The organism is Tepidibacter thalassicus DSM 15285, from assembly GCF_900129915.1.
Classification (GTDB): Bacteria; Bacillota; Clostridia; order Peptostreptococcales; family Peptostreptococcaceae; genus Tepidibacter; species Tepidibacter thalassicus.
Genome location: NZ_FQXH01000007.1, coordinates 1 through 56,632, shown reverse-complemented (window position 1 = coordinate 56,632; position 56,632 = coordinate 1). Strand labels below are relative to the sequence as shown.

General features: G+C 27.4%; 76 protein-coding genes (1 of these 76 cut by a window edge). 66 read left to right on the top strand and 10 right to left on the bottom strand.

Annotated elements, in window-relative coordinates; translation table 11 throughout:
• The 3 genes in view from BUA19_RS03280 to scpB are tightly spaced (at most 10 nt apart) and all read left to right on the top strand, a layout consistent with a single transcriptional unit that may run on beyond the window.
• Positions 1-290 carry the end of a site-2 protease family protein gene (locus tag BUA19_RS03280; protein ID WP_072723650.1) on the top strand. Its footprint begins 307 nt before the window's first position, so 290 of the gene's 597 nt are visible here — the last part of the coding sequence; its start codon lies beyond the left edge, outside the window; its stop codon occupies positions 288-290.
• Between the two features lie 10 nt (positions 291-300).
• Positions 301-1,005, top strand: a complete 705-nt coding sequence (locus tag BUA19_RS03275; protein WP_072723649.1) for a segregation and condensation protein A — start codon at positions 301-303, stop codon at positions 1,003-1,005.
• Positions 1,006-1,009: 4 nt separating this feature from the next.
• On the top strand, positions 1,010-1,537 hold the full coding sequence (gene scpB / locus BUA19_RS03270; RefSeq protein WP_072723647.1) for an SMC-Scp complex subunit ScpB: 528 nt from the start codon (positions 1,010-1,012) through the stop codon (positions 1,535-1,537).
• Positions 1,538-1,608: 71 nt separating this feature from the next.
• Here scpB and speB read toward each other — a convergent pair whose 3' ends face one another.
• From speB to BUA19_RS03250, 4 genes are all read right to left on the bottom strand, one after another.
• Positions 1,609-2,457 (bottom strand): agmatinase, encoded by an 849-nt coding sequence (gene speB, locus BUA19_RS03265; protein ID WP_143145362.1) that lies wholly within the window; start codon positions 2,455-2,457, stop codon positions 1,609-1,611.
• A complete protein-coding gene (speE, locus tag BUA19_RS03260; RefSeq protein WP_072723643.1) occupies positions 2,435-3,301 on the bottom strand; it encodes a polyamine aminopropyltransferase in 867 nt (288 codons plus the stop codon). The genes speB and speE overlap by 23 nt, the downstream gene beginning before the upstream one ends.
• Positions 3,302-3,432: 131 nt before the next feature.
• Complete coding sequence (gene speD / locus BUA19_RS03255) at positions 3,433-3,846, bottom strand: adenosylmethionine decarboxylase (RefSeq protein ID WP_072723641.1); 414 nt, start codon at positions 3,844-3,846, stop codon at positions 3,433-3,435.
• Positions 3,847-3,863: 17 nt separating this feature from the next.
• On the bottom strand, positions 3,864-4,403 hold the full coding sequence (locus BUA19_RS03250) for a helix-turn-helix domain-containing protein (protein ID WP_072723639.1): 540 nt from the start codon (positions 4,401-4,403) through the stop codon (positions 3,864-3,866).
• Between the two features lie 180 nt (positions 4,404-4,583).
• On the opposite strand from BUA19_RS03250, the gene BUA19_RS03245 reads away from it, so the two are divergent.
• From BUA19_RS03245 to BUA19_RS03230, 4 genes are all read left to right on the top strand, one after another.
• Positions 4,584-5,162 carry a hypothetical protein gene (locus tag BUA19_RS03245; protein ID WP_072723637.1) on the top strand — a complete coding sequence of 193 codons (579 nt, stop codon included), beginning with the start codon at positions 4,584-4,586 and terminating at the stop codon, positions 5,160-5,162.
• A 22-nt stretch (positions 5,163-5,184) separates the two neighbouring features.
• On the top strand, positions 5,185-5,640 hold the full coding sequence (gene ytfJ, locus BUA19_RS03240) for a GerW family sporulation protein (RefSeq protein WP_072723635.1): 456 nt from the start codon (positions 5,185-5,187) through the stop codon (positions 5,638-5,640).
• 111 nt (positions 5,641-5,751) lie between these two features.
• Positions 5,752-6,699: a sulfide/dihydroorotate dehydrogenase-like FAD/NAD-binding protein gene (locus BUA19_RS03235; protein ID WP_072723632.1), complete on the top strand. Its 948-nt coding sequence runs from the start codon at positions 5,752-5,754 to the stop codon at positions 6,697-6,699.
• Positions 6,696-7,745 carry an FAD-dependent oxidoreductase gene (locus tag BUA19_RS03230; protein WP_084601923.1) on the top strand — a complete coding sequence of 350 codons (1,050 nt, stop codon included), beginning with the start codon at positions 6,696-6,698 and terminating at the stop codon, positions 7,743-7,745. The genes BUA19_RS03235 and BUA19_RS03230 overlap by 4 nt, the downstream gene beginning before the upstream one ends.
• On the opposite strand, the gene BUA19_RS03225 is transcribed toward BUA19_RS03230, so the two are convergent.
• From BUA19_RS03225 to BUA19_RS03215, 3 genes are all read right to left on the bottom strand, one after another.
• Entirely contained in the window at positions 7,742-9,334 is a 1,593-nt protein-coding gene (locus tag BUA19_RS03225) for a recombinase family protein (protein ID WP_072723629.1), read from the bottom strand. The genes BUA19_RS03230 and BUA19_RS03225 overlap by 4 nt on opposite strands.
• 59 nt (positions 9,335-9,393) lie before the next feature.
• A complete protein-coding gene (locus BUA19_RS03220; RefSeq protein ID WP_072723627.1) occupies positions 9,394-9,675 on the bottom strand; it encodes a helix-turn-helix domain-containing protein in 282 nt (93 codons plus the stop codon).
• 248 nt (positions 9,676-9,923) lie between these two features.
• Positions 9,924-10,244, bottom strand: a complete 321-nt coding sequence (locus tag BUA19_RS03215) for a hypothetical protein (RefSeq protein ID WP_072723625.1) — start codon at positions 10,242-10,244, stop codon at positions 9,924-9,926.
• 187 nt (positions 10,245-10,431) lie between these two features.
• Here BUA19_RS03215 and BUA19_RS12010 point away from each other — a divergent pair, with 187 nt between their 5' ends.
• Complete coding sequence (locus tag BUA19_RS12010; protein ID WP_278280447.1) at positions 10,432-10,557, top strand: hypothetical protein; 126 nt, start codon at positions 10,432-10,434, stop codon at positions 10,555-10,557.
• A 29-nt stretch (positions 10,558-10,586) separates the two neighbouring features.
• Here the strand turns inward: BUA19_RS12010 and BUA19_RS03210 are convergent, their stop codons facing one another.
• Together BUA19_RS03210 and BUA19_RS03205 are read right to left on the bottom strand one after the other, a co-directional pair.
• Positions 10,587-11,189 (bottom strand): hypothetical protein, encoded by a 603-nt coding sequence (locus tag BUA19_RS03210; protein ID WP_072723623.1) that lies wholly within the window; start codon positions 11,187-11,189, stop codon positions 10,587-10,589.
• Positions 11,190-11,327: 138 nt separating this feature from the next.
• The gene (locus BUA19_RS03205) at positions 11,328-11,681 is read right to left on the bottom strand and encodes a helix-turn-helix domain-containing protein (protein ID WP_072723617.1); all 354 of its coding nucleotides are present in this window, start codon (positions 11,679-11,681) and stop codon (positions 11,328-11,330) included.
• Positions 11,682-11,832: 151 nt separating this feature from the next.
• Between BUA19_RS03205 and BUA19_RS03200 the strand changes: the two genes are divergently transcribed.
• The 46 genes from BUA19_RS03200 (at position 11,833) to BUA19_RS03010 (ending at position 42,559) form a co-directional block, all read left to right on the top strand.
• On the top strand, positions 11,833-12,063 hold the full coding sequence (locus BUA19_RS03200) for a helix-turn-helix transcriptional regulator (RefSeq protein ID WP_072723615.1): 231 nt from the start codon (positions 11,833-11,835) through the stop codon (positions 12,061-12,063).
• Positions 12,064-12,126: 63 nt separating this feature from the next.
• Complete coding sequence (locus BUA19_RS03195) at positions 12,127-12,318, top strand: hypothetical protein (RefSeq protein ID WP_072723613.1); 192 nt, start codon at positions 12,127-12,129, stop codon at positions 12,316-12,318.
• A gap of 45 nt (positions 12,319-12,363) precedes the next feature.
• Positions 12,364-12,549 carry a hypothetical protein gene (locus tag BUA19_RS03190; RefSeq protein WP_072723611.1) on the top strand — a complete coding sequence of 62 codons (186 nt, stop codon included), beginning with the start codon at positions 12,364-12,366 and terminating at the stop codon, positions 12,547-12,549.
• A gap of 3 nt (positions 12,550-12,552) precedes the next feature.
• Positions 12,553-12,714, top strand: coding sequence for a hypothetical protein (locus tag BUA19_RS11680; protein WP_178137443.1), 162 nt, complete (start codon positions 12,553-12,555; stop codon positions 12,712-12,714).
• Positions 12,715-12,770: 56 nt separating this feature from the next.
• The gene (locus tag BUA19_RS11675) at positions 12,771-12,926 is read left to right on the top strand and encodes a hypothetical protein (protein ID WP_178137442.1); all 156 of its coding nucleotides are present in this window, start codon (positions 12,771-12,773) and stop codon (positions 12,924-12,926) included.
• 12 nt (positions 12,927-12,938) lie between these two features.
• Positions 12,939-13,811, top strand: a complete 873-nt coding sequence (locus tag BUA19_RS03185) for a hypothetical protein (protein ID WP_072723609.1) — start codon at positions 12,939-12,941, stop codon at positions 13,809-13,811.
• Between the two features lie 283 nt (positions 13,812-14,094).
• Positions 14,095-15,123: a DnaD domain-containing protein gene (locus BUA19_RS11895; RefSeq protein ID WP_072723607.1), complete on the top strand. Its 1,029-nt coding sequence runs from the start codon at positions 14,095-14,097 to the stop codon at positions 15,121-15,123.
• Positions 15,089-15,832 carry an ATP-binding protein gene (locus BUA19_RS03175; RefSeq protein ID WP_242939229.1) on the top strand — a complete coding sequence of 248 codons (744 nt, stop codon included), beginning with the start codon at positions 15,089-15,091 and terminating at the stop codon, positions 15,830-15,832. The genes BUA19_RS11895 and BUA19_RS03175 overlap by 35 nt, the downstream gene beginning before the upstream one ends.
• 21 nt (positions 15,833-15,853) lie before the next feature.
• Positions 15,854-16,072 carry a hypothetical protein gene (locus BUA19_RS03170; protein WP_143145361.1) on the top strand — a complete coding sequence of 73 codons (219 nt, stop codon included), beginning with the start codon at positions 15,854-15,856 and terminating at the stop codon, positions 16,070-16,072.
• Positions 16,069-16,797 carry an ORF6C domain-containing protein gene (locus BUA19_RS03165; protein ID WP_072723601.1) on the top strand — a complete coding sequence of 243 codons (729 nt, stop codon included), beginning with the start codon at positions 16,069-16,071 and terminating at the stop codon, positions 16,795-16,797. Before BUA19_RS03170 ends, BUA19_RS03165 begins: the two co-directional genes overlap by 4 nt.
• 59 nt (positions 16,798-16,856) lie before the next feature.
• On the top strand, positions 16,857-17,030 hold the full coding sequence (locus tag BUA19_RS11670) for a hypothetical protein (protein WP_178137441.1): 174 nt from the start codon (positions 16,857-16,859) through the stop codon (positions 17,028-17,030).
• On the top strand, positions 17,017-17,151 hold the full coding sequence (locus tag BUA19_RS12005) for a hypothetical protein (protein ID WP_278280446.1): 135 nt from the start codon (positions 17,017-17,019) through the stop codon (positions 17,149-17,151). Before BUA19_RS11670 ends, BUA19_RS12005 begins: the two co-directional genes overlap by 14 nt.
• Positions 17,152-17,153: 2 nt before the next feature.
• Complete coding sequence (locus tag BUA19_RS03160; protein WP_072723599.1) at positions 17,154-17,498, top strand: hypothetical protein; 345 nt, start codon at positions 17,154-17,156, stop codon at positions 17,496-17,498.
• 103 nt (positions 17,499-17,601) lie between these two features.
• A complete protein-coding gene (locus BUA19_RS12000) occupies positions 17,602-17,736 on the top strand; it encodes a hypothetical protein (protein ID WP_278280445.1) in 135 nt (44 codons plus the stop codon).
• A 28-nt stretch (positions 17,737-17,764) separates the two neighbouring features.
• On the top strand, positions 17,765-18,157 hold the full coding sequence (locus BUA19_RS03155; RefSeq protein ID WP_084601921.1) for a host-nuclease inhibitor Gam family protein: 393 nt from the start codon (positions 17,765-17,767) through the stop codon (positions 18,155-18,157).
• A gap of 8 nt (positions 18,158-18,165) precedes the next feature.
• On the top strand, positions 18,166-18,525 hold the full coding sequence (locus BUA19_RS03150; RefSeq protein WP_072723595.1) for a RusA family crossover junction endodeoxyribonuclease: 360 nt from the start codon (positions 18,166-18,168) through the stop codon (positions 18,523-18,525).
• 69 nt (positions 18,526-18,594) lie between these two features.
• Positions 18,595-18,771, top strand: a complete 177-nt coding sequence (locus BUA19_RS11665; RefSeq protein ID WP_178137440.1) for a hypothetical protein — start codon at positions 18,595-18,597, stop codon at positions 18,769-18,771.
• 60 nt (positions 18,772-18,831) lie between these two features.
• The gene (locus BUA19_RS03145) at positions 18,832-19,062 is read left to right on the top strand and encodes a hypothetical protein (RefSeq protein WP_072723592.1); all 231 of its coding nucleotides are present in this window, start codon (positions 18,832-18,834) and stop codon (positions 19,060-19,062) included.
• Positions 19,063-19,084: 22 nt separating this feature from the next.
• The gene (locus BUA19_RS03140; protein WP_072723590.1) at positions 19,085-19,636 is read left to right on the top strand and encodes a hypothetical protein; all 552 of its coding nucleotides are present in this window, start codon (positions 19,085-19,087) and stop codon (positions 19,634-19,636) included.
• A 267-nt stretch (positions 19,637-19,903) separates the two neighbouring features.
• Positions 19,904-20,281 (top strand): HNH endonuclease, encoded by a 378-nt coding sequence (locus tag BUA19_RS03135; RefSeq protein ID WP_072723588.1) that lies wholly within the window; start codon positions 19,904-19,906, stop codon positions 20,279-20,281.
• A gap of 1 nt (position 20,282) precedes the next feature.
• The gene (locus BUA19_RS03130; protein WP_072723586.1) at positions 20,283-20,462 is read left to right on the top strand and encodes a hypothetical protein; all 180 of its coding nucleotides are present in this window, start codon (positions 20,283-20,285) and stop codon (positions 20,460-20,462) included.
• A 109-nt stretch (positions 20,463-20,571) separates the two neighbouring features.
• On the top strand, positions 20,572-21,024 hold the full coding sequence (locus BUA19_RS03125) for a phage terminase small subunit P27 family (protein ID WP_072723584.1): 453 nt from the start codon (positions 20,572-20,574) through the stop codon (positions 21,022-21,024).
• Between the two features lie 11 nt (positions 21,025-21,035).
• Complete coding sequence (locus BUA19_RS03120) at positions 21,036-22,766, top strand: terminase large subunit (RefSeq protein ID WP_207645966.1); 1,731 nt, start codon at positions 21,036-21,038, stop codon at positions 22,764-22,766.
• 1 nt (position 22,767) lies between these two features.
• On the top strand, positions 22,768-22,932 hold the full coding sequence (locus BUA19_RS11660; protein ID WP_178137439.1) for a hypothetical protein: 165 nt from the start codon (positions 22,768-22,770) through the stop codon (positions 22,930-22,932).
• A 6-nt stretch (positions 22,933-22,938) separates the two neighbouring features.
• Complete coding sequence (locus BUA19_RS03115) at positions 22,939-24,189, top strand: phage portal protein (RefSeq protein ID WP_072723581.1); 1,251 nt, start codon at positions 22,939-22,941, stop codon at positions 24,187-24,189.
• Complete coding sequence (locus tag BUA19_RS03110) at positions 24,189-24,932, top strand: head maturation protease, ClpP-related (protein ID WP_072723579.1); 744 nt, start codon at positions 24,189-24,191, stop codon at positions 24,930-24,932. Before BUA19_RS03115 ends, BUA19_RS03110 begins: the two co-directional genes overlap by 1 nt.
• A gap of 38 nt (positions 24,933-24,970) precedes the next feature.
• Positions 24,971-26,128 carry a phage major capsid protein gene (locus BUA19_RS03105; protein ID WP_072723577.1) on the top strand — a complete coding sequence of 386 codons (1,158 nt, stop codon included), beginning with the start codon at positions 24,971-24,973 and terminating at the stop codon, positions 26,126-26,128.
• A 32-nt stretch (positions 26,129-26,160) separates the two neighbouring features.
• Positions 26,161-26,442, top strand: coding sequence for a head-tail connector protein (locus BUA19_RS03100; RefSeq protein WP_330388984.1), 282 nt, complete (start codon positions 26,161-26,163; stop codon positions 26,440-26,442).
• A gap of 2 nt (positions 26,443-26,444) precedes the next feature.
• Positions 26,445-26,780, top strand: coding sequence for a phage head closure protein (locus BUA19_RS03095; RefSeq protein WP_072723575.1), 336 nt, complete (start codon positions 26,445-26,447; stop codon positions 26,778-26,780).
• Entirely contained in the window at positions 26,773-27,156 is a 384-nt protein-coding gene (locus tag BUA19_RS03090; protein ID WP_072723573.1) for an HK97-gp10 family putative phage morphogenesis protein, read from the top strand. Before BUA19_RS03095 ends, BUA19_RS03090 begins: the two co-directional genes overlap by 8 nt.
• Positions 27,153-27,479: a hypothetical protein gene (locus tag BUA19_RS03085; protein WP_072723571.1), complete on the top strand. Its 327-nt coding sequence runs from the start codon at positions 27,153-27,155 to the stop codon at positions 27,477-27,479. Before BUA19_RS03090 ends, BUA19_RS03085 begins: the two co-directional genes overlap by 4 nt.
• A gap of 24 nt (positions 27,480-27,503) precedes the next feature.
• Positions 27,504-28,076, top strand: a complete 573-nt coding sequence (locus tag BUA19_RS03080) for a major tail protein (RefSeq protein WP_072723569.1) — start codon at positions 27,504-27,506, stop codon at positions 28,074-28,076.
• A gap of 40 nt (positions 28,077-28,116) precedes the next feature.
• A complete protein-coding gene (locus BUA19_RS03075) occupies positions 28,117-28,449 on the top strand; it encodes a hypothetical protein (RefSeq protein WP_072723567.1) in 333 nt (110 codons plus the stop codon).
• Positions 28,450-28,661: 212 nt separating this feature from the next.
• Positions 28,662-31,652: a phage tail tape measure protein gene (locus BUA19_RS03070; RefSeq protein WP_084601920.1), complete on the top strand. Its 2,991-nt coding sequence runs from the start codon at positions 28,662-28,664 to the stop codon at positions 31,650-31,652.
• Complete coding sequence (locus BUA19_RS03065; protein ID WP_072723565.1) at positions 31,652-32,356, top strand: distal tail protein Dit; 705 nt, start codon at positions 31,652-31,654, stop codon at positions 32,354-32,356. The genes BUA19_RS03070 and BUA19_RS03065 overlap by 1 nt, the downstream gene beginning before the upstream one ends.
• Positions 32,356-34,269 (top strand): phage tail spike protein, encoded by a 1,914-nt coding sequence (locus BUA19_RS03060; RefSeq protein WP_072723563.1) that lies wholly within the window; start codon positions 32,356-32,358, stop codon positions 34,267-34,269. Before BUA19_RS03065 ends, BUA19_RS03060 begins: the two co-directional genes overlap by 1 nt.
• Positions 34,270-34,274: 5 nt before the next feature.
• Positions 34,275-35,327, top strand: coding sequence for a hypothetical protein (locus tag BUA19_RS03055; RefSeq protein WP_072723561.1), 1,053 nt, complete (start codon positions 34,275-34,277; stop codon positions 35,325-35,327).
• Between the two features lie 10 nt (positions 35,328-35,337).
• On the top strand, positions 35,338-37,005 hold the full coding sequence (locus BUA19_RS03050) for a hypothetical protein (protein ID WP_072723559.1): 1,668 nt from the start codon (positions 35,338-35,340) through the stop codon (positions 37,003-37,005).
• A gap of 17 nt (positions 37,006-37,022) precedes the next feature.
• Positions 37,023-37,316, top strand: coding sequence for a hypothetical protein (locus tag BUA19_RS03045; RefSeq protein WP_072723557.1), 294 nt, complete (start codon positions 37,023-37,025; stop codon positions 37,314-37,316).
• A 13-nt stretch (positions 37,317-37,329) separates the two neighbouring features.
• Positions 37,330-37,557: a hypothetical protein gene (locus tag BUA19_RS03040; protein ID WP_072723555.1), complete on the top strand. Its 228-nt coding sequence runs from the start codon at positions 37,330-37,332 to the stop codon at positions 37,555-37,557.
• On the top strand, positions 37,550-38,119 hold the full coding sequence (locus BUA19_RS03035) for a peptidoglycan recognition protein family protein (RefSeq protein WP_072723553.1): 570 nt from the start codon (positions 37,550-37,552) through the stop codon (positions 38,117-38,119). The genes BUA19_RS03040 and BUA19_RS03035 overlap by 8 nt, the downstream gene beginning before the upstream one ends.
• Before the next feature lie 224 nt (positions 38,120-38,343).
• Positions 38,344-39,237: a DUF6731 family protein gene (locus tag BUA19_RS03030; protein ID WP_072723551.1), complete on the top strand. Its 894-nt coding sequence runs from the start codon at positions 38,344-38,346 to the stop codon at positions 39,235-39,237.
• Between the two features lie 14 nt (positions 39,238-39,251).
• A complete protein-coding gene (locus BUA19_RS03025) occupies positions 39,252-39,773 on the top strand; it encodes a hypothetical protein (RefSeq protein ID WP_072723549.1) in 522 nt (173 codons plus the stop codon).
• Between the two features lie 133 nt (positions 39,774-39,906).
• A complete protein-coding gene (locus tag BUA19_RS03020; protein ID WP_072723547.1) occupies positions 39,907-40,110 on the top strand; it encodes a helix-turn-helix transcriptional regulator in 204 nt (67 codons plus the stop codon).
• Between the two features lie 354 nt (positions 40,111-40,464).
• Positions 40,465-41,967, top strand: a complete 1,503-nt coding sequence (locus tag BUA19_RS03015; protein WP_072723545.1) for an FtsK/SpoIIIE domain-containing protein — start codon at positions 40,465-40,467, stop codon at positions 41,965-41,967.
• Positions 41,968-41,971: 4 nt separating this feature from the next.
• Positions 41,972-42,559, top strand: coding sequence for a replication-relaxation family protein (locus tag BUA19_RS03010; RefSeq protein WP_072723543.1), 588 nt, complete (start codon positions 41,972-41,974; stop codon positions 42,557-42,559).
• A gap of 4 nt (positions 42,560-42,563) precedes the next feature.
• On the opposite strand, the gene BUA19_RS03005 is transcribed toward BUA19_RS03010, so the two are convergent.
• Entirely contained in the window at positions 42,564-43,019 is a 456-nt protein-coding gene (locus BUA19_RS03005) for a helix-turn-helix transcriptional regulator (RefSeq protein ID WP_072723541.1), read from the bottom strand.
• Here BUA19_RS03005 and BUA19_RS03000 point away from each other — a divergent pair.
• The 12 genes from BUA19_RS03000 (at position 43,008) to cas2 (ending at position 56,340) form a co-directional block, all read left to right on the top strand.
• On the top strand, positions 43,008-43,307 hold the full coding sequence (locus tag BUA19_RS03000; protein ID WP_072723539.1) for a hypothetical protein: 300 nt from the start codon (positions 43,008-43,010) through the stop codon (positions 43,305-43,307). The two genes, BUA19_RS03005 and BUA19_RS03000, sit on opposite strands and share 12 nt — an antisense overlap.
• Positions 43,308-43,576: 269 nt before the next feature.
• The gene (locus BUA19_RS02995; RefSeq protein WP_072723956.1) at positions 43,577-45,484 is read left to right on the top strand and encodes a 3'-5' exonuclease; all 1,908 of its coding nucleotides are present in this window, start codon (positions 43,577-43,579) and stop codon (positions 45,482-45,484) included.
• 205 nt (positions 45,485-45,689) lie between these two features.
• A complete protein-coding gene (gene sstT / locus BUA19_RS02990; protein ID WP_072723537.1) occupies positions 45,690-46,931 on the top strand; it encodes a serine/threonine transporter SstT in 1,242 nt (413 codons plus the stop codon).
• A 212-nt stretch (positions 46,932-47,143) separates the two neighbouring features.
• Positions 47,144-48,058, top strand: coding sequence for a helix-turn-helix transcriptional regulator (locus BUA19_RS02985; RefSeq protein WP_072723536.1), 915 nt, complete (start codon positions 47,144-47,146; stop codon positions 48,056-48,058).
• Between the two features lie 68 nt (positions 48,059-48,126).
• Positions 48,127-48,861: a CRISPR-associated endoribonuclease Cas6 gene (gene cas6, locus BUA19_RS02980; RefSeq protein WP_072723534.1), complete on the top strand. Its 735-nt coding sequence runs from the start codon at positions 48,127-48,129 to the stop codon at positions 48,859-48,861.
• A 3-nt stretch (positions 48,862-48,864) separates the two neighbouring features.
• Complete coding sequence (locus BUA19_RS02975) at positions 48,865-50,205, top strand: hypothetical protein (RefSeq protein ID WP_072723532.1); 1,341 nt, start codon at positions 48,865-48,867, stop codon at positions 50,203-50,205.
• A gap of 1 nt (position 50,206) precedes the next feature.
• Positions 50,207-51,238 (top strand): type I-B CRISPR-associated protein Cas7/Cst2/DevR, encoded by a 1,032-nt coding sequence (cas7i, locus tag BUA19_RS02970; protein ID WP_072723530.1) that lies wholly within the window; start codon positions 50,207-50,209, stop codon positions 51,236-51,238.
• Positions 51,231-52,067: a CRISPR-associated protein Cas5 gene (cas5, locus tag BUA19_RS02965; RefSeq protein ID WP_072723528.1), complete on the top strand. Its 837-nt coding sequence runs from the start codon at positions 51,231-51,233 to the stop codon at positions 52,065-52,067. The genes cas7i and cas5 overlap by 8 nt, the downstream gene beginning before the upstream one ends.
• Positions 52,068-52,081: 14 nt before the next feature.
• Entirely contained in the window at positions 52,082-54,454 is a 2,373-nt protein-coding gene (locus tag BUA19_RS02960; RefSeq protein WP_072723526.1) for a CRISPR-associated helicase/endonuclease Cas3, read from the top strand.
• A 116-nt stretch (positions 54,455-54,570) separates the two neighbouring features.
• The gene (cas4, locus tag BUA19_RS02955; RefSeq protein ID WP_072723524.1) at positions 54,571-55,086 is read left to right on the top strand and encodes a CRISPR-associated protein Cas4; all 516 of its coding nucleotides are present in this window, start codon (positions 54,571-54,573) and stop codon (positions 55,084-55,086) included.
• 2 nt (positions 55,087-55,088) lie between these two features.
• Complete coding sequence (gene cas1b, locus BUA19_RS02950) at positions 55,089-56,075, top strand: type I-B CRISPR-associated endonuclease Cas1b (protein ID WP_072723523.1); 987 nt, start codon at positions 55,089-55,091, stop codon at positions 56,073-56,075.
• A 1-nt stretch (position 56,076) separates the two neighbouring features.
• Entirely contained in the window at positions 56,077-56,340 is a 264-nt protein-coding gene (cas2, locus tag BUA19_RS02945; protein WP_072723521.1) for a CRISPR-associated endonuclease Cas2, read from the top strand.
• Positions 56,341-56,632 lie beyond the last annotated feature (292 nt).

Below are 56,632 nucleotides of genomic sequence, written 5' to 3'. Positions count from 1 at the left end.
TATTAAACTTTGAACATTTTTATATAGAAATGTATGCTGTACATCGTATATTGGTAAATATAGTTGGGATAAACATTGGATTTGCAGTATTCAATCTTCTTCCAATACCTCCACTTGATGGGTCGAAAATATTACTTTCTATTTTGCCGAATAAATTACAATATTATTATTGGAAATATGAAAATATAGGAACTATAGTACTGTTTTTTTTAGTATTTACAGACAAAATAGGATATATTCTTACTCCTATTTTAAATATAGTTAGAAATTTAATATTTACTTTTATATAAGGTGATAAAGATGGGTTACAATATAACATTGAAAGTTTATGAAGGACCATTAGACCTTTTATATGATTTGATAATAAAAAATAAAATAGATATATACGATATTTCTATATTTGAAATTACAGATCAATATTTAAAATACTTAAAGAATATGGAAATAATGGATATGGAGATAACGAGTGATTTTATAATAATGGCTTGTAAATTACTTGAGATAAAATCTAAATATTTATTATATAAAAAAAATAATGAAGAAGATGATAATGATCCAAGAAAGGAATTAATGGAAAAATTAGTTGAATATAAAAAATTTAAAAATGCTTCTGAGTTTCTTAAAAATAGAATGTATTGTGGAGAAGGAATTTTTTATAGAAAAAAAGAAGAAATTTATTTTGAAGAAAACTTAGATTTGTCTAATTTAAATATAAATATGCTTATTAAATTTTTACCTAATATAATAATAGAGAAAAAGACAAAAAATGATAAATTAAATAAAATTTATAAAAAAGAAATTATACCTTTAGAGGAACAAATAAATTATGTAAGATATAAAATTAATAAAGAAGGTACACTTTTATTCAAAGAACTAGTTAAAAGTGGCAATAAAGAAGAAATAATAGTTACATTTCTTTCTATATTAGAGCTTATAAAAAACAAAGAAATAATAATAAAACAAGAAGATTTTTTTTCAGATATAATAGTGAAAAAGGTAGAGTGATGTTATGGAAAAAGAAAAAATAAAAAAAATAATAGAAGCTATATTATTTGTATTTTCAGATCCTATATCAGCGAAAGAAATAAAAGATATTATAAATATTGATATAAATAAAAAAGATATAGAGAATATATTAGAAGAGTTAAAAGGAGAATATAAAGAAGAAAAACGAGGTATGCAAATATTAAAAATTCAAGATAAATATCAAATGGGAACTAATAAAGAGTATGAAGAATATATCAGGAAATTATTTGAGCCTAAAAAGAAAAAAAGTTTAACTCAAGCAACACTTGAAACATTGACTATAATAGCTTATAAACAGCCTATTACTAAAGTAGAAATAGAAGAAATTAGAGGAGTCAAATGTGATAAAGCGATAAGTACTTTAATTGAATATAATTTAATAAAGGAAGCTGGAAGGCTTAATAGAATAGGGAAACCTATAATATATAAAACAACAGATGAATTTTTAAAATTATTTGGGTTAGAAAAAATAGAAGAGTTACCACCTCTAAATAGCTTTGAAACAAATTAATAATTGTTAGTTTCAAAAAATGTTGGAATGAAATTAATCACTCCAACATTTTTTTTTAAACTTTTATTTTATTATAAACAAAGCATAAGTTCTCTTATAACTTTACAAGCCACAGCAGTAGATACACCTGTTGGATCATAGTCTGGAGCAAGTTCAACAACATCAGCTCCAACTATATTTAATTCAGACATTAACTTGATAGAATCCATCATTTCTTTAAAAGTAATTCCACCAGGCTCAGGAGTACCTGTTCCTGGGAATATAGAAGGATCTAGTATGTCAAGATCTATAGTTACATAAACAGGTTTATCTTTTATAATTTTAATTACTTCTTTTAAGGTAGATGTATCAAATTTATTTAAATAAGTATGCCCTTTATCTGACCATTTAAATTCTTCTCTTAAGCCAGATCTAATGCCAAATTGATATATTTTATTATCTCCTACTAAATCCCAAGCTCTTTTAATAACAGTTGCATGGGATAATTTTTCACCCATATAATCTTCTCTTAAATCTGTATGAGCATCGAAGTGAAGTATAATTAAATCGGGATACTTTTCATGAAGCGCTTTTATAGGTGATAGAGATACTAAATGTTCTCCACCAATCATAAAAGGTTTTTTATCATTATCTAATATATGTTTTGTATATTCGTATATTAGTTCTAATGATTTTTCTTTATTTCCAAAAGGTAGTTCTAAATCACCACTATCATATATTTTTTTATCTTCTAAATCTTTGTCGAGATAGGGGCTGTATGTTTCAAGTCCATAAGATTCAATTCTTATTCTATAACCTGCAAATCTAGAACCAGGTCTAAAAGAGCAAGTTCCATCAAAAGGAGCCCCAAATATTACTATTTCCGATTCATTAAAATTGCTTTCACATCCAATGAAATTATAAGAATTGAATAGATCCATTTTCAAAAAACTCCTTTACAAAACTTGGTAAAGCAAAAGCTCCAACATGTAAATCAGTATTGTAGTATTTTGTTTTTAAACCTAAAGAATTCCATTTATCAGCTTGTAAATCTTTTATTGGATCATATTTTTTAGAAGCAAATCCAAATAACCAGTATCCAGATGGATACGTTGGTATATTAGCTTGATATACTTTAACAATTGGGAATATTTTTTTTAGTTTTGAATTAGCTTTAAGTGCAGCTTCTTGAGTATCTTCATAAAAAACTGATTCATTTTGGTTTACCAATATTCCATTTTCAGTCAAAATTCTATGACAGTTAGTGTAAAATTCAGTAGTAAATAATCCTTCACCAGGACCTATTGGGTCAGTAGAATCTATTATAATTAAATCGTATTTATTATCAGGTGATTCTTTAACAAATTTTACTCCATCTTCATATAAAAGAGTAACTTTTGGATTATTTAATTCACAGCTTAAAGTAGGCAAGTATTTTTTAGCGGCATCACAAACCAATTTATCTATTTCGACCATATCTACATGTTCTATATTATTATATCTCATTAGCTCTCTGACAGTACCGCCATCTCCTCCACCTATAACAAGTACATTTTTTACATCAGGATTTACAGCCATTGGAGTATGCACAATCATATCATGATAAACAAATTCATCTTTTTCAGTAACCATTACTAATCCATCTAAAGTCATTAATTTTCCGTATTCATATGTGTCTAAAATATCTAATTTTTGAAATTCACTTTGTCCACTAAATAAATGTTCTTTTACTTTTAGTGAAAAATTTACGCTTTCTGAATGTTTTTCTGTATACCATAACTCCATATAATACCCGTTATCAAATACCTGTATATTGTTTAATATTTTTTAGTTTTAAGGTATTTGTAACGGTTTTCACCTCCTTCTGTTTTAGGTTTGTTTATTTTATATGTTTTTTAATTTAGCAAGTTCTTTGATTAAACAGAAGTTTTAAAATTAGTAGGGTTAACTTGATTTTTAGAATAAAGTTTGATTTTATCAACAAGTCCTCTTGGAACTTCTGTTGTTTCAGTTATTTCTGATTTTAATTTTTCTTTCATATATTGAAAAGCAACCCAAGGGTTAACTTCATTTCCACAAGTAAAAAAGTCAACAGCAGCATAACCATATTCAGGCCAAGTGTGTATAGTTAAATGAGATTCTTGAATAACTACAACTCCACTAACTCCCCATGGATTAAATAAGTGGAATACACTTTTAACTATAGTTGCTTTAGCTTCTTGAGCAGCTTCTACCATGAATTTTTCAATTAACTTATGGTCATTTAATAACTCTTTATCACAGTTATAGAATTCTGCTAAAATATGTCTTCCTAATTGTTCGATTTTCATAAAAAAAACTCCTTTCTTTAAAAAGATGGTGGTGTAGCAATCCATAAAATAATAGCATTTTTACTAGAATGATTTAGAATATAATGTTCTTTATTTGGTGTAAAATAAAAACTTTCTCCTTTTTTTACTTTAAGTTTTTTATTTCCAATACATAGAGTTATAGAACCTTTTATTACATAACCAAATTCTTCACCTTCATGAGGTCTGTCTATAACAGTTTTTCCATGAGGTTCAATATCTATCAAAATAGGTTCCATCATATTTTTTTGAGAATTTGGAATTAACCAGTGTATAGTATGTTTTAAATCTTCATTTACAGATTCATATATATCATTTTTTTTATATACTATTTTTTCTTCAGTATCTTCATTAAAAAAAGATTTTAAATCTGTTCCTAATGCTTCTAGTATATCCATTAATGTTGCAATAGAAGGAGATGTAAGATCTCTTTCTATTTTTGATATAAAACCTTTAGTTAAATCACATCTTTGAGCTAGCTCTTCTTGTGTTAGTCCATTTAGTATTCTTAACCGATTAATTTTTCTGCCGATTTGCAAAATAATCACTCCTAAAAAAGGAAAAATATTTATAAATAGTAAACTTAAAGTTTATTATTTATGTTATTTCCTAAAAGTAAACTTTATGTTTACAAATATTAAATATACACTAAAATAAAAAAAAGTCAATAGTTTTTTAAAAAAAAGTATTTATTTTAAGTTTTAGGAAATAATATTGATATGAATAATTATATAATTATATTTTTAAGTTTAATAGTTTTGATTTTTATATTTATTAATTCTAAAGTGAGAATAAGTATAAATTTAAATAAAAATGGGAAAAATGATGAAGTAATATTTAAAATAAGTGCTATTTTTGGAATTATTAGATATGAAAAAAAATATCCATTTTTTGATTTATATGCTAATAAGGAGGGTTTAAACTTTAAATTTACAGAAAAGTTTTCGAAACAAGGTAATTTAATAACTAAAATTAATGAAAAATTAAGCAATGAAGAATTAGTTGAGAGTTTACGCAATCAAATGGAAGCATTTAAGTATATTTTTAAAAAAGCAAAAATAGAAGATTTGAAGAGTGATATGTATTTTTCAAGTGAAAATGTATTTTTAAGTATATTTTTATTTAATTTTATTAATATAATTTACAAGTACATATACGATAATATAAATACAAAAAATATACATCTAAAAATAACACCAGGATTTAATGAAAATGCACTGAGAATTTACATTAAAACGATATTTAATTTAAAAATAATAAATTTTTTACATTTAATTAAATACTATAAAAGTTTTTAAATAAATGAAGGTGGTGTATATAATGAATGAACAACAACATCCTATTGAAAGTTTAATGAAAACAACTATGGAAAATATGAAAGAAATGATAGATGTAAATACTATTGTAGGAGATCCTGTTGAAACATCAAATGGCTCAGTACTAATACCAATATCAAAATTGTCATTTGGCTTTGCTTCAGGAGGAGGAGAATACAATAAAGGACAAGGAAGTAAAGAAAATGAAATTAATGAAACCTATCCATTTGCAGGAGGTGCAGGAGCTGGAATAACAGTTCAACCTGTAGCATTTATGGTTGTAGATAATAATGAAACGAAGTTAATGTATATAGATCAAAATGCAAATATGCTTGATAATATATTAAATAAAACTCCTAAGCTTATGGAAAATATACATGAAATGTTTAATGGGAAAAGTAAAAATAAAAAACTTGAGAGTAATCATAATAATAATGAAAATAATAGTAATCAAAATTAAAGCTGAAAGCAAAAAATGCTTTCAGCTTTTTTTTATGATTTGTAACCAAAATAAAGAAATATAAATAAATTATAGTAATGATGTTATTTAAATAATAAGGAAGGGATATTTATGAAAAGCAATGTATGTGTTGATGCTGGAAGCATATATTGTCCTTGTCACTTAGCTGAAACTAAAGATTGTATAGTTTGTTCTCATTTAGGAGGTGATGAGTTTTGTGATTGTAATTGGCAGGGAGTATGTATATACCAAAATTTTATAAAAAATAATGAAAGAATAAATGAACTTAGAAAAGATGTTTTATGTAATATTAAAAGCAAAATTGAAATTAGAGAAAACATATACTTATTAGAAATAGAAATACCTAAAGGCTTAGCTACTGAGTTGATACATCCGGGATCTTATATACTTTTAAGAGGAGAAAATAGAAAAGAAGAAAAATTTAATAGTCCAATTTCTGTTATGAGCGTAAATTTAGATGATAATATATTGAGTATTATTATTGAAGGTATAGGACCTAAAACTAAAGATTTATTGAAAAATAAAAAAATATATATAAAAGGACCTTATGCTAATGGGATATTTGGACTTAAATATTTAAAAAAAATAAGGGATAAAAAAGTTATTTTAGTTACTCGAGGGTTGTCAGCAGTTACTTTAATAAATGTTTGCAATCAACTTTTAAAAAATAATAATGAATTAGAAATATTTATTGATAAAAATGGGAAGCGTATTTTAATTGTTGAAAAAATGCTTAAAAATTATAATGTTAAAATTAATTGTATTGATTTTAACAAAGAGTTATTTTTAATTAAAGAAAATTTAAAAAAAGAAGTAGGGTTAGTATTTAGTGCAGGATCTAATTTTTTTAATAAAAATATTATGAATTTAGTAGATGAAGTTGACAAAAATATACCTTTAGCAATTACAAATAATAATTTGATTTGTTGTGGTGAAGGAATTTGTGGTGCTTGTATTGTTAATATAAAAGGAGAAAAAATAAGAACTTGTAAAACTCAAATAGAGCCTAGAATATATTTAAAGGAGGCTTTAAAATGAAAAGAGTTGTTGTAATAGGTGGAGGATGGGCTGGATGTGCAGCTGCAATAAGTGCTAAAAAAGCAGGTGCTGATGTAACTATTTTAGAAAGAACAGATATGCTTCTTGGTCTTGGAAATGTTGGAGGAATAATGAGAAATAATGGAAGGTTTACAGCTACAGAAGAAAATATATTATTAGGGGGAAGAGAATTATTTGAGTTAACAGATAAATATTCAAGACATAAAAATATTGATTTTCCGGGGCATAAACATGCAAGTTTATACGATGTTACTTTAATTGAAAGTGTTGTAAGAAAAAAAATATTAGATATGGATATAAAAATATTTTTCAACTCTAGAGTTGTAGATGTGAAAATGGAAAATAAAAAAATAAGAGCTGTTATTCTTGAAAATCAAAATGAATTAGAGGGAGATTCATTTATAGAAACTACAGGATCTACAGGACCAATGGGAAATTGTCTTAAGTATGGAAATGGATGTTCAATGTGTATCTTGAGATGTCCATCTTTTGGTGGGCGAGTAAGTATTACTAAAAAATGTGGAATTGAAGATATAATAGGACAAAGAAAAGATGGAACTTATGGAGCTTTTAGTGGTTCTATTAAATTAAATAAAGAATCTTTAAGTAAAGAAATAAGAGAAAAGCTTAATAAAGAAGGAATAGCTATAATACCTCTTCCTAAAGAAGAAATAAATGAAGGCAAATTGGATATAAAAGTATGTCAACAATATGCTTTAGATGAGTTTGCAAAAAATATAGTTCTTCTTGATACAGGTCATGCAAAACTTATGACACCTTTTTATCCTTTGGAAAAACTTAGAAAAATAAAAGGGTTTGAAAATGTTAAATTTGAAGATCCGTATTCAGCTGGTATTGGAAATTCTATAAGATATTTATCTATTGCTCCAAGAGATAATAATATGAAGGTGATAGGGGTAGATAATTTATTTGTTGCTGGAGAGAAAAGTGGATTTTTTGTTGGGCATACAGAAGCTAGTACGACCAAAATGCAATACATTGGGAAATTTAGGCGAGGAGTTTAATTTTTTTTTACTCCTCCCCAGTAAATTATTTTGATTTCACCAGATTCATAGTCCCAAATTATTTTATCAACTAGCATAGAAATTAAAAATCTTTTATCTTCTATAGATGCATTGTCAATTTCTTTATTAAACCTATTTAGAGCTTCTAAAACCATATCTATATTGAATAAATTATTGTTTAACATTTTTTTGTTTTGATTTAGTTCATTTAATTTTTCTTTTAATTTAGATATTTCCTCATTTAGTTTTTCGATTTCTGATATAATATAGTTAGATGCTATACTATCAATATTTTTAGATAATTGTTTAACTAAATTAGAAATAGCTGATTCATTATCGACTATTTTTTTGTTGATATTTTCTATTTCTATTAAATTATCGTTATTGGATAAATGATTTTTTACATTTTTGTATTCTTGGATTAAGATATTTTTATTTATTTTTTTTATTTCATTAATTACTATATTTTCTACTTCTGTTCCATTTAGATTTTTACTTTTACATCTAGTGCCTCCAGAATCATTTTTCATAGTACATGTATAATAAAAAGGCTTAGTACCATTTTTTCTTTTTTTGCCATAAATAACCCTCATGCCTGATCCGCATTTACACTTAATTACTCCAGTAAGTATAGCGGTATGGCTAGTATCAGTTCTAGGGGCTTTTGCTTTATTTTTTTCTAATATTTTTTGAACTAATAACCAATCTTTTGAATCTATTACTCCTTTATGTTTACTTATAGCAGCTATCCATTTAGTCATATCTGTTTCTTTTCCGTTTCTACGTTTAGAATAAGTTAATATTCCATGTTTTTTGTCAGGTTTTCCAACAACTGAAATTCCAAGGGACTCTAGATAATCAATAACCTGTTCATCTGCTTTAACATATACAGGATTTTTTAATATATCATTGATACTTCCTTTAGCTAAATTTCCACCATTTTTACCTTTTATGTTATTGATTAACATATACTTATGAACTTGAGATAAAGATTTAGTTTCTAGATATTTTTTAAATATAAGTTTAACTATTTTCAGTTCTTCTTCATTAGCAGATAGTTTATACATTTTTCTTTCTTTCATATTTTCATCAAAATATACTATTTGTTCACTATCATATCCAAGAGGAGCTTGCCCTCCAAGCCATCTACCTGTTTTAGCAAGTTCATGCATATTATCTCTAATACGTTCAGAAATAGTTTCTCTTTCAAGTTGAGCGAATACAGAAGCTATATACATCATAGCTCTGCCCATAGGAGTGGAGGTGTCAAATTGTTCCCTTATGGATATAAAAGATATACCCATATCTTGAAGGTCTTGTATAAGAGCTGAAAAGTCAGCTATATTTCTACTTATACGGTCTAGTCTATAACATATTAAAACATCAAATTTTTTATCTTTAGCATCTTTTATCATTTTTTGAAATTGTGGTCTATCTATATTTTTTCCAGAAAAGCCTTCGTCTTCATATATGTAAAAATCTTCTATACCTATATTTTTAGCATAATCTATACACATTTGTACTTGATTTTCTATAGACTCGCCTTTACCTGTGAATTTAGATTTACGAGAATAAATTGCAGCTTTCATAAATAACTCCTTTCTTTTTATTATATTAGCATTTTATTTTTAATTATACTTTTTATTTGCTATTTGTTTTGATATTTATTACTTGTTTTGAATTTGATTAATTCAATTATGTCTGCATCTGTTCCATATATGTATTTTAAATCTCTTCCTAAGAGCCAATCAAGCGATACACCTAATTTATTAGCTATTTTAATAATAGTAATTAATCCTGGGTGCTTTCTACCTTGTTCTATACTTTGATAAGTTCTTAAAGAGATATTTAAGAAATTTGAAAAATTTTTTTGCGACATTTTAAGACTTAATCTGATGAATTTTAGACGGTTACTTATTATATCTTTCAATTTTCGACACACCTCAATATAACATTATAAACTAAAAAGTACTCCAAAGGGAGTATAGTTTTTAATAGAAAAGATTATTTTTTTTATGATAAAGAATTTAAAAGTACTCCTAAGAGAGCATTTTAACCCAAGTATTTCCAATGTTTTGACAGATTTTGGACAGGATAGTATACTGTAACCAAATAACCAAAATAAATTAAAAGGAGGGGATTTATGTTAAAAAAATAAAGCCAAGCAAAAGCTCAGCTTTATTTGATAATTTGAAGATTCTTTTTTAGCTTAAAAATATCTTCTTCATTTTTAAATTCTTTATGTTTTATAAATTCAATATCAGAGTTAAGTTTGTCAATGATCTCTATGTGTCTTTGGGCATTTTTAGTTTCAAAATCATCAAGCTTATTAGATACTGTATCTAGTTTAGACTCAAGATTAAATTGACCTTGTTCAAGATTATTAATTTTAGTTTTAAGTTCGCTTAAAAGTTGAGTATTTTCATTAATTTGAGATTTAATTGGTTCTAATTCTTCTTTAAGTAATTGTCTAAGCGTGGTTAATAATTCATTATTCATAATTTACACATCCTTTCAAGGTAATTATATAGTTATTATACCACAAAAAAGTATATATTTTCACGAGAACAAACGTTCTTGACTAGGGTGAATTAGAGGTATATAATGGAAATAGAATAAAAAAAGAACAAATGTTCTATAAAGATAAATAAGACTAAGAATAAACAAGCAAAAGGGGAGAAAGTGTATGAAAAAAACAAATGAAGAATTAAAAAACACAGATAATTATGAAAAAATAAAGATAGATATAAATTACATAGATGAGATTAAAGTAAAAGATTTGTATATTAACGAAAATTATGAACATAAATAGAAAAGAGCAGTTATTCTGCTCTTTAAATATTATTTTAATTTAGCATTTTGAAGTTTTAAGTATTGACCATCTTGTACTGTTATATAAGTTTCACCTTCAAAATTTTCATTTGCAACTATATTCATTACTCCGCCTCTAGCATTTTTTGCAACTTCATAATAACCCATGCCTTCAGCTACAACTTTATATTCTCCAGCTTGTAAATCATATCCAACTTTATACATTTCTTTTACAGCTAATTCTGGAGCTTTATCAACTGCATATAGTTTACAGTTTTTTAGTTTTAAGTATTCTCCTTCTTTTATCTGTATATATCTGTTTATAGTAAAATTATCATTTGATATAACACTTTCAAGATTTCCGCTTGAATCTTTATCTAACTCATAATAGGCCATTCCGTCAGCAACAATCAGATATTCTCCTGGTTGAATATCTGTACCTACTTTATACATACCATCATCTACAATATAATTTGCAGTTTCTGTAACAATAGTTTCTTCTTGAGTAGCAGTTGCTGTTGCAGAAGCAGGTTCAGATGATTCATTAGGATTATCATTTTCGCCCCCAGCTATTGCACAAATAATAATCAATCCTATAAATGCAATTAATCCCCATTTTAAAATTTTTTTCATTGGCAAAACTCCTTTCTTTTGTATATATTATATATTCTGTATATTCAAAGAAATTATACCATTATTTTCTATGAAAATCAAAAAAAATAACTCTAAATAAATAAAAAATGACAACAATAATTAAATAGTTGCCATTTTTTATTTATTTCTATTTACTAAAACATCTATTATTTTTTTGATGTCCTCTGGAGGTATTTCCTTATCAGCCATTTCTTTAGCTATTGTCAAATATTCTATACCTATTTCTCTTAGTTCTTTAGGGAGTTTATCTCCTTCGATTCTAACTGTAGTAGGATTATTAGTTCTACCTAATAGATAGTCTACAGTTACATCAAAATAAGTAGCTATTTTGTTAAGTAGTTCGATATCAGGAGTCCGTCTGTTTTGTTCGTATAAACCTATAGCTCCAGGAGACAGTCCTAATTTTTCTGCTAGTTCTTTTTGAGTTAACTTCATAGATTTTCTTAATTGTTTTAATCTTTCGCTAAACATATATTCCCTCCAGATATTATATACAATTTGTTTATAATAATTTATTTTATATTTGAATTATAACATTCTGTATAGTTTTTTAAAACATACACATACAAAATGTATAAAAACACTTGACGTATATACGAAATGTATAGAAAAGAGGTATACTATGAAAAGAGAATTATTACAAAAATTAAGAAAGAAAAATAATCTTACACAGCAAGAGGTTGCAGAAATATTAGAAATAACACCTGTATTTTATGGAATGATTGAACGAGGTGAGAGAAACCCAAGCTTAGAATTAGCAAAAAAAATTGCTGATCTATTTGATTCTACAATAGATGAAATTTTTTTTAACACAAAACTATACAAATTGTATAATGGCCAATCTACTGCTTAACTATATTATCTCATATAAGCAATTACAAAAATAGTGGTAAGTGTTGGGAGGCGATTTATTTATATGACTAAAAAGGAAAAAGAAAAATTCCTAAAGTTTAAAGAAAGCCTTCTACAAGAAATAAGTCATTCTGAAGAATGTATTAAAAGAAATAAAGGGAAAAGCGAAAATACTTGGTTTTGGACTGGTGCTAAAATACAAGCTAAAGAAATATTAAACAACTTCAATGAGATTTTTGAAATGATAATAGAATAGGACAAATTTTAAAATTCATAAAATTTGTAAAGGAGGGTTGGTGATGTGAATGTGAACAGAATAAAAAAAGTTACAGTTGTGCCACCAGCTAAAGAAAATTTAGAAGAATTTGAAAGAAGAAAAGCTCAAGCTTTTATAAGAATTTTAAAAAATAAATATCCATTAGAAGTTTTAGATGAAGTTTTTAAAAAATTAGAAGATGAACTAAACAAGAATAGGAAGGAGGTGTAGCAAATGTATGTTATTACAAACATAAAGCAAAATAAGGAATTTGAGGTTTTAAAAGAGGGTTTAGTTTTTAGCTGTAAAGCAAAAGAGTTAGTTTCTAAATTAAAAGACGAGGTGGCAAAAAGGGAAAAAGCCCTTCGAACTCGCAATTTGAAAGGCTTTAATTAAAAACATTTGAAAAATTTAACGTACTCAAATTATATCACAAAAACGAGGTGATGAAAATGACTTTAGAGCAACTAAAGATGATGATTAATCAAAAAAGATTCATGTTAGAGGATACTGAAATGTATAGATTACTTACTTTAAGTGTACAAGCTATAGAAAAGCTTGAGGACAAGCTTGGTAATGAAAGTGAAGAAATTGAAATATTAGCATAGGGGGTATGGGAAATGTCAAATAATTTAACTGAATTTAAAAAGGATAAAAACGCCATGGCAGCACTACAAAAAATAAGCAGTTATGAAGGAATATTAAATATAGAAGGAATGGCTCCTTATATGGTAAACATGGGCGGAAAACCATATATAAGTAAAGGTGGATTAAGTTTAAAACTTCAAGAAGTAGCAAATAAACGAGGTGGAATAAAAGCAATACTAAGTATACCAGTATCTTATGCACATGAAGGACCGGAAGAAATGCAAAAGTTTTTAAATTTACCGCCTCAATTATTGGACAAAATTTTAAAAGAACGTGATTATGATATGGCAGCATTTACAACTCCAAAAGGAACTGCTTTGAATAAATGCATAATAATATTTGGAGATGGACTTAAGGTAAGTGAAACTGCTATAGCAAATAAAGAAAATGTAAAAATGAGCACAATACATGGCTTTTTAGATGTAATGGCAGCAACAAGAGCTTATAACAGATGTGTGAAAAAGATTACGGCAGAAGGATTTATGGATGCGAATTTGATAGATGAAGAGAACTTTGATTATACAGAAGATGATTTTGTAGAAGATGGAGAATTGCCCTTTCAATGCCATGGCGGAGGAGATGGCGAGAATCAGCAAATGGGTGAAGAAACACAATCAGCTCAAGAAAGAGAAAGAGGAGGAGAGAAAAAAATCGAAATACTGGAACCATGTGAACCAAACAATGAATCAATGGGACAAGATGTTTCAAAAACTACAGAAAACAAAATGATTTGTAGTGAGTGTAAAACAGAAATAAATCAAGCTGTATCAATATTTTCTAAAAATAAATTTGGTAAAGAATTATGTATATCGTGTCAAAAAAATATAAGTAAAACTTTTAGTTAGGAGCGGTTGCCATGGATCCTATAGATAGATTATCACTTTTAGAAGATATAGAACATTAAGATTTAGGTTTGGAATTTGTAGAAGTAGATGGAGTGTTAGAAATAAAAACTCCCACCGAACCTGAGCTGAATTGGTGGGAGTAGTGAAAGTGAAAATATTTAAATGGGGGAGTGGAGATATTAATTTCTCCATTTCTCTAAAAGTTATATAAAATTGTATTTATTTAAATTATGTACAAGATTAACGGATTTTATACAAAAAGTTTAATAAAGAAGGTGAAAATATGAAACTAGGAATGACAATGCTCATAAATTTACTTAGATCAGATGGAAGTATAACTATAAATAAAAAATTAGCAAAAGAAATAGGTCTTCAAGAAACTATTTTTTATAGTGAATTATTAAGCAAATATATTTACTTCTTAGAAAAAAAACAACTAGATGAAGAAGGTTACTTTTACAGCACAATAGAAGATATGGAAGAAAGTACAACGTTAAGTAAGTATCAACAAAGTAAAGTTATAAAAAAATTAAAAGAATTAAATTTAATTGATTTTAAAATAAAAGGAGTTCCCGCGACTAGATATTTTAAAATTCTTGATTCGGCAGAATATTTAATAAGCATACTTGAAGGAAAGGAAAATCAACAGATTGACAATAACTTGAAAACTAGAAGTAAAAAAACTGAACAGGAAGAAAATGAGGAAAATCAACAGATTGATAGAAACTTGCAAACTAGTTGTAAAGAAACTAGACAGCAAGTTGTAAAGAAACTAGACAGCAAGATGTCAAAAAACTGCACGGAAATAATACTAAATAATAATACTAATATAATAAATAAAGAAAAAGAAGAAAAGCAAGAACCATACCAAAATGATGAAGGTTTCAAAGAAATAATAAAAACATTTAATCAAAACATACATCCGATTACACCTATAGAAGTTCAGGAAATAATTTATTACTTAGAAGATTTACAAATAGATTATAGAGTAATTATTGAAGCTATAAGACTAGCTGTAAAGAGGAACGGTAGAAATTTAAGTTATATAGAAAGACTACTTCAAGATTGGCATTCTAAAGGATTAACTACACTAGAAGCAGTTAAAGCTCATATACGAGATTATCAAGATAGAAAAAACAGTAAAAAACAAGGGGGAGGAATTGTAAGAAATGGATATAGAGATGATGCTAAAAAAGAGAGTGGAAGCACTTTTGAAGGATACAAGCTACCAAAGTCAAAAATCAGTGATGAACTCGCAGAACTTGAAGGAGAAGAACTTGATAGATGGATGGAAGAGAACGGAATCTTTTAACTGCCCTAAGTGTAAGGATAGAGAAATGATATATAATTCAGAACTTGATGCTATGGTATTTTGTGAGTGCAGAGAGAGAAAGCAATATGAAAGAATTTTAAAAAATAGTGGAATATCTGAAGCTTTTAGAAAAAAGAGTTTTAGAAATTATAGTGATAAAGGGATAGATATTTTGAAAAAAGCTAAGAAAAAAGCAGTAAATTATATTAAAAAATTTGATGAAATAAGAAATACAGAAAAGAACAGTATAGCATTTTTGGGACAAGTTGGAGCAGGAAAAACTCATTTATCAATAGCAATAGCCAATAATCTAATGAGCAAAAATATAGGAGTTTTATATATGCAATATAGAGAAGATATAGTGAAAATTAAACAGGTAGCAAATGATGAAATAAATTATTCAAATGCTATCAATCCATATAAAAATGCTAGTGTACTTCTTATAGATGATCTATTCAAGAAAGCAACATACAAAGATAGATTAGGAAATGAAATTTTAAATGATGCAGATGCAAGAGTTATGTTTGAAATTATTAATTACAGGTATTTAAAAAGAGCTCCGATTATAGTATCTAGTGAATATACAGTAAATAAACTTTTGGATTTAGATGAAGCTATTGGAAGTAGAATAATTCAAATGTGTGAAGATAGAACCATTGAGTTTGTAGGAGAAAAACTTAATCATAGGTTATACAAATTAGTTATTTAAAAATAAAAGGGGAGATTAAAAGTGATGAAAGATGCTTTTACTGGAATTATTTCTTGGGAAAAGGAAGTTGAACATGCTAAGAGAGTAAAAGAGTTTGTAGATAATAGCCTTGTAACTTATAAATTATCTGATGAAGAGCTTGAAAAATATAGAAATATGAAAACCAGCACAGAACGAGTGCCAGCTTTGATAGGAGTAAATTCAATGAGAAGAAAAACTAGAAAGGAGATGGGAAAATGAAGAATTTTAAAATTGTAAGAAGTGAAAATTTTGGAACTGTAAAATGTGATTTTTATCAAGGTAGTAATGATGAAATATTTATGACTGCTGAACAATTAGGACAAGCATTAGATTATTCAAATCCTAGAGTAAGCATTGGGAATTTAGTAAATAGAAATGAGCACCTTAAAAATAGTGAGTTTTCTTCCGTAATCAATTTGGTTACGGAAGCAGGAATTAGAGAAACAAGAGTATTCAATGAAGATGGAATTTATGAAGTAACAATGTTAGCAAAAACAGAAAAAGCAAAAGAGTTTAGATCATGGGTTAGAAAAATATTGAAATCTTTAAGAAGAAGACAAGCTATATTAGTTCCTACCAATAATTCACTTGAAGCTTTAAAATTGATGAATCAGCAAATAGGGCTTCTTATAGAATCTCAACAAGAACTAAATCAGAAAATTGAAAATGTAGATAAAAAAGTAGAAACTCAAATAACTCTTACATATAACCAAGCTAAAGAGATACAGTTTGCTGTAAAATGCAGAATTATTGAATTGCTTGGTGGAAAGGAAACGGAAGCATATAAAATATATAAAAATAAATATTTTCAAGCTATACACAGAGATATAAAGAAAAGATTAGGAGTTCCTAGTTATAGAGATATACTTAAAAAGGATTATGCCATGGCTTTTAATTTTATAAAAAATTGGATACCAGAGGTTAATGTTAGGATAGGAGCTTAAAAGAAAGTAAAATGGGAATTTTGTTTAATGTAATAAGATTATTTGAGGGGGAAGAACTAATGAAAAGTAAAGAGAAATTAAGAAAAATGAGAGTAGATATTAGACTAGGATTAACTGCTAAGGAACTTGCTAAAAAATATAACATAAGTGAAGTTGCTGCTAGAAATTATAGAACACATTATCTTAAAGCTATAAAAAGACAAAAGGAGCTGAAAGTAAATGCAAATTACTAAAGTAGATATTATAGACTTAGCAGTTAAGATAGAACAAAATACAAATTGCACTAAAAAAGAAGCAGCACAAGAAATACTTAATGTATCAGATAGAGAGTTAGTTAAAATAATAGGGAGGTAAAGATGAAAGCAAAGGTAGAAAGAAAAATGATAAGAACAGATGTTGAAAAATTAAAAAAAGGTTGGCTAGATGATCCATGTTGGGACATAGAAGATACTGAGGGTTTTGAAGAATATAAAGATGAGCTATTGAAATTCAGATTAGAGCAAGAAAAAAAGTGGGAAAAAGAAATAGAGATAGAGGAAAAGGAGATAGATGAAAAAGCACGAGAACTAGGTATTGAAGGCTTATATAGATTGATTTTAGAACATAGGGAATTACTGGATAGACATCATAGAGCAATAGAAGAATTAGCAGATGGTAATAGTTATTTAGCTTATAGAGTTTTAATGGGATATGAAGAATAGGGTACATACCTTATTCTTTACGAAAGGTTGAAACAGAAAATACAATAGAAGGTAAAGGATTAGCAAGAATATTAATAATTATAGATTGGAGGAAGAAAATAAAATGAATGAAAATTTTAGATTATCAGATATGTTTTTAGAAGTAAAAGAGGAAGAAAAAGAAACTTGGAAGATAGAAAATGATTTAACTGCTGATTGGGCACTTGAAAAGATAAAAGAAGCTAGAGAAGAAATATAAAAGATTTGAAAAGGTAGCACTTGCTAAAATAGAACAAATCAAATTAGCTCTCGAACAAGAAAAAAAGAAAATGGAGAATGAAACATCATTCTTTGAAGCTAAACTAAGAGAATATGTTAAGACTGTGAAAATGAAGGAAACTAAAACTCAAAAATCTTATAGTTTACCAAGTGGGAAATTAATTTTAAAAAAAGATAAAGAAGACTTTAAAGTAGATAAAGAAAAAGTTCTAGAAAATATTAAAAAGTTAGAAGGATATAAAGAGTATATAAAAACTAAAGAAGATTTAGCTTGGGGAGAGCTTAAGAAGAATTTAACAATAGCAGATGGAAAGATAATTAATAAAGTGACTGGTGAGGTGCTAGAAATAGAAGGTTTAGATGTAGAAGTTAAGCCAGGGAAATTTGAAGTTAAGTTTTAGGAGGAGTTATGCAGGAAATAAAAGTAATAATTAAAGATATACCACCTTCTAATAATAAATATATGGGAAATAGTCATTCGTTTCAAAAATATAGAGTAGAAAAGCAAAAGTGGGAATTGTTAGTAAGGGCAGGGATTAAAAACAAACCTCCTGTTCCTATAAAAAAAGCAATAGTTAAGATTACATATTATTTTAAAGATAGAAGAAGGCATGATCCAGATAACTATTCAGGTAAATTTCTTTTAGATGGATTAGTTAAATCAGGAGTATTAGAAGATGATAGCTTTAATAATATAGATTTAATTTTAAAAGGAGATTATGATAAAAATAATCCTCGTACTGAAATAGACATTAAGGAAGTTGGGTAATGAAAAGGCAAGAAGCTTATAGATGGAGTTAATAAAAGATTAAATAAATAATAAGGGGAGGAATTTTAAATGAATAACAAAATTGAATTTATGGCATCTATACCACAAATACAAAGTGCTATTAATACTGGAAATGATGGAATGAGAGTTAAGTTTGATATTCCAGAATCAGATATAGGACAAGCTGTAAGACTTATAATGCTTAGGGGTAAGGCATTTAAAGTAACTATAGAAGAAGTGGAATAGTAATTTATATAAGGCTCTTAAAATATAACTAAGAGCCTTATATGCATAAGGGGTGAGAAAATGTGCTATAACAAAAGATGCAGTTTAAGAAAAACATGTGATAAATATATAAAATCTAGCTGCATATATAAAATGAGTAAAAGTATGGCTATAGAAATTGAAAAGGTAAGAAAAGATTATGATATGAAAAAGGAAAAAATTAAAAAGCTTAATAAAAAAGCAGATATAAAAATTACTATAGGGGATTTGTTAGGAGAAGATGTACTTAGGAAACTAAAGAAAATAAGCTAGAGAAAAAGGGGTGATATAAAAAATGATAACAGATGAGGTTTTTAGAAAAATAGAAGGAATGTTATATAGATATTTTAAGGATAAAAAAGAGATAGAAAGGATTAAATATAAAATAATATCTTTAGAAGGTAAGAAAAATAGACTTGAATATATACTAAGTACTACGGATATAACTTTAAAAGTAAGTATTTCAGCTGTTAATTATGATGGAATAAATGTTCAAACGAGCAATACAGATAGTTTAGTAGAAAGAGAATTAGTTAGAGAAATTGAAAAAATAGAGGAAGAACTTGTTAAAACAGTAAAGAAGATATTAAAATTGAAGACAAAAGTAACTTTAATGGAAGAAAGAATATCAGATATGAACTATATTTTATCTAAATTATCAGATGAAGCAAAAGATTTTATAGAATATAAATATGGACATGAAAAAACTTTAGATGAAATAAGTATAAGATTAAATACAAGCAAGGCAACAGAATCAAGAAGAAGAAAAAATATAGTTAAAGATATTGCAAAGTTTTATAATTTTTGTGAAACAAAGTTGAAACAAAAACGAAACTTTATAGCTTAAACTATGAGATATAATAGTAAATAAGAAATCCACTATTTAGCAGGAAATGAGACAAGCTCATACACTTTTTCATTAACTGCTATTGAAAAGGAAATAAAAATTAGCATCAATATTCAACAAGACCGGCATCGTGAGGTTTTTGCTTGGGTCAAGATCGAATAGTCGCTAATGGACAAAAGTTGCTCCTTAATATTAAGAGCCTGTACCCCCAACAGGCTTTTTTCTTTTTTTGAAATAGTATAAAAGAAAAAAACAGGAGTGAGATGGATGGCACTAAAGAAAACTTGTGCATGTGGAAAAATAATAGACTACAATCAAAAGTATTGCAAAGAATGCGAGAAGAAGTATGAGCAAGAAAGAAGAGAAAGCAATAAGCAATATGATAGACATGTTAGATATAGCAAAGATAACATTAAGTATAGTAAATTCTATCATAGTGCAGAATGGGTAAAAGTAAGACAAGTCGCTATAGTTAGAGACCATGCTTTATGTCAGGACTGTTTAAAGGAAAATAGAATAACACCTTACGATACAGTACATCATATTGTGCCGATTAAACAAGATTGGGATAAAAGATTAGATGTAGATAACTTAGTATGTTTATGTGAGAGTTGTCATCAGAAAAGACATAAGGAGTTGAAATAAAATGAATGATGTAAAAGAATTAATAAAAATGAGGAACACTTTTAAAGAAGCGGTTGATATTATAGATGAATTATTAAATCTAAAAGAAAAAGAAAATAATGGAGAAGATATTAAAAAAGAACTAGAGAACGTTATTGGAAGGTTTGTAATTAAGATGTTAGAACTTAATTCGTTGCAGTAAAGGGGTAGGGGGGATTGAAAAAGTTTTAAGTAAATGGCTCAAGACCGCGTGCCCTCTTTTCTTCCGCAGAAATTCCCTAAATAAAAATTTTGAAAGGTGGTGAGAATGGGTGGCAAGACCAAGACAACCAACTGATTTACTGTTAGTTAAAGGAAAAAAACATTTGACTAAAAAGGAAATAGAGGAGAGAAAAAATACAGAAGTAAAAGCTCCAGCAGATAATGTTGAGTCGCCTTCTTACTTGCCTAAGGAATTGCAAGAAGAATTTAATCGTATAGCTAAAGAACTTATTAATATTGGCATAATGAGCAATTTAGATTGTGAAGCATTAGCAAGATTTTTAATAGCAGAATATCAGTATCAAAAGGTAGTTAAGAAAGCTATTAGAATGAGTCCAGAAAATGAAAAATATTACGGTTTATTGCTTATGCAAGAGAAACTATTTAAAATGGCAAGACAAGCAGCAGGAGATTTAGGGTTAACTATTTCTAGTAGATGTAAATTAGTAATTCCTAAAAGTGAAGATGAAAAACCTAAAAATAAATTTGCTAAATTTATGTGAGGTGATTCTATGTGATAGATAGAGTTACCAAATATGCTAAAGATGTTATTGAAGGCAGAGAATTTGCTGGAAGGTATGTAAGATTAGCTTGTCAAAGACATTTAGATGATTTAGAAAGAAGTAAATTAGCAACTTTCAAATATGAATTCGATATTGAAAAATCACTTAAAATAATAGATTTCGCTGAAACACTCACAATTGCTGAAGGCGAAGAAGAGACACCTGTAAAATTGGAAGGATTTCAAGATTTTATTTTAGGCTCAATCAACGGGTGGGTAACTAAAGGTACTGGTTACAGGAGATTTAGAAACTCATATATACAATTAGGCAGACAGAATGGTAAGTCATTTCTTAATGGTATTCTTGCAACATACTATGGTAATTTTGATGGGTATAAGTATGGACAGATATATTGTACTGCAACAAAAATGGATCAGGCCAAAATCGTTTTCAAAGAGATAGTTAAATTTATAAATGCGGATAACGATTTAAAAGAATTATTCAAAATAAAAGAATATGAGAGTACAATAGATTGTCTTATAACTAATTCGACCATTAAAGCTTTAGGGAAAGATACTAAAAGCATAGATGGATTTAGGCCGCTTTTGGGAATAGTTGACGAATACCATGCCCATAAAGATAATCAGATGTATAAATTGCTTGAAGGTGGAACTAGAAAGATGAAACAAAGTTTGATATCCGTTATAACTACTGCTGGGTTTAATCTTAATAGTCCATGTTATAAACTTTGGGAATATTGCAAGAATGTTTTAGAAGGAGTGTTCAGCAATGATAAGCAATTTATTTATATAGCACAGATGGATAAAGAAGATGATATTTGGAATCCGCAAAATTGGGTTAAAGCCAATCCTTTAGTCTGTAAAGATAAAGAAGACTTAGAAAATCTTATAGCTGTAGGGAAGACTGCAAAAGATATGGGGGGGAGTGACCTAAGAGATTTTTTAACGAAAGCCCTTAATATTTGGTACAAACATTCTGATAATCAATATCTTAATATAGATAACTGGAAAAAGTGTGCTTGCGATTTAACTTTAGAAGATTTCAGAGGTAAAGAGTGTGGATTAGGGCTAGATTTATCCAGTGGAGGAGATTTAACTTCAGGAGTATTAGAATTTCTTTTCTTAGAAAATGGAGAACCTGCATATTTTTTTCATCAGCATTCTTTCATGCCTAAAATGAGGTTAGCCGAACATATTAGAACAGATAATGCACCATATGACGTATGGGCAAATGAAGGATTAATAACTCTAACAGAGACACTCGGAGGAATTAAAACGGATTATAAATATATAATAAGTTATTTTAAAGAACTTATTGAAAAATATGATTTAAAACTTAAAGTAATAGCTTATGACCCGCATAATGCTGACGCTTTTTTAAGTGATTTAGAAAGTTTTGGGGTTGATTGTATAGAAATAAAACAATCAGCTAAATCTCTAAACACTCCAACAGAAGATTTTAAATTAAGTGTAGATAATGGTACTGTAAAATACAATAAGAAAGATGGATTATTTAAATTCTGCGGTGTCAATGCTGTAATTACTAGAAATAGTTTTGGAGAAATAAAAATAGATAAAGAGCACAGAACGGAAAGAATTGACCCAATAGATGCTGCTATAGATATTCACAAGATAATGATGAAGATGAATAATAAACAAACGGGCATTGATGTAAATAAATATGCGGATATAGAATTTCTTAATAAGTTATGGGGTGTATAGAATGAAAATTATAAAAAAATATATTGAAGATATATTGATTTTAGGTGGCTTAACAATAATAGTTATAGCTACTTTTTTATTGTCTAAAATAGCAGGATTATATGCTACTGGAGTTACTTTGTTTGGACTAGGCATTTATTTTAGTAAATATCCTCTAAGGAGGTGATAAATATTGATATTTAGCAGAAAAAAACAAGTTTTTAAGAATGAAACTATTGATGGCTTGCAAAGTCTTTCGCAATGGTTAGAAGAAATGGGATTAAGTACAGATGAATTGAATATTAGTGGTAAAAACTCTTTGAATGAAATTACAGTCTATACTTGCATTAAAATTTTAGCAGAGACTGTAAGTAAACTCCCTTTGAAAGTATACAAGGATAGCAATGGTACAAGAAAAGCTAAGGAACATTATCTATATTCAATGCTTAAATTGAGACCAAACCCATATATGAGTGCAAGTGATTTTTGGAAGTGTATAGAAACTCAAAGAAATATCTATGGAAATGCTTATGTTTGGATAGACAGAGTAAAAGTAGGCAGAAAAGCAGGTACTATTTTAGGCTTATATCCTTTGGATAGCGCAAAAGTGAAGATATATGTTGATGATGTAGGGTTGCTAAGCTCTAAAAATAAAATTTGGTATGTATTTACTGATAATTTAGGACATCAATATAGAATAGAATCTACTGATTTACTACATTTCAAAGGGCTTACAACTAATGGTATAGCTGGCATAAACCCTATTGAAACTCTTAGAAATAGTATAGAGAATGCTAAAAGTTCAAGTATGTTTCTTAATAATAGCTATAAAAATGGCATGCAAATCAAAGGAATAATTCAATATGTAGGAGATTTGAACTCAAAGGCTGAACAAACATTTAGAGAAAAGTTTGAGCAGATGTCAAATGGGCTTAAAAATGCAAATAAAGTTAGTTTACTGCCAATAGGCTTTCAATATCAGCCTATTAGTTTAAAAATGACGGATGCGCAGTTTTTAGAAAATACTAATTTGACGATTAGGCAATTGACTGCAGCATATGGCATAAAGCTACATCAGGTGAACGATTTGCAAAAAGCAAGTTATGCAAGCACTAGTGAAGCTAACAGGGAGTTTTATACGGATACTCTGATGGCTATTTTAAAAATGTATGAGGACGAGCTTACATATAAGCTTTTCACTACAAAAGAGATACAGCAAGGCTACTATATGAAGTTTAATGCAGATGTAATTTTAAGGGGTGATATAAAAACAAGATACGAGGCATACAGAATAGGCATTCAAGCAGGTTTTATTACACCTAATGAAGTAAGAGCACTTGAAGAATTAGAGCCCAAAGAAGGTGGTGACCAACTGCTTGTAAATGGAACTATGACACCTATTGAAAAAGCTGGTGCTGCATATGAGAAGGGGGGTGACAAGTAATGAAGTTCTGGAATTTTGCGACCATAAAAAATGAAAAGGATAATACAGAAAGTGTTGAATTGCGAATTGAAGGTGAAATTGTAAGTAATGATGATGCTTGGATATATGAATGGTTTGAAATTGAGCATACTGCACCAAATGTATTTAAAGATGAATTAAGTAAATACAAAGGGAAAGATATAATAGTATGGATTGATAGTTATGGTGGGGATGTATTTGCAGCAGCAGGAATTTATAATGCCCTTAAAGAGCATAAAGGCAAAGTAACCGTTAAAATTGATGGAAAAGCTATGTCTGCAGCTTCTGTAATTGCCATGGCAGGAGATGAAGTGCTTATGTCGCCAGTTGCAATTATGATGATACATAATCCACTCACTATTGCTAGTGGTGATATGAGAGAAATGAGAAAAACAGCAGAAATACTAGATGCTGTAAAAGAAACTATTGTAAATGCATATGTGAATAAGACAGGGTTATCTGGAGATAAAATATCTAGCATGATGGATGATGAAACTTGGATGAGTGCTAATGTAGCAGTTAAAAATGGTTTTGCAGATGGTGTTTTATATGAAGATAAGCAAATAGAAGTAAGTAATATCAAAGATTTTGCTTATAATAGATTTGCAATAGTGAATAGCACTAATGAAGCTATAAAGAAGTTATTTGCAATAGAGAAAAAGCAGATTGATAATAACAAAAATTTAGAAAAAGAAAAATTGTTGATTGAATTGGACCTTATATAAGGTTCTTTTTTAATACAAAATATTGGAGGTAATTAATAATGAGCAAGAAAAGACAAGAACTAAAAAATCAAATTGAAATTTTAAAGGCTGAAGCTAGACAACTCGTGGAAGAAAACAAAATGACAGAAGCTAAAAATAAAGTAAATGAAGCTAAAGAATTAAAAAATCAATTAGATCTTATGGATGAACTTGAGGCTTTAGAAGCACAAAATATTTCAGGTAAACCTATTGGAGAGATTAAAGATGAAAAAGAACAGGAACAATTATACCAAAATGCTTTCTTTAAGGCACTTAAGGGTAAAAGGTTAACAGCTGAGGACAGGGAAGTTTTAGAATTCAAAAACTCTTTATCAGAAAGTACTGACGCTGATGGTGGTTTATTGGTGCCACAAGATTTACAAACAAAAATAAACGAATATAAAAGGAGTTTAATTGATTTATCTAAACTTGCAACAATTGAACCAGTTTCTAGTCTTACAGGTAGTAGGGTAATTGAAAAGATAGCAACTATGACTCCACTTGTTAATATTACTGATGATACGGCTGATATAGATGAAATGGCAAGCCCACAATTTGAGACTATTAGTTATACAATTCAGAAATATGCTGGTTGGTTACCAATCCCGAATGATTTACTTAAAGATAGCGACCAAAATATAATTAACTATCTTAAAAAATGGATAGGCAAGAAATCTATTGTAACAAATAATACATTATTTTTAGCGATATTAAATTCTTTAAGTGAAAAAACATTTGCTGACTACAAAGCTATTAAGAAAGCTTTGAATGTTACACTTGATCCAATACATGCTGTAGGAGCTAAGATACTTACTAATCAAGATGGATTCCAATATCTTGATACGTTAGAAGATAAAAATGGTAGACCACTTCTAAAAGATGATATAACTCAACCTACACGCAAAATCTTATTCGGTAAACCTGTTATAGTAGTTCCTAACAGTCAACTGTCTACTACTGGAACTACTACAAAATATGCGCCAATATATGTTGGAGATTTTAAAGAGGGAGTAATTAAATTTGATAGACAAAGATATGAAATAGCTTCAACTAATGTTGGTGGTACAGCATTTAGGAAAGATAGGACAGAGCTAAGAGTAATCGAAAGAGAGCAGTATAAAGCATGGGATAGTGCTGCGATTGTAAGAGGTAAAATTGACGTTACAGCAGTAGTATAAAAGAAGGGGTACTCCCTTCTTTTTAATAGGTGGTGATAATATTGGATATATCAGAAGTTAAAGAATTTCTACGATTAGAACAAGATTACACAGAAGAAGATATGCTATTAGATAATTTAATTACTGCAGCAGAAGAATATTTAACTAATGCAGGTGTAAATAAAGACTATACAAAAGAGTTATATAAACTAGCAATAAAGCTATTAGTATCTCATTGGTACGAGAATAGAGAGGTTACTGGCAAAGCTGATAAACTTGCTTTTAGCTTAGAGACTATTATATTGCAGTTAAAATATACACAAGAAGAGGTGTAACTATGGATATAAAAATAGGCGAACTGAATAAACGTATATCTATAGTAGAAATACAACAAATGCAAGATGAATATGGTTTTGCAACAGAGCAAGAAACAGAAGTATGTAAGTGCTGGGCAAAAGTATCTAATATGAGTGGAAGAGAAGTTTTTAAAGCAGGTGCAGATTATAGTAAAGTCAAAATACGATTTCTTATTAGATATAGAAAAGACATTAAATTAAACACAGATATGAAAATTAGATTTAATAATAAACTATATAATATTGTTTATATAAACAATTATAATTTTAACAATAAGTTTGTTGAGTTAATAGCCGAGGTGGTTAACAATGGCTGAATTTAAACTAGAAGGTTTAAAGGAATTAGAGCAGAAATTGCAGGAAATGGGTAATAAAACAAGTAGAATAGAAAATAAAGCAATAAAAAAAGCAGCAGAGCCGATTTTAGAAGATGCAAAAGCAAATGCACCTGTTGATACAGGGAGACTAAGAGAAGGGCTTAAAATAAGTAATATTAAAACTAAAAATGGTGAGAAGTATGTGGAAGTAGGTATTACAAAAGGTGATAATAGTGAAATGTTTTATGGAAAATTTATTGAGTGGGGGACAAGTAAAATGCCAGCAAAACCTTATTTAGCCCCTGCTTACGAGAAAAATAAAAGCAAAATAAAAGAGATTATAATAAAAGAACTTAAAAAGGGGTTGGGATTATGATAAATAAATTGATAATTGATACATTACAACCCTTAGGAATACCTGTTTGCTTTCAAAAATACAACGGAAACGAAGATACTTACATAACTTTTTTCTGTTACAATGAACAAGGTGAGTTGTTTGCTGATGATGTTGAAATACAAACAATGTTTTATGTTCAAATTGATATTTGGAGTAAAGGTAATTATAATGATATAGCAAAACAAACAAGAGAACTACTTGAAAACGTAGGATTTAAGAGAACATCATCAATAGATTTATATGAGAAAGATACAGGCGTATATCATAAAAGTATGCGTTTTTTCTATGCTCAAAATAATTAAAAATTAAGAAAGGAAGTGTTATTTATGGCTACAATAGGTTTAAGAAATCTTGTTTACGCAAAACTTGTTAAAGATGATAACACAGGCGTTACATATGATACAGTAAAGCCGATAGCACCTGCGATTGATGCAAAGATAAGTCCATCAACAAATACTGATAGTTTATATGCTGATGATGGTATTGTTGAAACTGTTGAAACTTTAGGAGAGATTAGTGTTGAATTAGAAGTATCAGATTTACCAGTTGAGGTTCTTGCAGATTTACAAGGACATACAATAGATAACAATGGTGCATTGGTAAAAAAAGCAACAGACCAAGCACCATACGTTGCGATTGGTTTTAAAAGCAAAAAATCTAATGGAAAATATAAATATGTATGGCTTTACAAAGGTAAATTTTCACTCATTGAAGAAGAATATCATACTAATGAGGATAAAGCCAATTTCTCTACTCCAAAACTAAAAGGAACATTCTTAAAAAGAATATATGACGAAGCATGGCAAGTATCAGCAGATGAAGATACAACAGGATTCACACAAGCATTAGCTGACAAATGGTTTGATTCTGTATATGAAGAAAATGCAACATTAGCATAGGTAGGATTAATTTCCTACCTTAAATTTGGAGGTGTAAATAATGAAAGGTAAAGAATTAAAGCAAGTAGGCATAAAAATTAAATTGGATAAAGAAAGACATTTATTGTTTGATTTAAATTCATTTTGTGAATTAGAAGATAGGTTCGGCAGCATTCAGAAAGCATTTGAAGAATTGCAAAAGGGTAGTGTGAAAGGAATAAGAACGTTGCTTTGGGCTGGATTAATACATGAAGATGAAGGACTTACAGAAAAAGAAGTAGGTAAGATGATTACACTAGAAAAACTTAATGAAGTAGTAGATATTATATCAAAAGCAATAAGTGATGCTATGCCTAATCCTAATGGTGACGAAGAAAATAAAGAAAAAAACTAGAATCCCAGTCTGACAATGAAACGTTGGACTGGGATTGGTTATATTACATGGCTACTGTGCTTCTAGGAATGAGCGAAAAAGAGTTTTGGAAATGCACTCTTAAAAAACTGTATGCATTGTGGAGGGTGCATATACAAGTTAATGGATTAGATGTTGAAGAGAAGAAAACATATATTGACCAAATTCTATAATAGGAATAGGGAGGTGAGATAATGGCTGAAGTAGGTAGTCTTGTTGTTAGGGTAGGTATGGATTCAACTGGATTTAACACTTCTATTAGCAAACTAAATAGACAATTAAGAGTAGTACAATCAGAATTTCAAGCAGCAAGTGTTAAATTAGGTAATTTTGGTAATTCTACAGAACAATTGCGACTAAAAGCAGAAAGTTTAAATAAACAAATAGATATACAAAGCCAAAAAGTTGAAGTGCTGAGACGGAAATACGAAGAGAGTCTACGAACAAAAGGGGCAGATAATAAAGCGACACAAAACCTTGCTATTCAATACAATAGAGCTCAAGCAGAACTATCAAGATTAGAAAATGAATTAAGAGAAACAAATAACACAATAGAACAGCAGACAAACAGATGTACTAAACTTGATCGGCAATTACAAGTAGTACAATCAGAATTTAAAAATGCTAGCAGTGCATTAAGTGGCTTTGGAAGTTCTACAGATAAATTAAAAGTAAAAGCTGATTATCTTAATAAATCTATTGATTTGCAGAAACAAAAAGTACAAGCACTTAAAGAAGCGTTTGAAAAATCGAAAGAAACAAAAGGCACAGATGCTAAAGCTACACAGAATTTAGCAATTCAATATAATAATGCACAGACAAAGTTAAATTATTTAGAACGAGATCTAAAAAAGGTTAATGATGATATTAGAATACAAGAGAATAGATGGATACAGCTAGGGAACAAACTAAAAGCTGTAGGCACTAAAATGCAAAACGTGGGCAAAAAAATGCAAGATGTTGGTAAATCACTTACAACAGTTACAATGCCGCTTGTTGGCATAGGTGCTGCAAGTGTCAAAACTGCAATGGATTTTGAATCTGCTATGTCTGAAGTACAAGCTATTAGTGGAGCTACAGGTGATGATTTAGAAGCTTTGAAAGATAAAGCTTTAGAAATGGGATCAACAACAAAATTTAGTGCTAGCCAAAGTGCAGAAGCACTTAAATATATGTCTATGGCTGGTTGGAAAACAGAACAAATGCTTGATGGATTAAGTGGAGTAATGAACTTAGCAGCAGCTAGCGGAGAAGATTTAGCAACTGTATCAGATATAGTAACAGATGCAATGACAGCATTTGGTATGAAAGCGAATGAAGCAAATGATTTTGCTGATTTATTAGCAGCAACTTCAAGTAATGCGAATACAAATGTTAGCATGTTAGGCGAATCGTTCAAATATGTAGCACCAGTTGCAGGAAGTTTAGGTTATACAGCAAAAGAAACAGCTCTTGCGTTAGGATTGATGGCTAATGCAGGAATAAAAGCATCAAATAGTGGTACTGCTTTACGTTCTATTATGACAAGGTTGGTTAAACCGACAAAGGAAAGTGGAACAGCTATGGACATGCTTGGTATAACTATAAAAGATGCTACTACTGGTAAAATGAAACCTTTTATTCAAATAATGGAAGAATTAAGAGAAAAATTCAAAGATTTAACACCAGATCAACAAGCATTTTATGCAGCACAAATAGCAGGGAAAGAAGCTATGTCAGGACTTTTAGCTATAGTAAATGCAAGTGAAAAAGATTATATGAAATTAGCGAGTGCAATAGAAGAAAGCAAAGGTAAAGCAAAAGAAATGGCAAAAACAATGCAAGATAATCTTCAAGGTCAATTGACAAAATTAAAATCAGCTTTGGAAGGTGCTGCTATAAGCATAGGAGAAACACTAATGCCTATGATAACAAAACTAGTTGCTAAAATACAAGAATGGACAGATAAATTTAATTCACTTAGTCCAGCACAGCAAGAATTGATAGTAAAAATAGGCTTATTAGTTGCGGCAATTGGTCCTATATTACTCATATTTGGACAATTCGCAGGGGCGATAGGCAATGTGATGTTAGTCGGAGGCAAATTAATTACGCATTGGGGATCTATTTCATCAGCAGCAACTAAATTTGCTGGATTTTTAAAACCACTTTTAGGTGGCTTATTTAGCCCTTGGGGTTTGGCTATCGCAGGTGCAGTTGTAGCAGGATACTTGATAATTAAAAACTGGGATAAGATTAAAGAAGGTGCTAAAAAATTAAAAGAGTTTTTAAGTAAAAAATTTAATGATATAAAAGAAAGTATATCGAACAAATGGAATCAAGTTAAAGAAAAAACTACTAGCACATGGAATAATATAAAAACTAGCACTAGTGAAGCATGGGGGAATATACAAACTACAGTAAAAAGTAAAATATCAGGTGTATTCGATAATGTAAAAGATAAGATGAATTCTATAAAAAGTACTATGTCTGAAAAATGGAATTCAATGAAAGAAAACACATCACAAACATGGCAAATAATTAGAAGTAAAATAAATGAACATGGTGGAGGTATAAAGGGTGTAATAGGAACTTATACAGAAATATACAAAACTGTTTGGGAAAATACATTCAATGTTCTTGACAAAATTACTGGTGGTAAGATGTCGAGTATATCAAATACAATCTCACAATCAGTTAATAATATAAAAACTAAAATGATAAATACCTGGAGTAATATTAAAAATAGCTTAACGGAAACATGGAATAATTTAAAATCAAAAGCAAGTAATATTTTTAGGGATATAGCAAGAGCTATTGTAAGACCATTTAAAAATATCCATATTCCTACACCTCATTTTGATTTTTCAGTTTCACATAGAGAAATAGCTGGTGTTAGTATTCCTGTTCCTAAAGTACATGTTAATTGGTATGCAAAGGGTGGTATTTTTAATAGACCAAGCGTTATCGGAGTTGGTGAAGCGGGAACAGAAGCAGTACTTCCAATCGATCGACTAGATGATATTCTAGCAAGAGCTCTTAAAAAAGTAGGAGATAAAAGTTTTAATTCTGAAAGTGCTACTTCTAGTGGAATTACTCTTCATATAGAAAATTTTTATAATAACGCAGATAAAGACATTGAGCAACTTGCTTATGAACTAGAATTCTATAGACAAAGAGTAACAATGGGAAGGGGTGGAAAATAGTGTTAAGCTTTAACTTTAATGGCAAAGATAGTTATCTAGACTTTGGAATACTGATTGCAAAAAGACCGACCATCCCTTCAACGAAGCGAAGGGTATCTTATATAGATATTCCAGGGAGGCATTCAAGACTTAAATATGATGAAAGTACATTTGAAGATATTACAATAGGAATTGAATGTGCTGTAAAAGAAAAAGAGAATCTAGTACGAAAGCTTGATGAAATAAAAGCATGGTTATTTAATGCAGGAGAAAGTGATTTAATATTTAGCTTTGAGCCTGATAAAAAGTATATAGCTCAAGTTGTCAATAGCATAGATTTTGAACAGGTGTTTACATATACTTCAAGATTTTTAATTCTTTTTAGCTGTAGACCCTTTAAATACGCTGTGCAAAATAGTCTACTTACGATTACAGAAAGTAGTAATATAATTAATCCAGGTACTATTGAAAGTGAGCCTATAATTAGAGTTTATGGTAATGGAGATATATTACTAAAAATAAATGAACAACATATAGAACTTAAAGAAATAACTAATAAAATAATTATAAACTCAATAATCCAAGATGCTTATGATGATGAAGGCAACATTTTAAATACTAAAATGAATGGAGAATTTCCAAAATTTAAAATAGCAGAGAACAATCTTACTTGGACAGGAAATGTAAAAAAGATAGAAATTCTCCCTAACTGGCGGTGGTTGTAGTGATTATAGTTTATGATAAGAAGACTAGAAAAGGAAATTTTGATAATAACGGACTTGCAATACTTGATGAATGTATAAAAGCAGAAATAACTGAAGAGCTTAATGGAGAATATAGTTTATATATTGAATACCCTGCAAACTCTAAAAAAGCAAATTTTCTTATAGAATTTAATATTATAAAGGCAGAAGGTCAGCTTTTTAGAATATATAAGATTGAGAGAGAACAGAAAATTATAAGGAAAATAAAGGTGTGGGCAAGGCATATATTTTATGACCTTACTTTTTATTTTATAGAAGCAGTAAATCTTTTAAATGCAAACATGAAAGAAGCTTTAGAAGGTACTATACCACCTGAAGCACAAGTAATATTTGAATTTACAGCGCCAGAAAAAAACATTTATCCTGTGAAAATGAGGAATGTAAGTGCCCTTGAAGCCATTTTTAAACTTTTTGAAATATATGGTGGGGAGTTAAAGAGAAATAACTATCAGATTGAAATAGTAGAAAAGTTGGGAGAAGCAAAAGACATTATAATAAAATACGGTAAGAATATAAAAGGATTAAGGGCTATCGTTGATATAAATGAATTCGCTACACGAATATATCCAATTGGAGAGAACAATTTAGTTCTTCCTGAAAGATATATAGAAGCAGATAGTAGCATAACAAATCTTCTTCCATATCCAATAACAAGAAAAGTAGAGTTTCAAGGAATTAAAGATGTAGAGCAACTGAGAGACGTGGCTAAAGAGTATATAAAAAAGATTTCTAATCCTTTTATTAATATTAAAGTTGATTTTTTAGAACTTAGTAAAACAAAAGAATATAAAGAGTATTCAAATCTGTTTAAGTTAAGTTTAGGAGATATAGTAAAGGTAAAACATGAGAAACTTGGTATTTACTCTGAATTACGTGTTATAAAAATAGTTAAAGATTTATTAAGACCTATAAATACTAAAATTGAGCTTGGGAATCCATTAAATACAATAATAAATAAATTAGATTTTACAAGTATTATAGAAAAACTGGAAAGCAAAATTGAAGGAAGTCAAAACGCAGTTATTATAAAGAAAAATAGTGAAGCAATTATAATAAGTTCAACTTCATTTTATCAAGCAATTGCAGTAGGTATTTCAACTTTAGCAGATACTAACCTAACTTGTAATTTAATCATTAACGGAAGTGCTTCAGCAGATCTTACACTTTTTATGAAGTTTTCATTAGATGGGCAATATTATGAGTTTCAGCCTAGCCAAAAGTTATCAAATGGTGAAAATGTAATTAATTTAACTATTCCTATTCCTCAAGTAACAGCAGGACATCATGCTTTTGTAATAGAAATGAAAACTTCAGAAGGTACATTTAATATTGATAAAAACAATTTGCAAGTAATGATAGAAGGAAGGAATTTAGAAGGGGGACTAAGTCCAAGTCTACCAAGGGCAGAAGTTATGCAATTTGTACTATATTCTTTGTTTATAAAGAAAATACAAAGTTATAAAAATAATTTAAAAACGGAGGTAAATATTAATAATCCTATAGATGATAAGCTGCAAATTTTACAGCAGATAAGCTATAATGAAGCATTAAGCAAAGACCCAACAAACATAAAAACAGATAATAAAATTACTATGAAAATCACTAGAATTAGTCAGAAGGCTAATGAAGATTTCTACTTAAATCTAATTACAGACGAATGGGTGAAACACTTTAAAGAGCTAAAAGATGTAGGAGATGGAAACTGGAAAGAAGATAATTATATTACTATTAAAGAACTAAAGCCAACTACAGTAGGAGGACCAGGAGTAGTTATAGGAACAGGAGCTATGTTTACAGTACAGTTTTCAGACCCAAGTCAATATAGGGAATTAGAAAATTTTGAAGTAAGTTTAATCAAAGTAGGTGGTGTCTAAAATAAATGCTTAAAATAGAAACCTTTGAAAAGGAAACATTGATATTTAATTTCACAGGAGATTGGGAAAGAACTACTCAAAGGGCTTATGATGGAAATTATTCTTATGGAAGTAAAGATATTTCTCATAGCCAAGAATCTAATGCTTATCTGACAGTTACTACAGATTATATAGAATTCTATTGGCGGGTTAGTTCTGAAAGTAGTTATGACAAATTTGAATTTTATATTGATGGAAATAGAGAAATTAGAGAATCAGGAGTTGTTGGTTGGAATAAGTTTTCAAAAACATTGCCAAAAGGAAAACATAACTTTCATTGGAAGTATTATAAAGATGGTTCGGTAAGTAAAAATGATGACCGGGCGTATATAGACAATTTAATTTTAAATATTGTGGAAAGTCGCTATTTTATAGAAGATGAAGGAGTAATGAAAGCTTGGAATGAAACAAACAAGCAGTATGAAGTAGTTCAAATAATTGATGAACAGAATCAGGAACTAGTGGATTTAACACCAGACAAATTAACCGATGAGATATTTTTAAACTATGGAATGAAGACACTAAAAGTAAGTAGGGCAGGTCTTGTTGATTTGCGACCTAAGATTTATTATTTTACAAATGAAGATGAAGTAGTAAGTAGCCCTGAAAACTTTTGTCTTAAACTAATTGAAACAGTAAAGAGCCTTCCTAAAATAGTAGTAGAAAACACAGGAAGAATACTAGAACAAACAATTAGTTCAATTACCATTGATGATACTGTTAGTGGAACTGGTGATTTACAGTACGCCTTAAGCAAAGACAAAATCACATGGTACGCTTTTGATATTACTAACCTAATATGGCAAGTTGTAGATATTACAAATGATACAGATTTTGCAATAAAAGGAATGAGAAAAGAAGATTTTGAAGTAATAACTGAAGCTCACTATGAAGAAATATTTAAAATGGGTGATGAATTATACTTAGCATTTCGTTTTTATAAAGGAGAAGAAACAGATGAATGTAAGTTTAAAGGAATTAAAATAAATTATACTTCTCCTTTGGATATTATTATTTAGGAGGTAGAGTATGGCTGTAAGAGAAGTTATAAGCTACAATAAAGATTATTTAACAGGAGAAATTTATACAGATAAAAAGAAGAAAAAAGACACAGGAATAAAAGGTAAAGTACTAATTGAGCTCTTTGATGAAAAAACAAATAAAAAAGTAAAAGAAGCTTATACAGAAAACCTAATACCAGACCTATATTTTAAAGATACATTTATTAACCAATTCCTAAATGGTGTAATGGGAGTTGGAAATACTAGAGATTCCTATAACTACAACTGGTTTAATTATCTTTACTTAACAGATTATGATAAACCTGAAAATGTAAATGAACAAAGAGTTATGGGTAATGTTATAGGGTATGCCCATAGGAATAGTACATACTCTGGAGATGATATTAAAAGAGGTACCATAAATAGGGCAGAAACTAGATTTGAAGTCACTGATAATAAAATGAAGATAAATTTTGTCTTTGACTTTCCAACTCATGCTGCTAATGGAAGAATAGAGAGTATTTATTGGGGAGAATCAGATCCTAATTATAAGGATTATTTTTATCAAGGACCTTGTCTGTATGGTAGAGAAAATGGAGATACAGATTATTATCTCGATAGCACTACAAAACCTGAAAGATATTGGGTTGTTAATAGATTATTTAATTATGCACGAACAATAAAGTTTACTAGCCTTACAAAAGGCTGGGTTTTGTTAGATGGGAAAGAAACAAATGTTACTCAATCAAACTACGTACAATTCCCAGAACACTTAAAAGGCCACTGGCTTATGATTCCTTTTGATTTAAGCACAAATGATATAGTGCTTTGGGATAAAGTGGTAAAACTTTTAAACTCTGAAGGTAATCCATTAGTTCCTGATAGTAATGATGAAGTTAGACAATATGATTATTTAAGCAGTGTATGTCCTTATATTCAAGAGGATGGAAATTTAATCTTTATTGGTCACTGTACCTATTATATTTCAAATGAAAGATACCTTAGAATATATAAATGGAGTAAAGTTGGAGTACAACTTAGCTTTGTAGATGTTAATATGAGTCAATCTTTTAAAGATATAGACTATAACATATTATTTAATTACGAGAAAGTATCAGATGAAGGCGTTTATTTAGATGGTTGTATTGATATTATTGGTTATACCTATAGACTTGATGAACAGTATAATGAAAACATCTACACAAGTAGATGGGTAAGAGTAGATGCAGATGGTAATATTATTCAAGATATGAATTTAAAACCGAAAATTGGTAACTCAACTTGGTTTGCCACTAAGGGAATGGATAGTGGAAACATTGAAAGAAGAGTACGAATTTATAACTTTTATAGAAGTGCTAATAGAATTTATTTATATTATAGTGGTACTCAAGGTGGTACTAGCTTTTATCAGGTAATTACACCCCAAGGAAATCTTTTAGAACCATCTAAGATGAATTTTGGATTTGATAATACCAGTTATACTGATTACTATAATATCTTAGGAACAGATAGATGGATAAGTAGGTATTATGGAAGAAAAAAAAACTATCTCTTAATTAGAGCATTGTTAACAAGTAAGCCTATAGGAGCCCACACTAAGTTAGCTCAACCAGTAGAAAAAACTGATGCAAATACTATGAAGATTCAGTATATGTTTGAGATTGATATACCTGATTATGCTAATGATGTATACTAATGAAGGGAGCAAGTTAAATGAATGATTGTAAAGACTGTGTATACATGACAACACTTGCTAAAAGAGTAGAAGAGATTGAAAAAAATAATAAAGATTTTGAAATAAGAATAACTAATTTAGAGCGAAAAACAGATGTAGAAAAAGAAAGAACAGATATGATATTCAACATTCTTAATGAAATAAAAGGAAGTATAGAAAAAATAGCAAACAAAATAGAAGATATTGAAAGTAGACCAAATAAGCTTCTGTGGGGTATTTTAGGTACCGTTGCAGGAGCTATTATTATGGCTGGAATTACACATTTAGGTTAGGGAGGAAATTATAATGGATAATAAGTTCAGAAATTATGGATTATGGGTTTCTATATTAGCTTTTATTCCAATATTAGCTGATAGTTTGAAAGTATATGATATAAATATAATACTTCCTGGTAACTATGAAACTTTAACAAAAGCATTTTTAAGTATCTTAATTATAGCAGGAATTATATCTAATCCAAAAGAAGGTAAATGGTTTTTAGATGATAAGAAAGAAGGTGCTGAAAATGAATAAGCCAAATAAAATAATAATACATCATTCACTTACGAAAGATGGAAAAACTGTAAGCTGGAATGCTATAAGAAAGTATCATAAAAGTAAAGGTTGGAGAGATATAGGTTATCATTGGGGGATAGAGCTTGTAGGTGATGAGTATGAAATTCTCAAGGGAAGAGATGAAAATGAAGTAGGAGCACACACAAAGGGACAAAACTCAAGCAGTATAGGGATATGTTTAGTTGGAAATTTTGATATAGATGAACCATCAAAGGCACAATTGTACAAATTGATTGAGCTTATAAGAAATATATGGTGTAGATATGGACAATTACCTGTATATATGCATAATCAGTTTGCGAGTTATAAGACTTGTCCAGGAAAAAAATTCCCTTATAATTGGCTTTTAAATGAATTAAAGAGGGAGAGCAGAGTGGTTGATGATGATTTTAAGATCGCGATAAATAAATTAGCAGAAAAAGGAGTAATAAATTCTCCTGCTTATTGGATAAACAATGATGATTATAAAACAGAATATGTAAGAGAGCTTATTAAAAAGGTTTCAAGAAAATTAGGGTAGCCATGATGCTACCTCTTTTCTTATTTTTTGCTTGATAAAATTTATGTATAGAATATATGTTCTAAATATGATATAATAAAGCTAACAAACCTATAATTTAGTATCGCACAGATGAGAGGAACTTATGTTTATATTGGCAAGTTCCTTTTTCTCTATTTATTGTCATAAATTAATAGAAGGTGTTATAATATGTATGCAATACTAAATTATAGGAGGAATTATATATGGCTAATAAATATGTACAATTTGATTATTTTCAAATTTTTTGTGCAATAAAAAATGAAAACGGAGATATAATAGAAAATAGGTATGATATAACAGGCATTTTAGAAAAAGCTAGCACTTTAACGGCAAAAGATACAACTCAAAATTACAGAGGTGAGAAAGCTAGGATACAAACTGTAAAATATCATGACAGTGATAAGGTTTGGGAAATTCAATTTTTAAGATTGAGAGAAAATTGCCCTCCAGGAATTGCTGATGAAGATGGAGAATATGAAATAATAGCATTAGATGATGATAAATATGTAGGTGAATTTGCATCTGCTTTATATGATAAAGAAGAATGTATATTAGTTTTTCATAGAAACAGGAATAGTCTAACTCCTTCTGGAATAGAAGAATATTTAAATAAAGTAATTGATAATAAAAATATACTAATAAAATTAAAACCAATTATAAGCAGAAGAGATGTTAAAGAAATGTTAAAAGGTAAGATTTATAGAACTATTAGCTTTGGTTTATCTACAGACGATCTAAATGAAATTAATGAAGAATCACATTTAGGTGGATTACTTAAAAGTTTTTTAAAGTATAAAGGTGCAAATTTAAAAGTGGAAATTTATCTTGGGAATGTAAAACGTGATAGAACATTAGCACCAGGGTTAATAGATGAAGCAATTGATGAGCTACATGATTTAAAGGCAACTTCCAAATTAGAAGTGAAATTTAAAAATAATCCAGATACAATAACAGAAAAAGTTGATTTATTAAACGATAGAGTAAAAGACACAGAAAAATTTGAGGTAGATAAACAAAATCCTTTAACACATGAAAAGGTATATCCTATTTTAAAGAGGTGTTATTTGAAGAGAAAGAATAATAATGATATTTTTTAAAAAGAGGGATAGAAATGAAAATTAAAAAATATATTGAAATTTTCATTACATACATAATATCGATTATAATTACTTACATTTTTTACAAATGTAATGTTAAGAGTATTTATATATTCAAAATAGATACTTTATTTAGCATGATTGTAACGGTTGTGGTAACTCTTGTAGGTTTTTTAATAACATCAATTACTATATTGATTGGTATTATAGAAAAGAAGATTATTAAAAAAATTAATGAAGAAAAAATGTGGAATATGTTAATATATTACTTTATAGAACCTATAGTAAGTGGACTACTTATTCTTTTACATAGTTTTTATATAATTTTTAAAACAGGTTCAGATAATATAATTTTTAATTATAGAATATTAATTTTTATATTTTTAAGTGTATTGTTTATTGTTGGAATAGTTAGAATTGGATATATGTTAGTATTTATTCTAAAAATATTACCTCTTGAAAATAGTGATATAGTTTATGATGAAAAATCAGTGACTATATCTCAACCTGAAGATGCTTTTCGTAATCAAAAATAAAGTAAAAAATATTATTTATATAGCTAGGTCTTTCTAGCTTTTTTTATTTTTTTGTCGTAATTTTTGTAAAGGATTTACACTATAAAAGACTAATACATATTATATGATTAAAAATGAAATAAAGGAGGGAGCCATGGCTGTAAAAAATAGGCTTAAAGAAATTCGGATGAAAGAATTTATGATGAATCAAAGAGAATTTTCATCTAAAATATTAGAAATGGATTATCGAAAATATAATAATTATGAAAATGGTACTGTTCCAAGCGCTGAATCTATGTTGTATATAGCAAAAAAATTAAATAGACTTGTAGAAGATATATTTTACCTAGAAGATTAAATCTAGGTATTTTTTTATTGTTTATAAATCCAAAGTTTTGGATAAATTAATTTATTTTAAGAAAAAAATCAAATGGACATACAATATTTTCCTCTTTGTTGAATATGTTGTTATTATAAAAGGTATTCAATCTATCTATACAAACAATATATAGAATAAGTTTCAATAACTTAAAAAATTATAAGTTGTTGAAATGCTAATATTTATTAAAAATTTTATTGAATAAGTTTTAAAATTCCTAAATACAGTCAGGCAAGCATTGTGCTGCTTTACGTTTTTTTCCTTTAAAAAATTTTTTAAATTGTAAAAAATAAAAATTAGAAAAAATTATAAAATATGAAAGGGGATAATCATATGGGTGGATTGATTCAAGGAGGAGATAGAGATTGGAAGAAGATGAACGATACAGGTGAAAAAGATTTAGAATTATTTTTAGATAAATTTTCAAATGATGGTAAAAAATCAGATGAGAAAAACTTAATAGAAATAGGATTGTGTGCCACTGCTTTTGGAATATTTGGATTAGGTTTTATGGCTAACCCTTTAATTCCAATAAGTTTAAGTGGAGTAGGTATAGTTACAACTGTATATGGTGTTTTTGATAAACTAAATTTATTTAAAGACAAAGATAAAGAGTTATGGAATCAATTCTTTATAAACTCTAATATTAATGTTAAAGAAAAAGATTTAATAATAACTCCACAATTAGTAGATAGAAAAAAAGCAGATTATGGAGAATTATTAATATTTAATATACCAGCAGGCAGTGCTATAACGTCTAAAAAATTTAAAGAAAAAGAAACGGAAATTAAAGAGTTTTTAAATGTAAATAACATAGAAATAGCCTATCATAACAATTGTGTCTTCATAAAGGTATTCAATAGAGATATGCAAACAAACATACAATTTGAATTGATAAATGTTAAAAGTCCTCAAAAGTATTGTATAGGTAAGAATATATCAAATGAACTAAGATATATAGATTTTGAAAAAGATCCTCATTGTCTAGTTGCTGGAAGTACAAACTCAGGTAAATCAACAATACTTAGAAATATTATTACTACAGCAATAGTATCTAAACCAAATGTCCGATTACACCTCGTTGATTTGAAATATGGTGCAGAATTTGGGTTATTTGCTAATCGCATGGATAAAATAGAAAATTTATGTTATGAAATAGATGATGTTTATGAAACAGTGAACAACTTAAAAAATATTGTTAAAAAGAGAATGATTTTATTTAAAAGAGTAGGAGTTTTAAATATTCAAGAGTATAATAAAAAATTTAAAAAAGAACAATTGGATTATCACTTGATGATTTTCGATGAAATTTCATTAGCAAGATCAGAGAAGAAATTAATTAAAAGCCTAGAGGATTTAATGGCTATTTCTCGTAGTGCTGGAATCAACTGCATTTTATCAACTCAACATCCAAGCAGAGAATTATTATCTAAATCACTTACATGTCATACAGATTGTATTATAGGTTTAAAAACAAGCAATGAAGTTAATTCAAGGGTAATAATGGGGGAAAATCATAGTGAATTAGCTACTCTTGAATGTAAAGGTAGAGCAATATTGAAGAGTAGTGCAGGATTTGAAAAAATTCAAGCATTCAATTTATCATCAGAGGAAACTAAGAAATTGATATATTCTAAAAAGAAGAAAGTTAATACAAATGTTCAATGTGTTGTAGAAAATATAAAATCTATAAGAGTTACAGAAGATAATCTTCAAGATATATTAAATAGATTTAAAAAGGATAAAGAGCTTAAACAAGATAAAAAAGTAAAATCTGTTTTAAGAGAGAGTAATGGTGAAGTAAATGATTTTGATTTTTTAGACAGCGAGGAGTGATATTGTGAGTGCTAAAATTCAAGATAGAGATTTAAAGGTAATAAATTTCATTGAAAAAGTAGGGGTTGCTACTACTAATCAAATATATCAGATGTTTTTTTCTAATAGAACAGATAGAGTTTGTTATAGACGTTTGAATAGACTTGTTCAAGAAAAAAAACTAAAAAGATTTAGAGAAAATCAAATTAGTGAGTATAAGTATTATATTAAGAAGAAACCAGTAAATATCAGACATGGAGTTTTGAGGACAGAATTTTATGTTCAACTATCTAAGCTATTTAATATTAAACATTTTAAAAAGGAATTTGAAATAAATAATATAAGAAGCGATGCATTGTTTGGTATAGAAAATAAAAAAACACAAAAAAAATTTCTACTTTTTTTAGAAGTAGAAATATCAAATAACAATTTAAAAAAGAAACTTAAAAAATATGAAGGTTTAAAAATAAGTAAAAAATATAAAGGAAAGTTACCTGTTTTCCCTATTCTTATTATATTAAGCAACAAACAAAAGATTGATACAAAATTAAATTATATACAAATAAAGACTGATTTTAGCAATATGAAAGATTTATATTTTCAATTTAGATAATTATTTATAGTTTTTTAAAAAAGTGAATAAGTTTATAATAATAATTTTTACTAACACTATAAGTTTCATTTTCCCAACTCGCATAGGTGCTTTTTCCAACTCCAAGAATTTCAGATGCTTTTATCATACTTATATTTTTTTTATTTCTCCACATTCTAAGCTTTTCAGGATAGTTACTAAGTAAAAATTTAGAATATCCATCAGAGCATATATAATTTAAATTAAGTACTTGTCCTAATTTTTCTAGTGCACTTTTGCTTGGATGAATAGTATTTGTTTCATAGCCATGGATAGCTCCTTCGCTTAATCCAGTTAGTCTTGATAAATCAAGTTGAGATAATCCTTTAGAAAGTCTTGATTTTCTTATTCTAGAACCAATAGTTTTTTCATCAATATGTGAATATAATTCTTTATAATAGTTAATAATAAATAATTTAGGTATTGCATTTTGGTCGGGCAAGCTGAAGCAATAATTACCGGTTATTTAGCGGGGAATAATAGTGTTAGAAATATAATTGGAATCCCACTTTTACAACTTCCAGTTAGTTTGGCAATAGGAGATATGATCTCTTACTCAAATGAAATGATGAATAAAGAAAATGGAAATAAATTGAGATTTACATTTGCTGGATCGATTTATTTTGAAAGAATGAAAGAAAAAGGTTTATATACTATAGATAAAAAAAATTTATATGAAAGAGTTAAAAGAGTAGGACTTTTAAACATATATGATGAAAAATTAATATAAAAAATTTTGTTATTTACGAGAATAACTCCTTTTTATCATAATGTAAGGGGTTATTCTCATTTTATTTTTTATTTCTTTTTTCAATGAAGTGACAATATTCATAGAAATACAAGGGAGTATATATATTACATGGGGAGTAGATAAATTAAATAAAGATTTTTTATATTTTTAGAGGAATTAATAAAAAAATGTAGAAATTTAGATAAAATGATATATGTTGTAAAATAAAGGAAGATTAAAAGTTGTTTGAGGTGATTAAATTGGCAGTTATGATTCCAGAAAGTATTAGTTATTTAAAAAATGCTACTGGGGGAGAAAAAAGAGTATTTAAAATTTTAAAAGAAACACTTCCTTCAAGTTATATAGTATGGTTTGATTTAAGAGTTAATAATAGATATCCAGACTTTATAATATTAGGACCTGATTTAGGTATTGTTATTCTTGAGGTAAAGGATTGGCAAATAGGATCTATAGAATCTGCAGATGCGAATTATTTTGAATTAAAAACTATGGGGAAGAAGATTAATCCATTAAAACAAGCTAGGAAATATATGTTCAATATAGTGGATGAATTAAAAAAAGATAAAAAGTTAAAAAATAATAATGATTATTTAAAATTTTCATATGGTCATGGTGTGGTTTTTACTAGAATAGCTAAAAAATCATTTTTAAATAGTCCTTTTGTAGATACAATAAATAAAGATTGTGTTTTATTTCAAGATGAATTAAAAATGATAGAAGATAATTTTGATGAAATATATTTAAAACAAAAATTAAAATCTATGATTCCTGTTAAGTATGATTTCGAACCATTGAATAGGAATATGATAGATAGAATAAGAGGGAATTTATTTAAAGAAGTTAAATTATCTCAAGATAATGAATCTATTTTTAAAGTAATGAATATAAATCAAGAACAATATGCTAAAGGATTAGGATATGGACATAGAGTAATAAGAGGGGTTGCAGGAAGTGGTAAAACTGTAGTTTTAATTTGTAGAGCTAAATACTTAGCTCAGCTTCATAAAGATTGGAAAATATTAGTTTTGTGCTTCAATAAAACGTTATCTACATTTTTAAGAACTTCAATAATAGATGATGGAATTGATAATGTTGAAGTTATTCATTTTCATGGTTTAATTAATAATATATCAAAACAGTTTAATTTAAAAACTCCAATATTTCAAGATAAAGATGTAACAGAAAATATATCTAAAATTACTGATGACATGATATCTGCAGATATGAGATATGATGCTATTTTAATAGATGAAGGGCAGGATTTAGATAAAGAATGGTTAAAATTTATTGTGAAAATGTTAAGAAATCCAGAACATAGTCATCTGCTTTTAGCTTCAGATGGAGCACAAAATTTATATAATAGAAAATATACATTAAAATCAGTTGGTATAAAAGCAACTGGTAGAACAGTTATTATGAGAGAAAACTATAGAAATACTAAGCAAATACTTGATTTTGCACATAATTTTTTAGTAGATAGTAGTATTTCAAGTTCAGATTTAACTTTTGATGAAGAAGATAATGATTTTTTAATTAATCCAGAAACATCTTTAAGAGTAGGAGAAATGCCAAGACTTATAAATTGTTTAGATTTTAAAGATGAAGTTGAAAAAATAGCTAAGAGAATTAAAGAACTTAAACAAAATGGAATACCTTATAGTGATATGTGTATATTACATCCATATAATTCATATAAAAATACTAATTATTTAAAAATTATGGAAGAAGTATTAAAAGAAAAAGGAATACCATGTTATTCAATAAGTAAATCTACAAGAACAAAATCTAATTTTAAATTAGACTATGATAGTGTGAAATTATCAACTATATATAGTGCAAAAGGATTAGATTTTAAAGTTGTATTTATATGTGGATTAAATGACGGGCTCGTAGAGAGAGGATATAATGAAGCTAAAAAATTACTTTATGTAGGAATGACAAGGGCAAGAGATATTTTAAATGTTACATATAGTGTACATAATGATATAATTGAATCTTTAAAAAAAACATATTCACAAATTAGTATAAATAACAATACTATAAAAACTAAAAAAGTTGAAAATAGAGTGTATCAAGGAAAAGATATATTTGATGATGAAGATAAAAAAGAAAGTAGAGGAATTTTTTCTAAAATTAAATCATTATTTAATATTTAAAGTATATAAAGAGTTAAATATCATTTTAAAAGATGGAATTTAGGACGTTAAAAGAAAGAAACTTATATGTAATACTAATGAATAATCAAAATACCTTGTAATTAGACAAAATATATGATAAACTTTCAGTGTTATCTGAATTTTAAAATTATTTAGTTTGATTTCAGTAACGATAATTAAGATGAAAAGGGGAGGACGGTGGAAAATGACGGAATTATTAAAGCAATGGAATCAATTGAGTTTGGTTAAGCGAATTATTATAGGTCTGATTACTGGTATTATTTTAGCTATTACAGTTCCTAATGTAGCAAAACCAATTTCTATTTTTGGTTCGTTATTTGTAGGTGCGTTAAAAGCAGTTGCACCTATACTGGTATTATTTTTAGTAATGTCTGCTATTTCTCAACATAAGAAAGGTCAAAAAACTAATATGAAATCAATTATTGTTCTCTATCTTTTAGGAACATTTTTAGCAGGACTTGTTGCTGTTGTAGCAAGTTTTATGTTTCCGGTAACATTAAAACTTGGAGCTGGAGCAGGGATTGAGAACTTAACACCTCCTAGAGGTGTTGTTGAAGTGTTGAAATCTTTACTTATGAATATAGTGGACAATCCTGTAAAAGCACTTGCAAATGCTAATTATATTGGCATTTTAGTTTGGGCATTACTTCTTGGGCTTGCATTAAAAAATGCATCTGAATCTACGAAAACAATGATTAGTAATATTTCAGATGCATTATCTCAAGTAGTAAAATGGGTGATTAACTTTGCACCATTTGGTATTATGGGATTGGTATTTGATACAATTGCTACAAATGGTATTAAAGTTTTACAGGACTATGTACAATTACTTTTTTTATTAGTCGGATGTATGGTTTTTATGGCACTTGTTGTAAATCCAATTATTACATTTATTAGTATTCGTCAAAATCCATATCCACTTGTATTAAAGTGTTTAAAGGATAGTGGGATTACAGCATTTTTTACACGTAGCTCAGCTGCGAATATTCCAGTAAATATGAACTTATGTGGAAAATTAGGTTTAGATAAAGATACTTATTCAGTATCAATTCCACTTGGTGCTACTATAAATATGTCTGGTGCAGCAATTACAATATCTGTATTGACACTTGCAGCAGTTAATACATTAGGTATTAAAGTTGATATTGGAACAGCATTGATATTGAGTTTACTTTCAGCTATAAGTGCTTGTGGAGCTTCTGGAGTAGCTGGGGGATCATTGTTATTGGTTCCTCTTGCATGTAGTTTGTTTAGGATACCAAATGATGTAGCGATGCAAGTTGTTGGTGTAGGTTTTATTGTTGGAGTTATTCAAGATTCTTGTGAAACTGCACTTAACTCGTCAACTGATGTACTTTTTACTGCTATTTCTGAATTTGCACAGTGGAGAAAAGAAGGAAAGAAAATAGTTATTCCTAAAAAATAGTGTATATAATCATTAAAGTCTTCTATTTGCAGTTGTAAAATTGCGATAGAAGACTTATTTTTTTGAAAAGTTAAAGTTAATTTAATCAAAAAATGAAATAAATTATAATTTTATGTAGGATTTACATATATAGAGCGAGAATATATATTTTGAAAAAATTTTCAATAAATTAGGAGGTGTTTTGTGTTGGGAAAATAAGTAATGTTATTAAAATGATTGTTCTTCTTCAAAGTAGACGTAAGATGAAAATACAAGAAATTGCAAATGAACTCGGAGTATCACAAAAACAAGTAAGAAATTATAGAAATAATTTATATGAAGCTGGTATTTATATAGAATCAGAACAAGGTCCTTATGGAGGATATAAATTATTGAATAATAATAATTTACTTGGGTTGAATTTATCAGTTGACGAAATTAGTGTAATAGATATTGTTTTAGAACAATTAAAATATAATGATTATATGTATACAAAAGAATTTCAATATATAGTTGATAAAATAAAAGCTGTTACTAATATAAAAAACGATTCAAGTAAAAATATGAATTATTTTATTAAAGAGGCTAAGGCAAGTTTAGAAGAAGATAAACAAAAAATTAAAGATATAAATATTGCAGTTATTACTAGAAAAAAAGTATATATGAAATATTATTCTTTAAATTCTGGTTTGAATGAAAGAATAATACATCCATATGGACTTTATCAATATAAGGGAGATATGTATTTAGCTGCTTATTGTGAAAAAAGAAAAAATATTATTGATTTTAAAATATGTAGGATAAAAGAATATCATGTTCTGGATACAAAATTTAAAATTCAAAACAATTTTAGCTGGAAAGAATACATGAAAAACTGTATTGGAATTTATAAAGATAGGGAAGAAATAGAATTAGAACTTAAAATAAAATATCCTCTTTCATACATAGTATCAGAAAAAATATGGGTAGATAATCAAGAAATAATTGAAAATGAAGACAAATCAATAATATTTAAAGCAAAAATGAGAGGAATAACGGAAATAAAAAGTTGGATATTGAGTATGGGAAGTAGTGTAGAAGTAATAAAACCAAAGAGTTTAAGAGATGAAATAAAAGAAGAAGTAAAAGAAATCCAAGAGATTTATTAAAAATTTTATAAACTGTACCAAAAAGTTCCACAATGTTGTTTATAATAGATGATGAGGAGGTGAGATAAATGAGATTGAGTTGTGAATTTAAATGCGATAGGTTTCCTATTACATATCATATGATGATTGTAAGTTTAATAAAAGATGCTCTTAAAAAGAGTGATGAAAATTATTTTAAAAAGATTTATTTGTATGATGAACAAAAAATTAACAAAAAACCTAAAAACTTTTGTTTTTCAGTATTTATGAAAAACTTCGAAAGACAAGAAGACATATTTATTATAAATGACAAAATTATTGTAAATATAAGTACTCCAGATTATGAATTTTTCATAAATATTTACAATGGACTTTTGAAAATAAAAGAATTTAAGTATAAAGATTTTACTATTAACAAAGTGAGAATGAATATTTTAAAAGAAAAAAATATAAATGAAAGTAGTGTAGTATTTAATACATTATCTCCTATTTGTGTAAAGGATAAAAATAATAATCCTGTAGATATAGAAGGTGAAAAATTTGAAGATGAATTAAATTATATTGTGGACAAGACTTTACAAAGCTATAGAGGCCATGGGGTTAAAGAAAGGATTAAATTTATTCCGTATAAAATGAAAAAAGTAGTTGTAAAACAGGACATTAGAAATTTTAAAGAAAATACAAATAAAAAATACTATTATGTTAATGCTTATTCAGGAATTTTTGAACTAAAAGGGGATATACAAGATTTAAAGGATATATATTTACTAGGGGTTGGTTTTAAAAGATCACAAGGTTTTGGAATGATAGATATTTTAAGATAGGAGGTGAGTAAAATAAGTAAATTAGTATTTTATAGAAGTGGAGAAGTAGTAAGGGATATTGGACTTATATATTTAGATAATATAATAACTGAAATGAGCAATGAAGGTTATAAGATAAGAAGTATTTTACATAGTAATTATTTAGAAATACACGAATTTAACAAAAATGAGTTTTTTAAATATATAATAAATCAAAAAGTATCAAAATATTTCCCGTATGTAAGAAATAGTTCAAAGTATGGACATAATTCACAAAGCGAAGAAAATTTTCATAGTAATTTTTTAAAATTATTAGATATAGTAGAAAAGCTAAATTTAAAAGATGAAAAAGAGCAAATGGAAATATTAAGAGATTATGAAAATTTAGAAGCAACTTGTACAATATGTCATACATATTTAATTACAAAATATGATATAACTCATAAAAATGAACTAAAGATAAGAAAGAATTCAAAATATAATTACTCATTTATGGGATGGGAAAATAATACATTTAATAATTATGGATTAGATAATCCGTCAGTTTGTTTTGTATGTGAATTTTTAAATTTAATGTATTTGCTATATATGAGTTTAGCAAAACCATCAGTATTAGTAGTTATTGAAGATTTAAAAGTAATGAAATTTTTAAATTATAAATTATTACTTTCAATAGAGAATTTAAATGAAAAAGGATTTTATAGAAAATTAGCTCAATATAAGAATAGAAAAGTTAGGCTATATAAATTAATAACTCATGCAAAAAAAGGAGTAATTCTTAAGTTGAATAGTATTTTAGAGTTTGAGAATATAATTAGAAATATTAAATTAAGTGATTTAATAGACAGATTTAATTTTGGTAAGGATAGTGCAGAAAAGAAAAAATTATGTAAAGGGTTTATTATTTCTAATAATATAGAATCTTTAAAATGCTTTTTAATAAAGGATTTATTATTTATTGATAATAAAGATGAAAAAAGAATTCTAGATGAATGGAAAAGTAAGAGTAATATAAAAATTTATTTAGAAATTTTAACTATAATAAGTAAGGAGGGAGAAAACATAAAAATGAATAAATTTAATAATCCAATGAAAGAAAATGAATTTGAGAAATTAGGATTTACCTTAGGAAGAAAAATTTCTCAAGAGAATAAAAAGACAATTATGTTTAAATTAAATCAAATGCTTAAAGCTGATAATAGAACTGGAATTTTTCAAACTTTAGTACATTTGATAACGGTAAATGAATTAAGTATACCTAAAAATTTTTCAAAAGTAATAATAAATGGAAGTGAATATGAGTTACATTATAATATTGGCAAACTTATGGAAAGTTTTTTAATTGAGAATAAGGAGGATGAATAAAATGAATAAAACTGTAATTTCATGCATTACTTTAACAATACTTACAAATAGTCCGGTAGCTTTATCTAATGATCAAGGATTTGGAAATTATACACCTATAAAAAAATGTTTTATGGGTGATGGACAATATGCTGTAACAAGTGTAGGTACAATAACATATGAAATGAGAAGAGCATTACATAAAAAGGGATGGAATTTAAGTGGTATTGTATTGAATGCTGATAAAAAAAATAAAGTTAAAAATATGTATCCAAAGGAAGAATATATTGAAATGGTTGATGAAAATGGATTAGAAAATGATATTTTTGGTTTTTTAATTCCTGATAAACAGTTAAATAAAACATCACCTTTAAGAATAATTCCATTTAAATCTGTTCATACATTTAAGAACGATACTCAATTAATTACTAATAAAGGTTTTTTAGATAAAGATTTAGAAAGAAAATATTTTGGTAAGGATGGCAAAAAATATGAAAAAGAGCTACCTCAAACACAAGCTTTAGCAAATGAAGAAATATTTGGAGATTATTATGTGTATACAATTACAATTGAGTTAGATAGGTTAGGGGTTCTAGAAGTTAAGGATGGAAAATATCTAGCTCCAAATGAAAGAATATATATGGATAAAAATATAAGAAAAAAGGCTTTAAAGGATATATTGGATGTTATATGTAATTTTACAAGAACAATTAAGCATCAGACAGTATTATTAAAACCATTAGCTGTATTTGGGGGAGCATTTGAATCTGTAATACCATATTTTTGGAATGATGTTGACATGGATAGAGATAATAATTTAATACTTGATAATGTAGTTGAAACTATAAATAGTTACGATTTAAAAAAGGAAAATACAATAGCAGTATACAGTAATAGAGTTAAAACTAAATTTGTTGAAATTGTATCTAAAGAAGATAAAGAGTTGATTTCCAAGGGGTATCCTGTAAAAGAAATTAATAACCTTTTAAAGAAAATTGACATAGATGAAAATAATAAATGGTATTTAACTGAAAAGGAAGATAAGAATGAGTAAACAAAAGGTTTTATTAATAGATATTCATCAACCATTTGCTCATTATAGAGATCCTAAAATAATACAGGATGATTATATACCAACCTTGAATTTACCACCTGCAACAACCATTGCAGGTATGATATCGTATTTAATTGATAGACAATTAAATACAGAGTTTAAAATAGGTGTAGTAGGTAGTTATAAAAATAAAGTAATTGAATTTATAAGAGGTGAAAATAGAGACTTTATAGGTGATTATGAGAAATTATTAAATAAAGAAAAAAAACGTATTAAGAAAAATAAATTAGAACAATCATTAGAGTATGGAGAATTTTATAATTATCATAAAAAAAGATATGGTAACAGAATAATGAATTTTGAAATTTTACAAAATGTGGATTTGAAAATATTTTTGAGTACTGAAAATAATGATTTAGTAAAATCAGCTTTAGAAAAGCCAAATAAATATTTAAGTTTAGGACGAAAAGAAGATTTTATAATACCAAAGAATAAAGGAGAAAGTTTTGTAAAAGAAGTTGAAATTGAGACTAAATTTATAAAAAGCAAAAAAGATGCAATTAAGAATGAATACTTATTTAAAAACACATATATTCCTGTAGATATTAAATCAGATAAATCAAGAAATATTATAGATAATGGAGTATTATATGCACTACCTAAAACATATAAAGACTTAAATGCTCAAAAAAAAGATAGAGTTATGAAATATGAACATTATATTTATCTTGATAATACTGGGGCATACATATACGACATAGAAGCCAATATTTATCAAAATCAAAATAAAGATGGACATATAGAAAATATTGTATTTACATGGCTTTAGGAGGGTGCATATTTATGAAAAAGCAAATATTAGCAAAATCAAAAAACAAAAACCAAAAAATAGAAATGGAAACATTGATTGAGCATATAGAAGATTTATTATATGTACTTGATAAAATTCTATGCAAGATTAAGTTCAAATATATAGATGAAAGAGTATCTAACACCGTACAAATTAATTTTGAGAAATTATTAAGATATATTTGTATTTTACATGATTTAGGAAAAATGAACTCAAAATTTCAACAAAAAATTGAATTAGCTAACAAAATAGATGAGCTTTCAAAAGAAGAAAATAAAGAGGAAATTTTAAATTTAAGATCTCGAGTTAAAAATATAAAAGATGAAAGACATAATATATTATCTGGAGGTTTTTTAAAGACGATTTTTAATGATCTAGACATTGATGAGTCATTAAAAACAGTATTATATAAAGCAATATTATTACATCATGGAAATTATGAAAAATACCTAGAAATATGTGAAAGTAAAATAGAAAAGGCTCTTTTAAGAGATGTTGAAGAAGGAATTTTTTTAAATGATGAATTTGATATTCAAGAAATCGAAGCATATATAAATAAATCTCTTAATATAAATATTGAATTTAATGAACAATTTTTAGATTATAATTTTATGGATGAACTTAGCGAAGATTTTGGTGGAAATAGAGATTTACAATATTTATATATAGTTTTTAAAGGATTTTTAAATTTAATTGATCATTTAGCATCTACACAAATAAAAGAATTTGAATATTTCTTACCTTATACAAAAGAAGAAATTGATAAAAAGTTAATAAACAACATTAAAGAAAAAACTAATAAGAATAATATAGAGTTTAGACCTATGCAAAATAAATTAAGAGAACTTATGGATGAAAATGTAATTACAGAGGCATTCACAGGAAGTGGTAAAACAGCTGCTGATTATAGATGGTATGGGAAAAGAAAAATATTTTTAGTTCCTAATAAAATTTCAGCAGAAAGTTTTTATAATGATGCTGAAAAAATACTTGGTGAAGAAAATATAGGAATATTACATGGAGATATATCTTTATATGTTGAAGATGATAATAGTAATGTAAATAGTGAAGGGGTAAAAACTACTTTAAGAGATAAAACTTTATCTAGAAATTTTGCAAAATCATATATTATAGCAACTGTTGATCAATTACTACTTTCAATGTTTAAATATCCAGGTTATGAAAAGATATTTGCAAGCATATATGAGAGCTATATAACTATTGATGAAGTACATTTATTACATCCAAGAATGTATTTAACATTAATATATTTTATACAGTTTGCAAGCAAATATTTGAATACTAAATTTCATTTAATGACAGCTACATTACCACAGGCATATAAAGAAAAACTAATGGAATGCAATGTAGACTTTATTGAATCTAATAAAGATGAACAAGTTGAAGAAAATAGAAAAATTGAACTTAAAGTGTTAAAGAATGATGAAAAAGTTATCATGAAAGAAATAGAAAAAGCTCTTAAAAATAAATGTAAAATTTTAATAATAAGAAATACAGTTGATAAGGCAATAGATATATTTAATAAAGCAAAAGAAAAATTTCCGCAAAATGAAATAAATTTATTACATAGTAGATTTACTTTTGAAGATAAAAAGCAAAAGTATATAGATATATTAGAGCAAAAAGGTGATATATGGGTTTCTACTCAGGCTGTTGAAATATCACTAGATTTAGATTTTCAAGTTATTATTAGTGATAATGCACCAATGGAATCTATTATACAAAGAATGGGAAGATGTAATAGACATGATACCTTAGAATTCGGTACATTTTATATTTTAAATGAAACTGAAGAAGATGTGTATCCTAAAGTAGTAAAAAAATCAACGTTAAAGCAACTAAAGGAATTAAAAAATAAAGTTATATCTATGAAAGATAGAAAAGAAGAACTAGAAAAGTATTATTGTTTAGCAGAAATACAAAAGTATTTTGAAGATGAATTTCAAGAAGCAGAAAGAAGCATAAAAAACATTTATGGTTTAATGTATGGAGAACTAAATGGGGAAGAAATAATATTTAATTATGAACCATATTTAAATATTGTTGATAATAAGAAAGAAGCAAGTAAATTATTTAGAAATATAAATATAAATGCAAAAGTTATATTAGAAAGTGATTATAGAAAACTTGAGAAAAAAAGAGCTTCTTTTAAAGAATATCAATTTAAATCTATACAAATTTCAGAGGGTTATTATCATAAATTAAATGGTCTTGGTGCATTGTATATTGAAGAAGGATATTTAATTTTAAGAGATATGTATTGTACTTATGATAAAGAAAGAGGTTTAGAAATTAAAAACAAGTCAGAACTAAAGAAATTAAGTATAGAAAATTATTTTCTTTAATTTATATTATAAGGAAGGGAGTGTTGATAATTTTACCTAATTCAATGCTCCTTATTTTATAAATTTAAAACTTTAATGAAGAAATACAATTTATGTAATTAAAGAGAGGTATTGACATGGAATTAGATTTTGAAAAATTAAAGGTACAGGGAGTTAAAATAAACTACTATTATATATGTAAACGTAAACTTTGGTTATTTGACAAAGGTATTACTATGGAACAAAATAGTGATAGAGTATTAAGTGGTAAACTAATACATGAAAAATCTTATCCAAGATTAAAAAATAAAGAAGTTATGATAGATGATATTTTAAAATTAGATATTATGCAAGGAGAATATATAAAAGAAACTAAAATAAGCAGTAAAATGCCTAAAGCGGATAAAATGCAGCTTATATATTATCTTTATTACCTAAAAAAACTAGGGATAATTAAAAAAGGAATAATTAATTATGTAAAAGAAAAAAGACAAGAAGAACTAGAATTGACTAAAGAAGAAGAAATAAATATAGAAAAAACATTGATTGAAATAAACAAAATTACAAAAATGAAACATCCACCTAAGTTAGAAAAACTACTTATCTGTACTAAATGTGCATATTATGAGTTTTGCTTTGCAAAGGAGGAATAATTTTGCGTAGAGATTATTATATTTTTAGCCATGGCAGACTTAAACGTAAAGATAATACTATATATTTTATAGATGATATTGATAATAAAAGAGCACTTCCTATAGAGCAAATTGATAATATTCATTTATTTGGTGAAATAGATATAAATACAAAATTACTTAATTATTTAGCTCAATATGGTGTTATGCTTAGTTTTTACAATTATTATGGATATTACTCTGGTACATACTATCCAAGAAAAAAGAATGTATCAGGATTTACTACAGTTCATCAATCATATTTTTATATTGACTATGATCGAAGACTTGAAATTGCTAAAGCATTTGTATATAGTGCTATTCATCATATATTAAGAAATATGAGAAGATATAAAGAAAAAATAAAAGATGATTTAATACAAGAAATAGAATGTGAAAAAGAAAATATAGATAAAGTAAAAGAAATAGATGAATTAATGGGTATAGAGGGAAGAATAAGGAAAAAATATTATTCTTCATTTAATGATATATTAAAAAATGGATTTACATTTGAAAAAAGAGAGAAAAGACCTCCATCGGATCCAGTAAATGCACTTATTTCTTTTGGAAATAGTATAATGTATACTTCGGTTTTAAGTGAAATATATAAAACACAACTAGATCCAACTATAAGTTTTCTTCATGAACCATCAACAAAGCGATTTTCGCTTAGTTTAGATATTGCAGAGATATTTAAACCACTTATCATTGATCCTATAATTTTTTCTTTAATTAATAATAGAGTTATAACTAAAGATGATTTTAAAATTGAAGGAGAAATATGTTTTTTGAGTGAAAGTGGAAGAAAAAAATTTATTTCAGAATTTGAACAAAAGATGTCAACAACTATAAAACATAGAAAGCTTAAAAGAAAAGTATCATATAGGACTTTTATAAGATTAGAGTGTTATAAGCTTATTAAACAATTTATAGGAGATGAAAAATATAAACCTTTAAAGGCTTGGTGGTAATATGTATATAATTTTAACTTATGATGTAGAAGTAAAAAGAGTTAGTAAAGTTAGAAAATGTTTAAAAAAATATTTAACTTGGACCCAAAATTCTGTATTTGAAGGTGAAATAACAGAAGGTAAATTGCATAAATGTTTAAGTGAGATAGAAAAAATGGTGAGTAAAAAAGAAGATTCAATATATATTTATAAAATAAACACTCCTAAGTTTATAAAAAAAGAGATTATTGGTAAAACGAAAAATTTCGATGAAATGTTTTTATAATTTTATTTTGCAGTAAACCTATTTTTTGATGAAGTGGGTTTTATATATTAGAATATAAGAGGTTGAAAGATGATGATAAAATGTATTATTTACACTATTGGAGGTTTACTGCAAATTTAGAAAAAATAGAGGATTTTTAATGTGGTTTGAAGAATGTAATATTAATGGATTAAAAGATTTTATATTTTAGGGGTTTTATATTAACTATGAGAGATGTAAATTAGCCAACTTCTGTGACATGTGACAATTCTTTTGTAAGTTTTATATTAACTATGAGAGATGTAAATCAATA

Bases quoted from the DNA above. Each gene is read 5' to 3' on its own strand.
- BUA19_RS03275 (WP_072723649.1), top strand. From the start codon at position 301: ATGGGTTACAATATAACATTGAAAGTTTATGAAGGACCATTAGACCTT.
- scpB (WP_072723647.1), top strand. From the start codon at position 1,010: ATGGAAAAAGAAAAAATAAAAAAAATAATAGAAGCTATATTATTTGTA.
- speB (WP_143145362.1), bottom strand. From the start codon at position 2,457: ATGGATCTATTCAATTCTTATAATTTCATTGGATGTGAAAGCAATTTT.
- speE (WP_072723643.1), bottom strand. From the start codon at position 3,301: ATGGAGTTATGGTATACAGAAAAACATTCAGAAAGCGTAAATTTTTCA.
- speD (WP_072723641.1), bottom strand. From the start codon at position 3,846: ATGAAAATCGAACAATTAGGAAGACATATTTTAGCAGAATTCTATAAC.
- BUA19_RS03245 (WP_072723637.1), top strand. From the start codon at position 4,584: ATGAATAATTATATAATTATATTTTTAAGTTTAATAGTTTTGATTTTT.
- ytfJ (WP_072723635.1), top strand. From the start codon at position 5,185: ATGAATGAACAACAACATCCTATTGAAAGTTTAATGAAAACAACTATG.
- BUA19_RS03235 (WP_072723632.1), top strand. From the start codon at position 5,752: ATGAAAAGCAATGTATGTGTTGATGCTGGAAGCATATATTGTCCTTGT.
- BUA19_RS03230 (WP_084601923.1), top strand. From the start codon at position 6,696: ATGAAAAGAGTTGTTGTAATAGGTGGAGGATGGGCTGGATGTGCAGCT.
- BUA19_RS03225 (WP_072723629.1), bottom strand. From the start codon at position 9,334: ATGAAAGCTGCAATTTATTCTCGTAAATCTAAATTCACAGGTAAAGGC.
- BUA19_RS03215 (WP_072723625.1), bottom strand. From the start codon at position 10,244: ATGAATAATGAATTATTAACCACGCTTAGACAATTACTTAAAGAAGAA.
- BUA19_RS12010 (WP_278280447.1), top strand. From the start codon at position 10,432: ATGAAAAAAACAAATGAAGAATTAAAAAACACAGATAATTATGAAAAA.
- BUA19_RS03210 (WP_072723623.1), bottom strand. From the start codon at position 11,189: ATGAAAAAAATTTTAAAATGGGGATTAATTGCATTTATAGGATTGATT.
- BUA19_RS03205 (WP_072723617.1), bottom strand. From the start codon at position 11,681: ATGTTTAGCGAAAGATTAAAACAATTAAGAAAATCTATGAAGTTAACT.
- BUA19_RS03200 (WP_072723615.1), top strand. From the start codon at position 11,833: ATGAAAAGAGAATTATTACAAAAATTAAGAAAGAAAAATAATCTTACA.
- BUA19_RS03195 (WP_072723613.1), top strand. From the start codon at position 12,127: ATGACTAAAAAGGAAAAAGAAAAATTCCTAAAGTTTAAAGAAAGCCTT.
- BUA19_RS11680 (WP_178137443.1), top strand. From the start codon at position 12,553: ATGTATGTTATTACAAACATAAAGCAAAATAAGGAATTTGAGGTTTTA.
- BUA19_RS11675 (WP_178137442.1), top strand. From the start codon at position 12,771: ATGACTTTAGAGCAACTAAAGATGATGATTAATCAAAAAAGATTCATG.
- BUA19_RS03185 (WP_072723609.1), top strand. From the start codon at position 12,939: ATGTCAAATAATTTAACTGAATTTAAAAAGGATAAAAACGCCATGGCA.
- BUA19_RS11895 (WP_072723607.1), top strand. From the start codon at position 14,095: ATGAAACTAGGAATGACAATGCTCATAAATTTACTTAGATCAGATGGA.
- BUA19_RS03165 (WP_072723601.1), top strand. From the start codon at position 16,069: ATGAAGAATTTTAAAATTGTAAGAAGTGAAAATTTTGGAACTGTAAAA.
- BUA19_RS11670 (WP_178137441.1), top strand. From the start codon at position 16,857: ATGAAAAGTAAAGAGAAATTAAGAAAAATGAGAGTAGATATTAGACTA.
- BUA19_RS12005 (WP_278280446.1), top strand. From the start codon at position 17,017: ATGCAAATTACTAAAGTAGATATTATAGACTTAGCAGTTAAGATAGAA.
- BUA19_RS03160 (WP_072723599.1), top strand. From the start codon at position 17,154: ATGAAAGCAAAGGTAGAAAGAAAAATGATAAGAACAGATGTTGAAAAA.
- BUA19_RS12000 (WP_278280445.1), top strand. From the start codon at position 17,602: ATGAATGAAAATTTTAGATTATCAGATATGTTTTTAGAAGTAAAAGAG.
- BUA19_RS03150 (WP_072723595.1), top strand. From the start codon at position 18,166: ATGCAGGAAATAAAAGTAATAATTAAAGATATACCACCTTCTAATAAT.
- BUA19_RS11665 (WP_178137440.1), top strand. From the start codon at position 18,595: ATGAATAACAAAATTGAATTTATGGCATCTATACCACAAATACAAAGT.
- BUA19_RS03145 (WP_072723592.1), top strand. From the start codon at position 18,832: ATGTGCTATAACAAAAGATGCAGTTTAAGAAAAACATGTGATAAATAT.
- BUA19_RS03140 (WP_072723590.1), top strand. From the start codon at position 19,085: ATGATAACAGATGAGGTTTTTAGAAAAATAGAAGGAATGTTATATAGA.
- BUA19_RS03135 (WP_072723588.1), top strand. From the start codon at position 19,904: ATGGCACTAAAGAAAACTTGTGCATGTGGAAAAATAATAGACTACAAT.
- BUA19_RS03130 (WP_072723586.1), top strand. From the start codon at position 20,283: ATGAATGATGTAAAAGAATTAATAAAAATGAGGAACACTTTTAAAGAA.
- BUA19_RS11660 (WP_178137439.1), top strand. From the start codon at position 22,768: ATGAAAATTATAAAAAAATATATTGAAGATATATTGATTTTAGGTGGC.
- BUA19_RS03110 (WP_072723579.1), top strand. From the start codon at position 24,189: ATGAAGTTCTGGAATTTTGCGACCATAAAAAATGAAAAGGATAATACA.
- BUA19_RS03105 (WP_072723577.1), top strand. From the start codon at position 24,971: ATGAGCAAGAAAAGACAAGAACTAAAAAATCAAATTGAAATTTTAAAG.
- BUA19_RS03095 (WP_072723575.1), top strand. From the start codon at position 26,445: ATGGATATAAAAATAGGCGAACTGAATAAACGTATATCTATAGTAGAA.
- BUA19_RS03090 (WP_072723573.1), top strand. From the start codon at position 26,773: ATGGCTGAATTTAAACTAGAAGGTTTAAAGGAATTAGAGCAGAAATTG.
- BUA19_RS03085 (WP_072723571.1), top strand. From the start codon at position 27,153: ATGATAAATAAATTGATAATTGATACATTACAACCCTTAGGAATACCT.
- BUA19_RS03080 (WP_072723569.1), top strand. From the start codon at position 27,504: ATGGCTACAATAGGTTTAAGAAATCTTGTTTACGCAAAACTTGTTAAA.
- BUA19_RS03075 (WP_072723567.1), top strand. From the start codon at position 28,117: ATGAAAGGTAAAGAATTAAAGCAAGTAGGCATAAAAATTAAATTGGAT.
- BUA19_RS03070 (WP_084601920.1), top strand. From the start codon at position 28,662: ATGGCTGAAGTAGGTAGTCTTGTTGTTAGGGTAGGTATGGATTCAACT.
- BUA19_RS03055 (WP_072723561.1), top strand. From the start codon at position 34,275: ATGCTTAAAATAGAAACCTTTGAAAAGGAAACATTGATATTTAATTTC.
- BUA19_RS03050 (WP_072723559.1), top strand. From the start codon at position 35,338: ATGGCTGTAAGAGAAGTTATAAGCTACAATAAAGATTATTTAACAGGA.
- BUA19_RS03045 (WP_072723557.1), top strand. From the start codon at position 37,023: ATGAATGATTGTAAAGACTGTGTATACATGACAACACTTGCTAAAAGA.
- BUA19_RS03040 (WP_072723555.1), top strand. From the start codon at position 37,330: ATGGATAATAAGTTCAGAAATTATGGATTATGGGTTTCTATATTAGCT.
- BUA19_RS03035 (WP_072723553.1), top strand. From the start codon at position 37,550: ATGAATAAGCCAAATAAAATAATAATACATCATTCACTTACGAAAGAT.
- BUA19_RS03030 (WP_072723551.1), top strand. From the start codon at position 38,344: ATGGCTAATAAATATGTACAATTTGATTATTTTCAAATTTTTTGTGCA.
- BUA19_RS03025 (WP_072723549.1), top strand. From the start codon at position 39,252: ATGAAAATTAAAAAATATATTGAAATTTTCATTACATACATAATATCG.
- BUA19_RS03020 (WP_072723547.1), top strand. From the start codon at position 39,907: ATGGCTGTAAAAAATAGGCTTAAAGAAATTCGGATGAAAGAATTTATG.
- BUA19_RS03015 (WP_072723545.1), top strand. From the start codon at position 40,465: ATGGGTGGATTGATTCAAGGAGGAGATAGAGATTGGAAGAAGATGAAC.
- BUA19_RS02995 (WP_072723956.1), top strand. From the start codon at position 43,577: ATGATTCCAGAAAGTATTAGTTATTTAAAAAATGCTACTGGGGGAGAA.
- sstT (WP_072723537.1), top strand. From the start codon at position 45,690: ATGACGGAATTATTAAAGCAATGGAATCAATTGAGTTTGGTTAAGCGA.
- BUA19_RS02985 (WP_072723536.1), top strand. From the start codon at position 47,144: ATGATTGTTCTTCTTCAAAGTAGACGTAAGATGAAAATACAAGAAATT.
- cas6 (WP_072723534.1), top strand. From the start codon at position 48,127: ATGAGATTGAGTTGTGAATTTAAATGCGATAGGTTTCCTATTACATAT.
- cas7i (WP_072723530.1), top strand. From the start codon at position 50,207: ATGAATAAAACTGTAATTTCATGCATTACTTTAACAATACTTACAAAT.
- cas5 (WP_072723528.1), top strand. From the start codon at position 51,231: ATGAGTAAACAAAAGGTTTTATTAATAGATATTCATCAACCATTTGCT.
- BUA19_RS02960 (WP_072723526.1), top strand. From the start codon at position 52,082: ATGAAAAAGCAAATATTAGCAAAATCAAAAAACAAAAACCAAAAAATA.
- cas4 (WP_072723524.1), top strand. From the start codon at position 54,571: ATGGAATTAGATTTTGAAAAATTAAAGGTACAGGGAGTTAAAATAAAC.
- cas2 (WP_072723521.1), top strand. From the start codon at position 56,077: ATGTATATAATTTTAACTTATGATGTAGAAGTAAAAAGAGTTAGTAAA.